Source organism: Cobetia sp. BL01, from assembly GCF_056493605.1.
The window spans coordinates 1-57457 of sequence record NZ_JBVBEE010000008.1 but is presented as its reverse complement, the minus strand read 5'-3'; the positions used below and the strand labels follow the sequence as shown (position 1 = coordinate 57457).

The 57457-nt window shown below is 58.8% G+C and carries 50 protein-coding genes and 1 pseudogene (1 of these 51 cut by a window edge); 39 read left to right on the top strand and 12 right to left on the bottom strand.

Annotated features, from left to right (window positions below; translation table 11 throughout):
* The 7 genes from fhuF to ACZYGA_RS13700 all read left to right on the top strand — a co-directional run.
* On the top strand, positions 1-693 hold the 3' portion of the coding sequence (gene fhuF, locus ACZYGA_RS13730; protein ID WP_479399412.1) for a siderophore-iron reductase FhuF. Its footprint begins 174 nt before the window's first position; the window shows 693 of its 867 coding nt (coding positions 175-867); the start codon falls outside the window, past its left edge; it ends in the stop codon at positions 691-693.
* 286 nt (positions 694-979) lie between these two features.
* Positions 980-2170, top strand: a complete 1191-nt coding sequence (gene rlmF, locus ACZYGA_RS13725) for a 23S rRNA (adenine(1618)-N(6))-methyltransferase RlmF (RefSeq protein WP_479399411.1) — start codon at positions 980-982, stop codon at positions 2168-2170.
* A 253-nt stretch (positions 2171-2423) separates the two neighbouring features.
* Positions 2424-3395 carry a glycosyltransferase family 2 protein gene (locus ACZYGA_RS13720; protein ID WP_479399409.1) on the top strand — a complete coding sequence of 324 codons (972 nt, stop codon included), beginning with the start codon at positions 2424-2426 and terminating at the stop codon, positions 3393-3395.
* Positions 3395-3868 carry a lipid-A-disaccharide synthase N-terminal domain-containing protein gene (locus tag ACZYGA_RS13715; RefSeq protein WP_136938114.1) on the top strand — a complete coding sequence of 158 codons (474 nt, stop codon included), beginning with the start codon at positions 3395-3397 and terminating at the stop codon, positions 3866-3868. Before ACZYGA_RS13720 ends, ACZYGA_RS13715 begins: the two co-directional genes overlap by 1 nt.
* Positions 3865-5658: an ArnT family glycosyltransferase gene (locus ACZYGA_RS13710; protein ID WP_479399407.1), complete on the top strand. Its 1794-nt coding sequence runs from the start codon at positions 3865-3867 to the stop codon at positions 5656-5658. Before ACZYGA_RS13715 ends, ACZYGA_RS13710 begins: the two co-directional genes overlap by 4 nt.
* The gene (locus ACZYGA_RS13705; protein ID WP_479399405.1) at positions 5655-7610 is read left to right on the top strand and encodes an ArnT family glycosyltransferase; all 1956 of its coding nucleotides are present in this window, start codon (positions 5655-5657) and stop codon (positions 7608-7610) included. Before ACZYGA_RS13710 ends, ACZYGA_RS13705 begins: the two co-directional genes overlap by 4 nt.
* On the top strand, positions 7607-8782 hold the full coding sequence (locus ACZYGA_RS13700) for an NAD-dependent epimerase/dehydratase family protein (protein ID WP_479399404.1): 1176 nt from the start codon (positions 7607-7609) through the stop codon (positions 8780-8782). The genes ACZYGA_RS13705 and ACZYGA_RS13700 overlap by 4 nt, the downstream gene beginning before the upstream one ends.
* A gap of 71 nt (positions 8783-8853) precedes the next feature.
* Here the strand turns inward: ACZYGA_RS13700 and ACZYGA_RS13695 are convergent, their stop codons facing one another.
* Complete coding sequence (locus ACZYGA_RS13695; RefSeq protein WP_284728130.1) at positions 8854-10017, bottom strand: oxidoreductase; 1164 nt, start codon at positions 10015-10017, stop codon at positions 8854-8856.
* Between the two features lie 431 nt (positions 10018-10448).
* Positions 10449-10889, bottom strand: coding sequence for a hypothetical protein (locus ACZYGA_RS13690; RefSeq protein ID WP_084208978.1), 441 nt, complete (start codon positions 10887-10889; stop codon positions 10449-10451).
* A 318-nt stretch (positions 10890-11207) separates the two neighbouring features.
* Here ACZYGA_RS13690 and ACZYGA_RS13685 point away from each other — a divergent pair, with 318 nt between their 5' ends.
* Positions 11208-11639 (top strand): OsmC family protein, encoded by a 432-nt coding sequence (locus tag ACZYGA_RS13685; RefSeq protein ID WP_077372838.1) that lies wholly within the window; start codon positions 11208-11210, stop codon positions 11637-11639.
* Between the two features lie 173 nt (positions 11640-11812).
* On the opposite strand, the gene ACZYGA_RS13680 is transcribed toward ACZYGA_RS13685, so the two are convergent.
* Genes ACZYGA_RS13680 through ACZYGA_RS13670 form a run of 3 tightly spaced genes read right to left on the bottom strand, consistent with a single transcriptional unit; the run spans position 11813 to position 14203 of the window.
* The gene (locus ACZYGA_RS13680) at positions 11813-12835 is read right to left on the bottom strand and encodes a YihY/virulence factor BrkB family protein (protein ID WP_077372841.1); all 1023 of its coding nucleotides are present in this window, start codon (positions 12833-12835) and stop codon (positions 11813-11815) included.
* Positions 12836-12872: 37 nt separating this feature from the next.
* A complete protein-coding gene (gene rarD / locus ACZYGA_RS13675; protein WP_479399402.1) occupies positions 12873-13853 on the bottom strand; it encodes an EamA family transporter RarD in 981 nt (326 codons plus the stop codon).
* Positions 13850-14203 carry a DUF1904 family protein gene (locus ACZYGA_RS13670; RefSeq protein ID WP_169477152.1) on the bottom strand — a complete coding sequence of 118 codons (354 nt, stop codon included), beginning with the start codon at positions 14201-14203 and terminating at the stop codon, positions 13850-13852. Before ACZYGA_RS13670 ends, rarD begins: the two co-directional genes overlap by 4 nt.
* A gap of 404 nt (positions 14204-14607) precedes the next feature.
* On the opposite strand from ACZYGA_RS13670, the gene ACZYGA_RS13665 reads away from it, so the two are divergent.
* The 6 genes from ACZYGA_RS13665 (at position 14608) to ACZYGA_RS13640 (ending at position 21946) form a co-directional block, all read left to right on the top strand.
* Positions 14608-15501, top strand: a complete 894-nt coding sequence (locus ACZYGA_RS13665; RefSeq protein WP_479399400.1) for a nitrilase family protein — start codon at positions 14608-14610, stop codon at positions 15499-15501.
* Complete coding sequence (locus tag ACZYGA_RS13660) at positions 15501-16202, top strand: pseudouridine synthase (RefSeq protein ID WP_176502660.1); 702 nt, start codon at positions 15501-15503, stop codon at positions 16200-16202. The genes ACZYGA_RS13665 and ACZYGA_RS13660 overlap by 1 nt, the downstream gene beginning before the upstream one ends.
* 293 nt (positions 16203-16495) lie before the next feature.
* Positions 16496-17485: an ABC transporter substrate-binding protein gene (locus ACZYGA_RS13655; RefSeq protein WP_240499552.1), complete on the top strand. Its 990-nt coding sequence runs from the start codon at positions 16496-16498 to the stop codon at positions 17483-17485.
* A 332-nt stretch (positions 17486-17817) separates the two neighbouring features.
* Positions 17818-19140, top strand: coding sequence for a dicarboxylate/amino acid:cation symporter (locus ACZYGA_RS13650; protein WP_479399398.1), 1323 nt, complete (start codon positions 17818-17820; stop codon positions 19138-19140).
* Positions 19141-19276: 136 nt separating this feature from the next.
* A complete protein-coding gene (gene cuyB / locus ACZYGA_RS13645) occupies positions 19277-20827 on the top strand; it encodes a cysteate racemase (protein ID WP_479399397.1) in 1551 nt (516 codons plus the stop codon).
* 195 nt (positions 20828-21022) lie between these two features.
* On the top strand, positions 21023-21946 hold the full coding sequence (locus ACZYGA_RS13640; protein WP_479399445.1) for a LysR substrate-binding domain-containing protein: 924 nt from the start codon (positions 21023-21025) through the stop codon (positions 21944-21946).
* Between the two features lie 104 nt (positions 21947-22050).
* Here ACZYGA_RS13640 and ACZYGA_RS13635 read toward each other — a convergent pair whose 3' ends face one another.
* Positions 22051-22404, bottom strand: a complete 354-nt coding sequence (locus ACZYGA_RS13635) for a hypothetical protein (protein ID WP_240499551.1) — start codon at positions 22402-22404, stop codon at positions 22051-22053.
* Between the two features lie 754 nt (positions 22405-23158).
* On the opposite strand from ACZYGA_RS13635, the gene ACZYGA_RS13630 reads away from it, so the two are divergent.
* The 22 genes from ACZYGA_RS13630 (at position 23159) to ACZYGA_RS13525 (ending at position 45327) form a co-directional block, all read left to right on the top strand.
* On the top strand, positions 23159-24220 hold the full coding sequence (locus ACZYGA_RS13630; RefSeq protein WP_479399396.1) for a tyrosine-type recombinase/integrase: 1062 nt from the start codon (positions 23159-23161) through the stop codon (positions 24218-24220).
* 223 nt (positions 24221-24443) lie between these two features.
* The gene (locus ACZYGA_RS13625; RefSeq protein ID WP_479399394.1) at positions 24444-25250 is read left to right on the top strand and encodes a GIY-YIG nuclease family protein; all 807 of its coding nucleotides are present in this window, start codon (positions 24444-24446) and stop codon (positions 25248-25250) included.
* A 52-nt stretch (positions 25251-25302) separates the two neighbouring features.
* The gene (locus ACZYGA_RS13620) at positions 25303-25674 is read left to right on the top strand and encodes a site-specific integrase (RefSeq protein WP_479399392.1); all 372 of its coding nucleotides are present in this window, start codon (positions 25303-25305) and stop codon (positions 25672-25674) included.
* Between the two features lie 27 nt (positions 25675-25701).
* Positions 25702-26679 carry a DUF4917 family protein gene (locus tag ACZYGA_RS13615; protein WP_479399391.1) on the top strand — a complete coding sequence of 326 codons (978 nt, stop codon included), beginning with the start codon at positions 25702-25704 and terminating at the stop codon, positions 26677-26679.
* A gap of 23 nt (positions 26680-26702) precedes the next feature.
* Positions 26703-27275: a hypothetical protein gene (locus ACZYGA_RS13610; RefSeq protein WP_479399390.1), complete on the top strand. Its 573-nt coding sequence runs from the start codon at positions 26703-26705 to the stop codon at positions 27273-27275.
* A gap of 864 nt (positions 27276-28139) precedes the next feature.
* Entirely contained in the window at positions 28140-28517 is a 378-nt protein-coding gene (locus tag ACZYGA_RS13605; protein WP_479399389.1) for a hypothetical protein, read from the top strand.
* Between the two features lie 606 nt (positions 28518-29123).
* Positions 29124-29495, top strand: a complete 372-nt coding sequence (traJ, locus tag ACZYGA_RS13600; protein ID WP_479399388.1) for a conjugal transfer transcriptional regulator TraJ — start codon at positions 29124-29126, stop codon at positions 29493-29495.
* 34 nt (positions 29496-29529) lie between these two features.
* Complete coding sequence (traI, locus tag ACZYGA_RS13595) at positions 29530-31311, top strand: TraI/MobA(P) family conjugative relaxase (protein ID WP_479399387.1); 1782 nt, start codon at positions 29530-29532, stop codon at positions 31309-31311.
* A gap of 286 nt (positions 31312-31597) precedes the next feature.
* Positions 31598-32365: a P-type conjugative transfer protein TrbJ gene (trbJ, locus tag ACZYGA_RS13590; protein ID WP_479399385.1), complete on the top strand. Its 768-nt coding sequence runs from the start codon at positions 31598-31600 to the stop codon at positions 32363-32365.
* Between the two features lie 10 nt (positions 32366-32375).
* The gene (trbK, locus tag ACZYGA_RS13585; protein ID WP_479399384.1) at positions 32376-32606 is read left to right on the top strand and encodes an entry exclusion lipoprotein TrbK; all 231 of its coding nucleotides are present in this window, start codon (positions 32376-32378) and stop codon (positions 32604-32606) included.
* 13 nt (positions 32607-32619) lie between these two features.
* A complete protein-coding gene (gene trbL / locus ACZYGA_RS13580; protein WP_479399382.1) occupies positions 32620-34116 on the top strand; it encodes a P-type conjugative transfer protein TrbL in 1497 nt (498 codons plus the stop codon).
* A 12-nt stretch (positions 34117-34128) separates the two neighbouring features.
* Entirely contained in the window at positions 34129-34395 is a 267-nt protein-coding gene (locus tag ACZYGA_RS13575; protein WP_479399381.1) for a hypothetical protein, read from the top strand.
* Between the two features lie 68 nt (positions 34396-34463).
* The gene (locus ACZYGA_RS13570) at positions 34464-34664 is read left to right on the top strand and encodes a hypothetical protein (RefSeq protein WP_479399380.1); all 201 of its coding nucleotides are present in this window, start codon (positions 34464-34466) and stop codon (positions 34662-34664) included.
* A gap of 151 nt (positions 34665-34815) precedes the next feature.
* Positions 34816-37206, top strand: coding sequence for a DNA/RNA helicase domain-containing protein (locus tag ACZYGA_RS13565; protein ID WP_479399378.1), 2391 nt, complete (start codon positions 34816-34818; stop codon positions 37204-37206).
* A gap of 107 nt (positions 37207-37313) precedes the next feature.
* Entirely contained in the window at positions 37314-37670 is a 357-nt protein-coding gene (locus ACZYGA_RS13560; RefSeq protein ID WP_479399377.1) for a nucleotide pyrophosphohydrolase, read from the top strand.
* Between the two features lie 219 nt (positions 37671-37889).
* Positions 37890-38666, top strand: coding sequence for a type IV toxin-antitoxin system AbiEi family antitoxin domain-containing protein (locus ACZYGA_RS13555; protein WP_479399376.1), 777 nt, complete (start codon positions 37890-37892; stop codon positions 38664-38666).
* Positions 38656-39576, top strand: a complete 921-nt coding sequence (locus tag ACZYGA_RS13550; protein ID WP_479399375.1) for a nucleotidyl transferase AbiEii/AbiGii toxin family protein — start codon at positions 38656-38658, stop codon at positions 39574-39576. Before ACZYGA_RS13555 ends, ACZYGA_RS13550 begins: the two co-directional genes overlap by 11 nt.
* A gap of 100 nt (positions 39577-39676) precedes the next feature.
* A complete protein-coding gene (locus tag ACZYGA_RS13545; RefSeq protein ID WP_479399374.1) occupies positions 39677-40105 on the top strand; it encodes a hypothetical protein in 429 nt (142 codons plus the stop codon).
* Positions 40106-40254: 149 nt separating this feature from the next.
* A complete protein-coding gene (locus ACZYGA_RS13540) occupies positions 40255-41844 on the top strand; it encodes an SAVED domain-containing protein (RefSeq protein ID WP_479399372.1) in 1590 nt (529 codons plus the stop codon).
* A 23-nt stretch (positions 41845-41867) separates the two neighbouring features.
* Positions 41868-43157 carry a nucleotidyltransferase domain-containing protein gene (locus ACZYGA_RS13535; RefSeq protein WP_479399371.1) on the top strand — a complete coding sequence of 430 codons (1290 nt, stop codon included), beginning with the start codon at positions 41868-41870 and terminating at the stop codon, positions 43155-43157.
* Entirely contained in the window at positions 43157-44839 is a 1683-nt protein-coding gene (locus ACZYGA_RS13530; RefSeq protein WP_479399369.1) for a HesA/MoeB/ThiF family protein, read from the top strand. Before ACZYGA_RS13535 ends, ACZYGA_RS13530 begins: the two co-directional genes overlap by 1 nt.
* Entirely contained in the window at positions 44836-45327 is a 492-nt protein-coding gene (locus ACZYGA_RS13525; RefSeq protein WP_479399367.1) for a Mov34/MPN/PAD-1 family protein, read from the top strand. The genes ACZYGA_RS13530 and ACZYGA_RS13525 overlap by 4 nt, the downstream gene beginning before the upstream one ends.
* A 79-nt stretch (positions 45328-45406) precedes the next feature.
* Here ACZYGA_RS13525 and ACZYGA_RS13520 read toward each other — a convergent pair whose 3' ends face one another.
* From ACZYGA_RS13520 to ACZYGA_RS13500, 5 genes are all read right to left on the bottom strand, one after another.
* Positions 45407-45958, bottom strand: coding sequence for a 3'-5' exonuclease (locus ACZYGA_RS13520; RefSeq protein ID WP_479399365.1), 552 nt, complete (start codon positions 45956-45958; stop codon positions 45407-45409).
* Positions 45959-46388: 430 nt separating this feature from the next.
* Positions 46389-46910, bottom strand: coding sequence for a flavin reductase family protein (locus ACZYGA_RS13515; protein WP_479399363.1), 522 nt, complete (start codon positions 46908-46910; stop codon positions 46389-46391).
* A gap of 288 nt (positions 46911-47198) precedes the next feature.
* Positions 47199-48233, bottom strand: a complete 1035-nt coding sequence (locus ACZYGA_RS13510; protein WP_077372870.1) for a methionine synthase — start codon at positions 48231-48233, stop codon at positions 47199-47201.
* A 95-nt stretch (positions 48234-48328) separates the two neighbouring features.
* Complete coding sequence (locus ACZYGA_RS13505; protein WP_153635466.1) at positions 48329-49318, bottom strand: DUF1852 domain-containing protein; 990 nt, start codon at positions 49316-49318, stop codon at positions 48329-48331.
* Positions 49319-49874: 556 nt separating this feature from the next.
* The gene (locus ACZYGA_RS13500) at positions 49875-51926 is read right to left on the bottom strand and encodes a sigma-54-dependent Fis family transcriptional regulator (protein ID WP_479399362.1); all 2052 of its coding nucleotides are present in this window, start codon (positions 51924-51926) and stop codon (positions 49875-49877) included.
* A gap of 427 nt (positions 51927-52353) precedes the next feature.
* Here ACZYGA_RS13500 and ACZYGA_RS13495 point away from each other — a divergent pair, with 427 nt between their 5' ends.
* Both ACZYGA_RS13495 and ACZYGA_RS13490 read left to right on the top strand, forming a co-directional pair.
* Positions 52354-54150 (top strand): NAD(P)/FAD-dependent oxidoreductase, encoded by a 1797-nt coding sequence (locus tag ACZYGA_RS13495; protein ID WP_175090777.1) that lies wholly within the window; start codon positions 52354-52356, stop codon positions 54148-54150.
* An 84-nt stretch (positions 54151-54234) separates the two neighbouring features.
* Complete coding sequence (locus tag ACZYGA_RS13490; protein ID WP_043336843.1) at positions 54235-55011, top strand: SDR family NAD(P)-dependent oxidoreductase; 777 nt, start codon at positions 54235-54237, stop codon at positions 55009-55011.
* A 263-nt stretch (positions 55012-55274) separates the two neighbouring features.
* On the opposite strand, the gene ACZYGA_RS13485 is transcribed toward ACZYGA_RS13490, so the two are convergent.
* On the bottom strand, positions 55275-56315 hold the full coding sequence (locus ACZYGA_RS13485; protein WP_024952471.1) for an SDR family oxidoreductase: 1041 nt from the start codon (positions 56313-56315) through the stop codon (positions 55275-55277).
* Between the two features lie 129 nt (positions 56316-56444).
* On the opposite strand from ACZYGA_RS13485, the pseudogene ACZYGA_RS13480 reads away from it, so the two are divergent.
* Positions 56445-57377: pseudogene (locus ACZYGA_RS13480) on the top strand (LysR family transcriptional regulator).
* Positions 57378-57457: the final 80 nt, after the last annotated feature.

The window sequence follows — 57457 nt, the reverse complement described above, 5'->3', positions numbered from 1 at the left end:
CAGTACGAGGGGCAGCAGGGCGCGGAGGCACCGGATGAGCGGGCACTGCTTTCCCAGTGGTCCAAGTACCTGTTGTCCTCGATGGTATCGCTGCCACTGGCGGCCAATCTGCTGCTCGACCATCAACTGCCGCTGGAGCTGCGCCATCTCTCGCTGCGCCTTGGCGAGCATGGTGTGGTCACCCAGCTGATACTCGATGACGCGGCAGGTCAGGGCGTCAGCCTCACGGCAGATATCGCGGCGGCAGAGGAGGAGGCGCGGCTGCAGGTGCGCTTCCAGGGCTATCTGGCGCATCTCGAGGCCGTCATTGAGCGCCTCGTGCCGCATACCCCGCTGGGTCCCAAGGTCTTCTGGAGCAACGCGGCACATTACTTCGTGTACATCGTCGGCATGCTGGAGGAGCAGGGGTGGGTCGCGCAGGCCGCGCCGGCACGCCAGCTGATGGCGACCAGGGTGCTGGCGGACGGGCGGCGCAATCCGCTGTATCAGCCGGTCAGCGAGGTGATGGACCGCCATGGCGAACGGCATGTGCCCCGCAAGGTATGCTGCGTGCGTTACCGTATCGAATGCCTTGGCTATTGCAGCAATTGCCCGCTGGCCATCGACCGTCCCGCGGCACGCCGTGCCCAGGCGCGCCGAGTCGACCAGCGTGCCAACGCGCGTGGGGCACTGATCGGCAGTGACCTTGGTTGAGCGGTGACCCTGGTTGAGCCGTGACCTTGATTGAGCAGTGACCCTGGTTGAGCAAAGCCCCTGGTTGAGCCGCGCCTCGTCTGGCGGGCCCTCGCTTATCGCACTTGTGGCTCTCGCAGCTCTCGCGGCTCCCGCCGGATGGTGGTGAATTCTCGCCGTGAACGTCCTCCCATGGGCGTTTTCCAAGCACAGGACGTCTGCGGTGGGCAAAGTTGCCCGAGGGTAGCCGCCTGTCACTGCGCCCTCTGGTAAGATGGCGGGCCCCGTCATTGCCTGGTATGTCGTCATGTCCTCCTCTTCGCGCCGCCCACGCGGTGCTTCCCCGTCCAAGTCCGATGCCTCTTCCCGACACGATTCGCCCGCCAGGCGGCAGCCGGCCTCCCGAGGGAAGCCCGCCACCTCCAGCGCGGCGCCCGTCAAGGTGATGCCGGCCCGCAAGGGAGAGCTGCACCCGCGCAATCCCCATCGGGGGCGTTATGACATGTCGGCGCTGACTCGGGTCAGCCCGGAACTGGCGGCCTTTCTCATCACGACACCGGGCGGCAACGCCTCGATCGATTTCTCGGACCCGATGGCCGTCAAGGCCCTCAATCGCGCCTTGCTCCGTCATCACTACGGGGTGAGCGACTGGGACATTCCCGCGGGCTATCTATGTCCGCCGATTCCCGGCCGGGCCGACTATCTGCACTATCTGGCGGACCTGCTGGTCGAGGCCAACGGGCGGGGGCAGTTGCCCCTGGGGGAGCGAGTCAGAGCGCTGGATGTCGGTGTCGGCGCGAATGTCATCTATCCGTTGCTGGCCAATCGCAGCTTCGGCTGGCAGATGGTCGGCAGTGACATCAGTGCCACGGTGCTGGAATCGGCCCACCGCAACGTGATGGCCAATGCGGTGCTGCGTGGTCAGATCGAGCTGCGTCTGCAACGGGATCGGCGTGCGCTCTTCGCCGGGCTCTGGGGGCAGGCGGAACGCTTCGATCTGGTGCTGTGCAATCCACCATTCCATGCCAGCGAAGCTGACATGGCGCGTGAAGCGCAGCGCAAATGGCGGGGGCTGGACAAGTCGCGCCAGCAGCGCGGCAATGCCTCACGCAAGGGCAGGACTCGCCAGGAGCGGGCTGGTGACGACAGATCCAGGGTCGACAGGTCTCGCCGACACAGCGCCCAGTCGGCACCCGCGCTGAATTTCGCAGGTCAGGCGGCCGAACTCTGGTGCCCGGGAGGAGAGGAAGCCTTCGTGACGCGCATGGTCAGCGAGAGTCGTGACGTGGCGTCGCGCTGCCTGTGGTTCAGCTCGCTGGTGGCGCATGCCAGCAGTCTGCCGGGGATCAAGCAGGCATTGGCGGCAAGCGGTGCCAGCGAGGTGCGGGTGATCGAGATGTCCCAGGGACAGAAGATCAGTCGCTGTGTGGTCTGGACCTTCTTGACGCCCGCCGAGCGCCGGCAGTGGGGGCGAGACCACTGGCAGAATCACGACTGACCTTGACGCCGGCTCTCGCCGAGGCCTTTGCAGCACAGTCTCCGGCAGCATCATGGACCCTTGAGGAAGCCCTCGTCGCCCCGCGCGACGGGGGCTTTCTGCATTGGCGGGTGTCATCTGAGCCTCACTTAATGCTGTCTTAATGGTTCGCGCGCAGTCTCTGCTGCAACGCGCGGCCTGCCTGCCCAGATCAACAGGGGCATCGGCAACTGGCCGTCATGTTCTCCGCCCCATCCTCGCCAGGAGCCGTGCCATGCCATCCTCAACCGCAATGCCCACCCCCAGCTCACCGCAGGTGTCAGCGCAGGAGGATTCCTCGAGCGAGGGGATTTCGGTGCTGATACCCGGGCGTGATGAGCGAGACAACCTGCCGAAGCTGATCGCCGAGGTGCATGCGGCACTCGCCGGTCGGCGTTACGAGATCATCGTGGTCGATGACGGCTCCAGCGATGACAGCTGGCGCTGGCTCACGCAGGCAGCCCTGGAAGATTCGCGGCTGCGTCCCTATCACCATGACACCAGTTTCGGGCAGAGCACCTCTTTGTGGCAGGCCGCACGCCTGGCGCGTGGCGAATGGCTGGCGACTCTGGATGGTGATGGCCAGAACGACCCGGCAGACCTGCCGGACATGCTGTCACTGGCCAGTCTCGAGGGACTGGACATGGTGGCGGGGCATCGCACCGAACGCCGCGATGACGCCGTCAAGCGCGTGTCCTCCCGACTGGCCAATGCCATCCGCCAGGCGCTGCTGCATGACGATACGCCGGATACCGGCTGCGGCATCAAGGTCATACGTCGTGACGTCTTCCTGCGTCTGCCGTATTTCGATCACATGCACCGTTTCCTGCCTGCGCTGGTGCGGGCCCAGGGCGGCAAGGTGCAGTCCTTGTCGGTACGCCATCGTGAGCGTGTCGCCGGGGTTTCCAAGTACGGCTTCTTCGATCGATTGTGGGTCGGCATCAGCGACATCATCGGCGTGATGTGGCTGGTACGTCGCTCGCGCCTGCCCTCGCCGCTGCAGAATCTCTCCGGCAATGCCGTCAGTGAGACGCTGTCGCCGCTGGAGGTCGCGCTCCATCCCGCCTGCAGAAGTCGCGATGTACCGGAAGTCGGCGAACATGCCGCCAGAGACATGCCGGGGATCGATACCGGCAGGGCGACTGGGGCGGTCGATCTCTCTGGCATCGCCACACCTCACGCCGGCGTGGCGCGGGGAGCACACTGATGGATGTCAATCCGTGGTGGGTGGCCATCGGCTTCGGTGGTCAGGCACTGTTCTCGGCGCGCTTCATCATCCAGTGGCTGGCCAGCGAGAAGGCGCGTCGTTCCATCGTGCCGCGTGCCTTCTGGTGGTTCTCGCTGGCAGGCGGCATGACCTTGCTGGCGTATGCCATCCACCGCCAGGACCCGGTGTTCATCGCCGGCCAGGGGGCCGGACTCCTCATCTATCTGCGCAATCTGAGCCTGATCAAGCGGGACCGCGCGTCACGCCAGCAGGCGGCCAGTGACGATGCACCGAGCGTCGAGAAGCCCACCGCTTCCTCAAAGGCCCGCGAGCCGGAGGGCTCACCCCTCGCGGCCGGCGACAATCGGCTGCGGGCCGAGCACGCTCGACTCGCGGAGGAGAATGCCCGACTCACCCATGAGGTGGCGCGACTCGAGGCACGAAGCGCTCGGCACAAGGCATCGTGCGCATGACGACGATGCTTCAAGCCCGTCTCTATCAACGCCTCGCCCGCCACCCCTGGTGGAGCCTTGCGCTGCTGTATCTGCTGGTGTCGGCCATCGGGCTCGGCATGCGCATGCCCTGGCCGGCGGATGAGCCACGCTTCGCGCTCAACGGTCTCGAGATGTGGGTCACCGGCCACTGGTGGCTGCCGCATCGCGGGGGAGAGCTGTATCCCGACAAGCCGCCGATCTTCATGTGGCTCAGTGGCCTGGCCACCGGCGTGAGTGGCGACATTCGCATCGGCTTCGCCTTGCCGTCGCTGGGCGCCGGGGTGGTGACGCTGGCGCTGAGCGTGGATCTGATCCGTCGCCTGCACGGGAAGCGCGTCGCCTTCATCGCCGGCCTGTGGCTGATCGCCACGCTGCAGTTCGTGCTGCAGGCACGTACCGCGCAGATCGACATGCTGGTCACCGCCTTCATCATGCTCGGCTGCTGGGGGATGCTGCGCCATGCACTGCTCGATGATGGTGTGCGCTACTTCCATCTTGGCTGTTTCGCGATGGGGCTGGGCATCATCACCAAGGGAGTCGGCTTCCTGCCGCTCCTGATGTTGCCGTTCTGGCTGCTGGCCATGCGCCGAGCGTCGCGCTGGCGCAGTGGTGGCCAGCGTGCCGGTCAGCTGTCCTGGCGTGAGCTGTTGATCGGGCTCTGCTGGTTGCTGGCAGCACCACTGGTCTGGGTCGGGCCGATGCTGGTGATGTCCCTGCTCTCTGCCGACCCGGAGCTGGCAGCCTATCGCGACAACATTCTGCTCAAGCAGACCGCCGAGCGCTACGCCGACAGCTGGCACCACCTCAAGCCCTGGCACTACTTCCTGACCCAGGTGATTCCCTGGGCGTGGATGCCGCTGCTGTTGACGCTGCCCTGGTGGCCGAAGGCTCTCGCCACCCGCTTGTGGCGTCGTGATCTACGCGTCTGGCTGCCGTTGAGCGGTGCGGTCTTGATCGTGGTGTTCTTCTCGCTGTCCCCCGGCAAGCGGGGCGTCTACCTCCTGCCGGCGCTGCCGCTGCTGGTGGTCGGCCTGGCGCCCTTGTTGCCCGGCCTGTCCAGAAAGCGGCATGTCGCCTGGCTGGCCTTCGCGCTGTGCGCGGGACTTGCCGGCATCTTTCTGGGCGCGGCACTGCTGGGGGCCGCTGGACTTCCGGCATTGACGAGGCTTGCCGAGCAGGAAGGCCTGGTGCCCTGGGGATGGTGGGGGCTTCTGGGTGGGGCTGGCGTGGCGCTGTGCGCGTGGTGGAAACCGCGCGGTGGCCTGCTCGCGCTGGGCAGCTGGCTGGTGGTCTTCTGGGTCCTGTGGGGGACCTGGGGCGCGCGACTGATGGACCCGGTGCGCAATCCGGCGGCACTGATGGCTCAGGTCGCCGAGCAAAGTGATCACCAGGCGCTGGCGATCCCTGACTTCCGGGAGCAGTACCTCCTGCAGGCGCGCCAGCCGCTATGGCACTTCGGCTACAAGACGTCGGAGGCGGACCAGTTCTCGCGGCTGTATGCCTGGCTGCAGGCGGCGCCGCAGCATCGCTGGGCCCTGATGACTCCCAGGATGCTCAAGCGGCATGCCTGCCTGGAGGCAACGCAGGCCATCACGCTGAGTGAACCGGATGAACATTGGGCCCTGCTGCCCGGAGGAGCGGCGCTGGCGTGTCGTGGCGATGCCGATGCCGCGCCGATGTATCTGGCGCCGACCTCGGTCTCCGAGGAGGCGGCGCGGTTGATCGGTCTCCCCGGGCGCCATGACGTGATGACGGAGGACCGCCCATGAAACGTCAGACACCCCGCTCACGTGTGATCAAGCGCAGCGAGACGGAGCCCGCCACCCGGGCTGGCCGCTGGCGCAAGGCGATGGCGCTGGCCGAAAGCGCCGTCAGCTCAGGGGCCAATCTGTGTGCCAGCGAGCGGCTTTGCTGGGCATTGTGGCTGACCCTGCTGATGGCAGGAGCGCTGGCGCGACCCTATCTGCCCATCGATGAAACCCGCTATGTCTCGGTGGCGTGGGAGATGTGGCATTCCGGTCACTGGTTCGTCTCGAGCATGAATGGCGCTCCCTACGCGGACAAGCCGGTGCTGTTGTTCTGGTTGATCCACGCTGGCTGGGCGGTCTTCGGGGTCAATGAAGTCTGGCCGAAAGTGCTGATGCCGCTGGTCAGTCTGCTGGGGATCTGGCAGCTGGGACGCGTCGCTCGCACCCTGTGGCCGGTGGCCGCGGGGGAGGGCGATGAATGGCAGATGCGTGAGCAGTGGGTCTCTCTGACCCGCTGGACGCTCGCCGGTTGCCTGATGTGGATGCTCTACAGCCAGGCCTTGATGTTCGATGTACTGCTGACCACCTGTCTGCTGGGGGCGCTGCGGCCCTGGTGTTCGCCACAGGGGGCTCAGCCCTTGCCTTGGAAGGCAGTGGCGGAGAGTGGGCTGTGGCTGGGGCTTGCCCTGCTGGCCAAGGGGCCGGTGGCGCTGTTGTGGTTTGCTGTGGTGGTCGGCTCGCGCCCCTGGTGGACTCAGGCGAAGGCCCGCCAGGTCTGGGCCGGCGAGTGGCGCGGCTGGGGAATGAGTCTGCTGCTGGGTCTCGTGGTGCTGTGCGTGTGGTTGCTGCCCGCCGTCATCACCGGGCCGGCCAGCTACGTGGAGGACCTGCTGTGGGGGCAGACGGCGCATCGGGTCGTCGCCGCGCAGGATCATGCACGGCCGCTGTGGTGGTATCTGCCATGGCTTGTGGTGTTGACCTTCCCGTTCAGCCTGCGCCCGCGTCTGCTGCTGGAGGGGTTTCTGGCCTCGATTGCCCAGCGGCCGACGGCCGAGCAGCCATTGTTGAGGCTGGGACGCGTCTGGGCGCTGAGTGGCCTGCTGATCTTCTCGCTCATCTCCGGCAAGCAGGTGCATTACCTGATGCCGCTGCTGGTGCCGCTGAGCCTGTTGCTGGCCTGGGCGGCGCTTCGTCAGCCACCGGCTCATGGGGCGCTGCGGCTGCTGGCGATGACAAGCGGTGGACTGGGCGTTGCCAGTCTGGCACTGGCGGTCATCGTGATGCCGTCACTGGCGCCGACAGGCCTTGCACGATGGTCGGCGGACTCTGCACTGGTGGCCTCAAGCAGTGCCAGCCTGTCGAGTTTCCTGGCTGGCGCGGGCTTGCTGGCATTGATGTCAGGCCTGTGGCCGTCCAGCGCGACGTCTGGGGCAATCAGTGCGCGTCAGGTGTCGGGTGTGCAGGCCCGCCACGACGGTGTCCTGAATGCGCAGCGCCGCCTGGTGCTGGGCAGCGTGTTGCTGGTGACCTGTCTGTTGAGCCTGACATTGCGCCCGCTGTGGCCGCATCTGGATCAGACCGCCATCGCGCAATGGATCAATGGCCGACAGCAGGCTGGCCAGCAGGTGGCTGTCGTCGGCTGGGACTATCAAGCGACCTGGCAATTCACCGGCCGTCTGACCCGGCCACTGGAGACGCTCACGCGGGATGCGGGGTCGCTTAGCGCCTGGCAGGCGGCGCATCCGGATGGCTGGCTGGTGATCGAGGCGGAGAAGTGTCTGCGTCTACCAGGCACGCAAGGCCCGCTGGCCGGCATGCGCGACTGGTGTCAGGCGGCAGCGGATGGCAAGGCGGATACCTCACGGATCTTCCATCAGGGACGCCATCGAGTGATGACGATTCCCGCAGCGGCGTTGGGCGGCTTGCTGTCCGCGTCATCACAGCGGGACATGTCCGCGCAGGAGAGACAATGAGCATGAAGATTCTGGTCACGGGAGCCGCAGGCTTCATCGGCGCCGCGCTGTGCGAGCGCCTTTTGCAGGAAGGCATGCAGGTCGTCGGACTCGACAACCTCAATCCCTATTATCCGCTGGCGCTGAAGAGGCATCGTCTGGCGCGCCTCGAGACGCTGGCCAGCCAGTGTGCGGGAGAGTGCGGCGATGGCCGCCGGCCGGGCAGTTTCCGCTTCGTGCCGCTGGATCTGGTCGAGCGCGAGGCGTTGCTCGCCTTGATGAAGGACGAGGGCTTCGAGGTGGTCGTCAACCTGGCCGCCCAGGCCGGGGTGCGGCATTCCATCAGCCAGCCCTTCGATTACGTCGACAGCAATCTGGTCGGCTTCGTCAACCTTCTCGAGGCGTGCCGTGCCGCGCGTCCGAGTCATCTGCTCTACGCCTCCAGCAGCTCCGTCTATGGGGATGACGCCGCTCAGCCTCTGCAGGAAGCCCAGGTGGGGGAGCGGCCGCTATCGCTGTATGCCGCCACCAAGCGAGCCAATGAGCTGATGGCCTACAGTTACTCGCACCTCTATGGCATGCCGGTGACGGGGCTGCGTTTCTTCACTGTCTATGGCGCGCGCGGCCGACCGGACATGGCGCCGCTGCGATTCGCGCGCAAGCTGCTGGCCGGTGAGGTGATCGATGTCTACAACCGGGGGCAGATGGCACGTGACTTCACCCATGTCAGTGACATCGTGGAGGGCATCTTCCGTCTCATGCCGCTGCCACCCGCTCAGGTGTCCAGCGCGGCACCGTCACGGGTGCTCAATCTCGGACGTGGCGAGCCCATCGCGCTGGGAGACTTCATCAACGGACTGGAAGCGGCGCTTTGCATCACGGCCCGCAGACGTCTGCTGCCGATGCAGCCGGGCGATGTCGAGCGCACCTGGGCTGACACCTCGGCACTCCAGGCGCTGACCGGCTTTCGGCCAGTGGTCAGTCTTGCCACGGGGCTTGAGGAGCTGGCCGAGTGGGCGCGGCACTATCCGTCGCTGCTGAGCGAGACGCAGGATGAGCGAGAGCACGAGGCGTCGGAAGCCGCGAGGGGACTGACGGCGCAGCACTTGAGCACCTTGCGCGGCATGACGAGTATCAGACCGCCGGCATCGGCGGGGCTGCCCTTCAGTGCAGAAGCGCCCTTGAAGGCTTGACGGGTTTCCAACGCAGCGGGCCCCGCCACTGAGTGGCGGGGCCCGCTGCGTCCTGCTTCAGTCTGCCGACATCAGCAGCGACCTTCGCAGTTGGCCGGCTTGTCGTTGGCGATGCGCCAGTCTTCCTCGTTGGCCAGGGTGGCCAATGGAGACAGCATCGCGAAGTCGAAGGGCGTCAGGCAGGTGTCGCGTTTCACGCGCTTGGGCCAGTCGTGATTGGCCAGTGCCGAACGCCCGATCGCGACCAGGTCGGCGTGCTCAAGCGCCGCCACTGCCTTCTCGGAGCTGTCCACGCCGCCATTGGTGATCAGCGTGATGTCTGACTCCAGTGCCTTGCGCGATTGGTCGGCAAGCGCCGTCAGGCTCAGCGAGCGCTCGTCAGCATTCGCTGCCTCGGGGAAGGCGGGCGCGGCGACATCGCCACCCGTCAGGTGCAGGAAGTCCAGGCCAGCCTCGATCAGGTGCGAAAAGCGCGCACGAGCCGCGTCAGGTCCACCGGCCCAGCTGAGGTCCGGCTCGGTCACGGTGCCCTGCGACAGCCGCATGCCGAGTGGGAAGTCGTCGCCGACGGCCTCACGCACACTGCGGATCACCGCGAGTGGGAAGGCCAGCCGGGCAGTGGCATCGCCGCCCCAGGCATCGTCGCGCTGATTGAAGCGCTCACTGATGAACTGGTGGATCAGGTAGCCGTTGGCACCGTGCAGCTCGACCCCGTCAAAGCCAGCTTCCCTGGCCAGGCGAGCACTGGTGGCAAAGCCGGCGATGGCCTCGTGAATCTCCGATTCGCTGATCTCGCGAGCCAGCGGGAAGGGGCCGGAGCCGCCGTAGAAGCTGAGCATCTCGCCACTGGCCCGGCTCTCTGAGGGCGCGACCACCTCATCCTTGAAGCGGTTGTGCTGAGTCTGGGCGCCGGCATGCATCAACTGGGCGATGAGTCGGCCGCCTTGTTGATGCACGGCCTCGACCACCGGGCGCCAGCTGTCCTGCTGAGCCTGAGTGGCCAGTCCCGGCTGATTGGCGTAGCCCTGGCTGAAGGCCTCATCGGTGTACAGGCCCTCGGTGACCAACAACGAGAAATCGCCGCGCGCGAAATCGCGGTAGTAATCGACCATGTCGAAGTGGACCAGGCCATCCTCCTGGGCGCTGGTACGGGTCATCGGCGCGAGCACCAGGCGATTGCGAAGCTCAAGCTCGCCAAGCGTGTGAGCGGTGAACAGTGTCTTGGTGTCTGTCATGCGTAACTCTCCTGCGGAGATGACTCCGCTGTCGTATCCGGTCGTGGGACCTGCACTGACTGCGTACTGAACAAGACGGAAATCGATGCAGTGCTGGCGTCATGCCGACGCCGTGCAGTGGCCTTGAGGGATGATCGACGGATCATCTGTATGCGATATATCGTGCCTGCCGAGGTGGGGTGTCACAAGCGGGATCACTGGAAGGAGAGTGTTGTCGTTTCGACAACTTGATTGCGTAATTTCCTGAATATCAAGGGATTTTCGTAATCACTTCACGGTTGCTGCATATTGTGGCAACGGTGTACTGCTTTCCATGCACATGCCCTGCACCCACGCATGTGCATGCAACGAAACAGGCCCCGCAACCAAGGGTTGCGGGGCCTGTTTCATCCGCGGGAATCGTGTCTAGCGCGAGGGCGCAGCCCGGGCGTTCACTTGCCGTCACATTGGGCAGTCTGCTTGCCGCCGGAAGGTGGGCAGCCGAACCAGTTCTCGGTCGGCTTGGCCTGGCCAGTATTGGCATGTCGCCCCCCCTGGCTTCCGATATCTCCGCCGTCGAGGCTCTTCTGTACCTGACGCTTGGCCTCATCCTTGGATTGCTGGCTGGCCTCGGGCTGCTGGTGCTGCTGGTAGTTCGCCCCATTGTCGCGGGAGTCCTCAGCGGTACGCGTGGAGTGGCTGGTGGTCGGCTCGCCGTTCGAGGAGTGCTGGGAGGCAGCGGCACCACTGACTCCCGTCTCGGTATTCATCTCGTCGAAGGCATAGGCCGGTGACAGGCTCAGGCAGCCCAGCATCACGGCGGCGATGCCGACACCGTAGCGCGTCTTGCGTGAAGCGCCTGCTCGGAAGGGGGAGGGGGTCGTGAATGACATGTCGAGTGCTCCTTTAGGGAAACGGCGTGGAGCATGGGCCAGGCCATTCCGTGAGCAAGTCAATGAGTGCTTGCTCGTTGTGCAAGAGACATCCAGCCGTTGCGCTGTACTGGACGCTGATGGAAGAGAGATCGGGGCAGATGACGAGAAATCAACTCTCGCTGACGTTCCTGCATCGCTGGCAGGTGAGGTGGCTGGCGTATCCGGTGGTCAGGGCGGTTATCTGGTGTCGGACCCTTGAAGTCGTCGCCTGGCATGACAATGTGATGGGGAGAGGGCAACGGCCCCCTGAGAGTTCACCCAGTCAAGGAGACACACATGACGATCAAGAAAACCGGTTCCGCGCATTGGGAAGGTAGCGTCAAGCAGGGTAAAGGTACCGTCAGCAGTGAAAGCGGTGCCCTCAAGGATCAGCCCTATGGTTTCAATACGCGTTTCGAAGACGGCGCGGGTACCAATCCTGAAGAGTTGATCGGCGCAGCACATGCCAGCTGCTTCTCCATGGCGCTGTCGATGATGCTGGGAGAGGCAGGCCATGAGCCGAGCGCCATCGATACCCGCGCGACCGTGCATCTGGACAAGGATGACAGCGGTTTCAGCGTCACCAGGATCGCACTGGTAACCAAGGCCAAGGTGCCGGGCATCAGTGACGCGGACTTCCAGGCGACCGCCGAGAAGGCCAAGGCCGGCTGCCCGATCTCCAAGCTGTTCACTGCCGAGATCACCCTTGAGGCGTCTCTCGACAGCTGAGACGCTCGCCAGCTGCCCTCGGCTCTTTTGGGTGAGGCAGCTGTCGCGTGAAGGCGCATCCCCTCAGCTGGGGGGGCGCCAATGAAAAAACCGCCCTGAGGGGCGGTTTTTTGCGTGGTATCTCTCTTTTTTTCTCTCTTTTTCCTAACTCTCTATCTCTCTTTCCATTCCGGTCAGCGTTCGTCGGGCCTTTTCGCGTCATCTGGCTCATCGGGTGGCAGTTCCTCTTCGCTGATCGCCCCGGCATGTTGCATGGCGTTGCGACGGGATTGCAGACGCGTCAGAGGGGTGCGGCTGGGCGTGCGGTACCAGCGGATGTTCTCGCGTGAGCATTGCTCGAGTTCCGCGATCACCTGAGCGCCAAGCAGCAGGATGATGGCGCCAACCTCCAGGCCCAGCAGCAACACGATCAAGGTGGCCAGCGAGCCATAGATGGCGCCCACGAAGGACAGGTGAGTGAAGTACCAGCTCAGCGCCAGACGTGTCAGCTCCCACAGGGTCGCCGCGACCAGCCCGCCGACCAGTGCACGGCGAGTGGAGACGCGTGTCTGGGGCAGGATCTTGTAGATGGCGCTGAACAGCCCGAACATGCCGACGATGCTGATCAGGTAGATCACTTCACTGCCCGCCTCGCCGAGGGTGACCTCGATACCGGTCAGCAGGGTCAGGGCATCATTCATCGCCGAGGCCAGTGCCACCAGCAGGGTCAGTGCCAGCAGGCCGGCCCCCAGCACCATCACGAAGGCATAGGGCAGCAGGGCCGAGATCCAGGCACTGCGTTTGCGAATCACCGGGTGCTGATGAAAGATCAGCGCGATGGCATCCTCCAGCATGCGAAAGGCCAGCCCGGCGAAGAACAGCAAGCCCCCCATCCCGATCCAGCTGATCACGTCACGGTTGTCCAGCAACTTGCGCACGGCATCCAGCAGCACGTCTTCCTGCCCGGGTCCCAGATGCTGGACCTGGATGGCGATGATGCTCATCAGACGTGACTCATCGACCAGATGCGTCAGCAATACGCAGCTCAGGGCGAACAACGGCACGCTGGAGAGCAGGATGTTGTAGCCCACCCCCCCCGCCAGCAGCACGCCACGATTGGCGATGAACTGGCCCAGCACCCGCCAGGCGAAAGCGATCAGGCGGGGGAGAAAGCGCAGCAGTCGCGCGCGCCAGGTATCGTCAGCCGTGTCCGGCATCAATGGCCTCCTGGAGAGTCGGTGGACTGGCAAGGCGTCACGAGGTGCCGCCCTTGAGTGCCCGTCGGCTGCGGCTTTCGGCGCGATGTGCCAGCAGGGTCGAGGTCGAATAGAGCGCCAGCCCTGACCAGATCAACACGAAGGTGAGCAGCATCGAGGGCTGCAAGGTCTCGTGGAATACCAGCAACGCGATGGCGAACTGCATGCTCGGATTGATGTACATCAGAAAGCCGACGGTGGCGAGGCGCAGGCGGCGTGCCGCGCCGGCAAAAGCCAGCAGCGGAAGCGCCGTCAGGATACCGCTGGACATCAGCAGCACGCTGGCGGGCAGCTCCAGCGGGCCGATGCCCGTGGCCAGAAAGCGTGACTCGCCTGTCTGCCACAGACCCGCGATCAACAGCAGGGCGAGGGGCGCCAGCATCAGCGTCTCAACGAACAGCCCCGACAGGCCATCCAGCGCGACACGCTTGCGCAGCAGCCCGTAGGTGCCGAAGGACAGCGCCAGCGAAAGGGTGATCCAGGGCAGCTCGGAGAGATTGAGAAACTGCAGGCTCAGGCCCAGCGCCGCCAGCCCCAGCGCCACGCCTTGCAGGCGAGTCAGGCGCTCCTTGAGCACCAGCATGCCCAGTGCCACGTTGACCAATGGCGTCAGGAAGTAGCCGAGGCTTGCCTGCAGCACTTCATGCTGTTCCACCGCGAAGATGTAGATCCCCCAGTTGGCCGCGATCAACAAGGCGCACGTCAGCCCCGGCCATAGTTGCCGTGGCCTGGACAATGCGCTGCGAATCGGTGACCAGCGCTTCAGCAGGCTGATCAGGAGGATGAGAAACACGCAGCTCCACAGGATGCGGTGCAGCAACACCTCCCAGGCGGGGATGCCGGAAAACAGCGCGAAGTACAGCGGAAAGCAGCCCCACATGGCATAGGCCGTCAGGCCGTAGCCGACCCCCTTGAGGCCTTCGCGACGGGCCAGGGCTGCCGCTTCATCGCTCTCGGGCGTGCTCTGCGCCTGGCTCATCGCGAGTCACTCTCGCCATCCTGAGCCAGTGGCTTGCCCGCGATGTAGTAGCCCGAGGGGCTCAGCGCGAGGAAGAAGGTCTCGGCCTCGGGGTAGCCGGCTTCGCGCATTGCCTGGTGGATGGCCTCGCCACAGACGTCACGGACCTGCTGGCCGCGTTCGAACCACAGCACCTCGACGAAGGGAAAGGCATCCACCGTCTGGCCGTCGAAGACATATTGCGTGCTGATGCACTCCAGCGTGAACTCATCGCGCGGCGTCGCCGTGGCCTCACTGAGCTGGTCGACAAGCGTGCGCGAGACGGGGGCGAGACGGGCGGGGGTAACGCCATGGAAGCGAAGCTGAGGCATGCAGGGCTCCTGGAGCACGAATGAGTGGGGGTGACAGCGCGCGTGGGCGACAGGCGGACCGAGGTCCATGCGCCGGGCTTCATCAGCCGGCGCTGACGGAGCCGGCATCAAGCCCCGCGCAACATCAGCATAAGGGGAAGCGATGGCCTGCGTCGCGCCTTCAGGCCGCGGCAGCATGTCGATGGTCAATATATCATCGGCGACTCATGCACACATCCGCTGGCTGAGCCGCGCGGAGTTGTCGGCCAGTTCCCGCATTGCCTCTCACATCTGAGCGCCACAGACGGTAGAATGGGCGCATTCATGCTCGCGATGGCATGCAGGCCTCACGCCCTCCATCACCCGCAAGGCGTGTCCCGGGAGGGCGGCATGAGGGCAAGATGACCGAGGATCAGGGAGACGGCATGACAGTGACGAATCCATCAGCAACGTGGGAAGACGCAGGCAAGTTGCGTGTCAGCCTGGTGCAGGCCGATCTGCGCTGGGAAGACCCGGCAGAGAACTGTCGCCTGCTGGGCGAGCAGCTGGACGCCGCTGGCCTGACGGCCGGCCCTGACGGCCACAATGCCCTGACCGACCTCATCGTGCTGCCCGAGATGTTCGCCACCGGCTTCACCATGAATTCCCGTGAGATGGCCGAGCCGATGGAGACCAGCGAGAGTGTCGCCTGGCTCAAGGCGCAGGCTGTCGCGCGCGGTTGCGTGATGACGGGCAGCATTGCGGTACTCGAGGGAGACGAGTGCTACAACCGCATGCTGTGGGCCACGCCGAGTGGTGAGCTGAGATATTACGACAAGCGCCATCTGTTTCGCATGGCAGGCGAGCATGAGCGTTATGGCATGGGCAATGAGCGGGTGATCGTCGAGCTCAATGGCTTCCGGATCCAGCTGTCCGTCTGCTATGACCTGCGCTTCCCGACCTGGCTGCGTCAACGCCCCGTGATTGGCGGCATGAGCGCGGCGGAGTGTGCCACCGGCAGCGCCTTCGAATATGACCTGCTGCTGTGCGTGGCCAATTGGCCGGGCGTACGGCGGCATCCGTGGCGCACCCTGCTTCAGGCACGCGCCATCGAGAATCTGGCCTATGTGGTGGGCGTCAACCGAGTGGGTGACGATGCCAACGGGCTGCACTATACCGGCGATTCCATGGTCTGCGATTTCAAGGGCGAGCCCATCCTCGACCCCGCGCCAGACCAATCCTTCATCGAGACGGTGACGCTTGAACGCGGCGCCCTCGACGAGTTTCGAACCAAGTTTCCGGCGTGGATGGACGCCGATCATTTCACTCTGGAGGCCTGATGCGCCTGGACAAATTCCTTACCGAAACCACGGATCTCAGCCGCAGCGATGCCAAGAAGGTCGTGCATCGCGGCGATGTCACCGTGGATGGTGAGGTAGTCAAGAACACCGCGCGTGCCGTCAAGGATGGCATGCGCGTCGAATGGAACGGCGAGCACCTGGAACTGATGGGCCTGCGCTATCTGATGCTCCACAAGCCGGCCAATGTCGAATGCACCACCAAGCCGGGCCTGTATGAGCGCGCGCACGACCTGATCGAGCTGCCCAATGTCGAGCGCCTGAGCATCGTCGGGCGTCTCGATGTCGACACCACCGGTCTGGTGTTGATGACGGATGACGGCCAGTGGAACCACCGCGTCACCTCACCCAAGAAAGCCTGTGCCAAGCGTTATCGCGTGACCCTGGCGCGCCCGCTGGAAGGGGATGAGCTGGCGCGTGCGGTGGAAGATTTCGAACACGGCCTGATGCTGGATGGCGAAGAGAAGCCGACGCGTCCGGCACGCCTCGAGATGGAAACGGCCACCGTGGGTCTGCTGTGGATCACCGAAGGCCGCTATCACCAGGTCAAGCGCATGTTCGCGGCCATCGGCAATCATGTCGAAGCCCTGCACCGTGAAGCCATCGGCGACGTGGAGCTGGACCCGGAGCTGGAACCCGGCGAATGTCGCTTCCTGCGTCCGGAAGAGGTCGCCAGCTTCTGATTGTCAGCGTCTGATTGTCAGCGTCTGACCATCAGCGCCATATCGTCATGAAAAGCCCCCGTCATTTTTCCTCAATGGCGGGGGCTTTTTCATGCGCGTCGTTGGCCGCTGAGCCTTGTATCGATCCAACGATCGCGCTTAAGGTAAGCGTTGTCTGCTCGTATTGTGATTTATTTGCGGGAAGTGCGTTTTGCAGAAGTGAAATTTATACTGAGATCGTCTTCAATCAAACGCTTGTTTCCAGTATTTTCATGACAATGGCGTCTCCATAACAACAACGAGGAAAATCCACTATGTCGTCCCCCTTCACCAAGTCCCACCTGATGAAACCCCTGCCGCTGCGCATGGCGCTGGCGGGCAGTGGCCTGCTGCTGGCGACCCTCTCGGCACCGGCAAGCGCCGCGGAAGATGCCAGTGTGGTATTCGCGGCACCGCCGTGGCCGGGCGTGACCATGAAGACCGAAATCGCCTCCGAGATCTTCGAGGCGCTGGGCTATTCCCCCACCACGCGTCAGCTGGGCGCGCAGATCACCTATGAGGGCATCTCGCTCGGGGAAGTGGATGTCTACCTGGCCGCCTGGCTGCCGGGGCAGAGCACCATGTACAACGCGGCGATGGAAAAAGGCGCCATGGTCGATCTGGGCAACAACGTGAACGGCGCGCGAGCCAATTTCGCCGTACCGCGTTATGTGGCCGAAGCCGGCGTCACCTCACTGAACGATGTCGACAAGCCGGAATTCGCCGACAAGTTCGACAAGACCATCTACTCCATCGAGATCGGCTCGGGCTCCAGCGAGATCGCCAACCGTGCCGTCGACGAAGACATCTATGGCCTGGGTGACTGGGACCTCAAGGAATCCTCCACCGCCGGCATGCTGGGGACGGTGGCCAATGCCATCAAGCGCGATGAGTGGGTCATGTTCGTCGGTTGGACCCCGCACTGGATGGGGGTCGAATACGACATGGTCTTCCTGGAGGACCCCAAAGACCTGTGGGGCCCGGGTGGCGGCGCCAGTGACGTGAAGACCCTGGCCAACAAGGCATGGTCGCAAGCGCATCCCAACGCCACCGTCTTCCTGGACCAGATCGCCTTCACCTCCGAGGAGCAGAGCGAGCTGATCTATGGCTTTGGCAAGGAAGAGCGCCCGCAGGAAGAGGTGGCTGGCACCTGGATGAAGGCCAATCCTGCCAAGGTCAAGGGCTGGCTGGAAGGGGTGACCACTCGAGATGGCGAACCCGCCTGGCCTGCCGTGCAGAAAGCGCTTGGCCTGCCGGACGCCTGACGTGTCGATTCCGAACCTGTCACTTCCGCCTGCACGGCTGAACACTCGGTCTTCAAACTCGGTCTTGAAACTCGGCGACACTGGATGACACAGTCTGCGTGCCTGTTGCCGCCGGCAATGTCTGATCAGAACCCCGCTCCTGGAGCGGGGTTCTTGCGTTTCTGGCACCTTCTCACTGCCCGTCGAGCCCCATCGCAGCATCGTCATGCAAATCTTGCATGGAAAATCAAAATAAAGAATTGGTCGGACCTGTTCGCGCTGTATCACCATGACCCCGCATTCTGCGTCGCCTCAACGCGCAGCAAACAACAATGACAAGCAGGGTTTACCTCATGGCTGATACTGATTCGTTCGCCGAGCGCGATTCGCGCACCCCCGGTCCCGTCGCGCGCTTGCTGTCCCCGTGGACAGGCTTGCCGCTCTGGAAACAGATCTTCATTGCACTGGTCGTAGGCCTTGGGTTGGGCATCCTGCTCAACCAGACCGGCCGCGCCGATATCGCCGCCGACATCAAGCCGCTGGGGGATCTGTTCATCCGCGCGATCAAGATGCTGATCGTGCCGCTGGTCTTCGTCTCGCTGGTCACCGGCGTGGCATCGCTCGACAACCTTTCCCGCCTGGGGCGACTGAGTCTCAAGACACTGGGGCTGTATCTGGGCATGACGGCGGTGGCGATCACCATCGGCCTGGGGCTGGCGGCTCTCTTCCAGCCGGGCGTGGGTATCGACCTGGGCAGCGCCGCCGGTGTCGAGGTGCGGGAAGCGCCGACCGCCGTCGAGACATTGCTTGGCCTGGTGCCGACCAATGCCGTCGAGGCCTTCGCCGAGGGCAATGTGCTGCAGATCATCGTCTTTGCGATCCTGTTCGGCCTCTCCATCACGCTGGTCGGGGAGAAGGCGCGTCCGGTGCGCGTGTTCTTCGAGTCCGCGGCGGAAATCATCTATCGAATGACCAGCATCGTCATCGCCTTCACGCCCTACGGTGTCTTCGCGCTGATGGCCTGGGTCGCCGGGACCTACGGGCTGGCGATGCTCGCGCCGCTGGCCAAGGTGATCGCCATCGTCTATCTGGGCTGCATCGTGCATGCCGTGGTGGTGTATGGCGGCCTGCTGCGCTTCGTCGCGCGCCTCAATCCCGTGCGTTATTTCCAGGGCAGTGTCGAGCCGATCATGCTCGCCTTCACCAGTACTTCAAGCTCCGGCACCTTGCCTGTGACCATGATGGCCGCCGAGCAGAATCTGGGCGTCAAGCGCAGCGTCTCGAGCTTCGTGCTGCCGCTGGGCGCGACCATCAACATGGATGGCACCGCGCTGTATCAGGGTGTCTGCGCGCTGTTCATCGCCCAGGCCTACGGTGTCGATCTGGGCATGACCGAGTACGTCACCATCATCATGACCGCCACCCTGGGCTCCATCGGCACGGCGGGCGTGCCGGGGGCGGGGCTGATCATGCTGTCGCTGGTGCTGACCTCCGTCGGCCTGCCGCTGGAAGGGGTTGCCATCATCGCCGGGATCGACCGTGTGCTCGACATGGCACGTACCGGGCTGAACGTGGCCGGCGACTGCGCCGTCAGCTGTCTGGTCGCCAAGAGCGAGAAGGCACTCGATGAAGAGGTCTTCAACACCCCGCACGTGATGCGTTCGACCTTGAGCTGAGCGTCGCGCTGATGGAGGGAAGTGGCCTTCACTTCCCACTGACCGGCAGCCAGGAGGCGCTGCCGGTCGTCCTTACCCAGGAATCTGTCGCCCTCAGGCCGACAGGCATGTCAAAGATGGTCAGGAGAATCGCGCCATGGAAGCGTCTGCCACACGGCTTTCTGTCAATCGGCTTTCTGCGGCTGGACTCGCTGCTGGCGGGCCCCGCAACGTGCCGGACACTGTCACCCGCTACGGTGTGGTCGGCGGGCTCGGAGCGCTGGGCAGCGCGGATGTATTGCTCAAGACCGTGCGTGCGGCCCAGTACTGCAAGCCCCCGCGCCGGGTGGACATCGCCTTCGAACAACGTCACTTCGAGGATGGCCCCGGCATCGCGGAAGAGGGCTATGACCCGCTGCGCCGCAAGTTCTACGTCTACAACGTGCTCAAGGACATGCAGGGCAAGGTCGAGAATGCGCTGGTGCCATGCTTTCTCTCGCATACCTTCCTGGCCGAGATCACCCCGGAAATCAGCGTGAACGTGGTGGATATCTTCGAGGCACTGCAGGACCGCATTCGCCGCGAGTACCCCGACGTTCGCAAGATCGGTGTGCTGACCTCAAGTTACGTGCGCGCCTCGGGCATCTTCACGCGCCGTCTGTCCGGGCCCGTATCCGAGCCCGTGTCCCGACCGGAAGGTGGCGAGCCCGGCGCGGAGCTCGAGGTGCTCTACCCGGAGGCGCGCGTGCAGCGTGAGGCGTTGATGGAGGCCATCTATGGCCCGACCGGCATCAAGAGCGGCCATCATGGCGGTGAATGTCTGCAGCAGCTGATGGAAGCCTGCGATGATCTCATTCGTCAGGGTGCGGAGATCATCGTGCCGGGCCTGAGCGAGATCCCGGTGATGATGGCCTCGCTGCAGCCCCTGATTCCGGTGCCGTTGCTGGATTCCAATCGAATCTACGCCGAGTACGCGCTGGGACATGATCGCGAGCAGGAAGGGCGACAGTTCAAGCTGGGCGTGCTGGGCGGCGTCGGACCCGCCGCGACGGTGGACTTCATGCGCAAGGTGGTGGGGCTGACACGCGCCGAGCGCGATCAGGATCACCTCAAGATGGTGGTGGAGCAGAATCCGCAGATACCCGATCGTACCGCCAATCTGATCGGCAACGGGGAAGACCCGAGCATCCCGATGCTCGCCACCTGTCAGCGACTGGAAGCGGACGGTGCCAATGCCATCGCGATTCCCTGCAATACCGCGCATGCCTTCGTGGCGCGTATCCAGCCCTATATCGGCATCCCGATCATCAACATGCTGACGGCGGTGGTTGATCATATCGCAGCGATGGAGACGCCGGTGGCGCGGGTCGGGCTGCTCGCGACCAGTGGCACCGTGGCTAGTCGGGTCTACCACGACATCCTCGAGGCCTCGGGGCGTGAGACGCTGGTGCCGGACGCCTCCCATCAGGCTTGCGTGATGGACGCCATCTACGGACAGCAGGGCGTCAAGGCGGGTCACACCTCAGGCGAATGCAGTCTGATGCTGGAAGCCGCCATCGAGCACCTGCTGGCCCAGGGGGCAGAGGTGGTCATTCTGGGCTGTACCGAACTGCCGCTGATCGAGTTGCCGATCGCGTTGCGTGAGCGCGTGGCCTTGCTGGACCCCTCGGAGATACTGGCTCGCCGCTGCATCGCCATGGCGCAATAGCCCGAAGACCTCGTGCCGAAGACCTCGTGCTAAAGACGTCGAGGTGGAGAATGTGGCGCTGTAAAAACAGCGAGGGAAACAGACAGCACTGACTACGCGGAAGGAAGGAAGGAATGAGGGCATGCAAGAGGACAGGAAGACCAGCCACGCTATACTGCGGCGCTACATGCCTCACTCCAGGAAATCGCCGTGGAAATGAACTGGCTGGAAGACTTCCTCACGCTGGCCGTCACGCGCAATTTCTCGCGCGCGGCTGAGTTGCGCAACGTGACTCAGCCGGCCTTCAGCCGCCGGATACGCAATCTGGAATACTGGGTGGGCGCGACCCTTATCGATCGCAGCCTGTTTCCGGTAGGGCTGACACCGGCCGGCGAGTCCTTCCAGCGGACGGCGCAGGATGCGCTCTCGGTCTTGCGGGTCGGGCGGGAAGAAGCACTGGGCTTCGTGCCCAAGATCGAAGAGGTGGTGTCGATCTCGGCCTCCCACACGCTGGCGGTCAGCTTCTTCGTCGACTGGCATGAACAACTCCAGACTCGACTGGGCAAGCTCAAGGCGCGTATCGTGCCGGACCACGTCGCCGGCTGTGTCGATGCGCTGATCAGCGGCAACTGTGATCTGATGCTCGCCTACAACAGCCCACTGCTGCCGACGCTCACCGACATGGTGCGCTATCCCTCCATCGTGCTGGAATCCGAGCGTCTGGTGCCGGTGAGTGCAGTGGATGAGGCAGGGCAGGCGTTGTTCTCGCTGGAAAGCGACACTCCGCAACCGTACCTCTGCTACTCCAGTGACAGCTATCTCGGGCGACTCACCGCGCTGATCCTCAATCGGGAATCCCTCTCGACACGCCTCAACTTCTGCTACGAATGCTCGATGTCAGACGTGCTCAAGCGCGGGGCCCTGGCCGGCAGCGGCATCGCCTGGGTACCGGAGCGCGCCGTACGGGATGAACTCAACGCCGGTCGCCTGCGCATCGTCGGGGATGAACGCCACACCGCTCCTCTGGATATCTGCCTGTTTCGGCATGCCGAGCACGAACAACAGGTCGCGGAGCGCATCTGGCAAGCCTGCCTGGACACGCAAGCCAGCCGCACAGCCACCTCCGCCACTCAAGGGTGACCTCTCGCCCATAACGCCAGTGGCGGTGAGCGTCATCCGCCCACCGCCACTGATCTTCGCTCTCATCCATCATCTCGCCAGGCTCGCGCAAGGGTATCGCAGACTCACGACAGACGCCGTGAATTGGCCGTCGTGCGCTTGTGCAGCGGCTTGATGAACTGCGTGCCCGTCGTCCACCACGGCACGACCTTGCCACCCGACATCGCGTTCATCCACGCCTTCTGCATCACGAACCACATCTCCCAGCTGGCGGCGATCTTCTCCGACACCATCTTCTGGTTCTCCGCGATCATCTTCGGATCCAGCGGCGACTGCGTCCCCCACAACTGCGTGCGCGACATGATGGTCGACATCGCCGTCGACCACATCTCCACCGATGTCGTCCCCAGCTTCCAGACATCGAACATCGCAGCAGGTGTCGTCGGGACCAACTCAGACCAGGCAGGTTGTTGAGTCATTGTGCTCTCCACGTAAAGGAACCTCATGACAGTCTTACGCCTGTTGATGCTGCAGTGCAACATTAGTTTTTTATATACCTGAATGTGAGCGTGAAGCAGAGCCTCCCTTATCACCACTTTCTCTATAAATCAGTAAGTTAGCGGTAGGTGATGGGGAGGAAAGCCGGAATTTTCCGTGCCTGGACGGAAATTTCCCATGGGGCTGGGGAAAGTGGATTTTGGGGTTTGTTGGCAATGTCTTACGTAGGCGTATGAATTACCTGAAGATCGATATCAGTTCAGTCAGATAGGGCGTGTAAGCGTTGGCGAATGAGGCGGAAATTTCCGGTATGAATTTGAGAGCTATAGAGGGGAGGGCGCGGCGAGACGCATTGGTATCGAGCTGAGTGTCTCGTTAATGCGACGCAGGGTGGTGTAGGGCTGAAAATCGATTCTCAGGGCCTGCCTAGATCCGTTATTATTAGCTTTCTTGATATTTCCTATATGCACATTTGTTTTTAGATCAGCCCGAGCAGGATACTCGGGCTGGGAAAGTCACCAGACGGAGCTCGCCCCAGAGGTAAGCGCCGTGCGGTAGCCGTGCTAAAAGTAGAAGGTTAGTTGATCTTGGGACTCATAATCCCTTGGTCGCAGGTTCAAGTCCTGCTGGGCCCACCATGAAAATCAGCTACTTAAGAATTCTCTTTGGTGAGTCCCATAGTCCAAGGGTACAGTTTCGGTACAGTGCCGATCCTTCAGCCCCCTGGAGACTTTCATGGCCACCATCGTCAAGACCCCCGCCGGAAGCTGGAAAGCCGTCATCCGCAAGACTGGCTGGCCCACCACCGCCAAGACCTTTCGCACCAAGCGTGATGCCCAGGACTGGGCACGTCGCACCGAAGACGAGATGGTGCGCGGCGTCTACATCCAGCGCAGTGCATCGGAGCGCATGACGCTCGAAGCCGCGCTCAAGCGCTACCTCGCCGACGTTACCCCTACCAAGAAGCCCAGCACCCAGAAGAGCGAGCGCCACAAGGCAAACACGCTGACCGAACACCTGGGCAAGTACTCCCTCGCGGCCCTGACGCCGGAGCTGATCGCCAACTTCCGTGACACCCGCCTGAACAGTATTGGCCATCGTGGCCAGCCTATCAGCCCCAACACGGTGCGCCTGGAGCTTGCCTTGCTGGGCCATCTCTACACCGTGGCCATCCAGGAATGGGGCCTCGGCTTGACCTACAACCCCGTTCAGAACATTCGCAAACCCAGCCCTGGAGAAGGCCGCGACCGGCGCTTGAGCGCCGACGAGGAGAAGCGCCTGTTTGCCGTGCTGCGACAGCACAGCAACCCCATGCTGGTCTGGATCGCCAGAATCGCCCTGGAGACGGGTATGCGCTCCTCAGAGATCCTGACCCTCACTCGCTCTCAGGTCGACGTGAAACGTCGCGTGGTGCGCCTCACGGACACCAAAAACTACGAAGCTCGCCTGGTGCCGCTGACCCAGGCCGCTACCGAGGTGTTCAAGCAGGCGCTGAACAATCCGGTGCGCCCGCTCGACTGCGACCTGGTGTTCTTTGGCGAGCCTGGAAAGGATGGCAAGCGCGGCCCCTACGCCTACACCAAGCTCTGGAACCAGGCGAAGAAACAAGCCAGGCTCGATGACTTCCGCTTTCATGACCTACGCCATGAAGCCGTCAGCCGCCTGGTAGAGGCGGGGCTATCCGACCAGGAGGTCGCCGCGATCAGTGGACATAAATCCATGCAGATGCTGAGGCGGTATACACATTTGAGAGCGGAGGATTTAGTCGCCAAGCTGGATAGGATTAGTGAAATATAGTTCAAGACCGAAAAAAATATAGCCCTTTTGTTTGAAAGATGATGACAATGTCGCGAAATTTTAGCGGTTTGGGGGTGAGTGCATTATTAGTTAGTGGGTGGTTATATTGCTTTTTTTGTTTAATGTCAGTGCTTTATGTTGAGTCAAAATGGAGTTGCCAGTATGCTGCGTATTGTTAGTATGATATGAATTTGTTTCATGTTTCTTTGGTTGAGGTGTTGTGGTGGAATATGTTTATATCCTGAAGAATCAGTCTTATCTTCCATATGTGCTTAAAATCGGGAGGACTAAAAATTCTCCGGTAATACGGGCCAAGCAGATTTATTGGAACGCTACGGGTGTGCCGGAGCACTTTGAACTGGTTTATGTTTGTCAGGTTCCGGACTGTGTTGTCGCAGAGGATGCAATCCATAAGGTTCTTTCTTCATATAGGAAAAACGGAAGCAGAGAGTTTTTTCACATTCCAGTTAAGGTTGCTAAGAATGCATTATGGTCGGTATGTGAAAACTTGTTTGGTTCCGCAGCAGTGGAAGTGGTGATTGATGAAGAAGTAAGCGGCGCTGATGTTAAAAAAGAAAGCAGTGTAAAAAGGCATCTTAAAAAAGAGGGTGGTGGTAGGCTTGTTTCTTGTTCTATAGATGAGATAAGTGAGTCGCCTATAGGGACCAGCGTGATTGATGATGGTCAAAAAGCAAGAATTGCAGTGATTAATGAGGTTTTCAAAGAGGTTTTTCCTATATCTTTGGATGAGATGGGCGAGTCTTTCTCCCGTGACAAAGAGCCTGAAAGAGAGATTAAGGTATGGGAGCACATGGCTAAAGCATATATGAAAGTAGCAACTGATGAGTTGCTTAGCTATGAATTTAAGAAAGAAGCCTACCACCTATTGCTATTCAGGTCGATGGAGTATAAGTCGGAGGTGTTAAAAAGAATAAAAGGGGAGGTTATAAGCAGGCGAGTAGCTAAAAAGATATTAGATGCTTACGAGCTTAAGCCAAAGCCTTTGTCCGTGAGGAGGGGGGAGAAGTAATTATAACTGAATTCACGGGCAGCTAATGGCATAGCCTCCTTGTCTAAAACTTGTGAACAACGAAGCCCGCCTGGTACCGCTGACCCAGGCGGCTACCGAAGTATTCAAGCAGGCGCTGAACAATCCGGTGCGCCCGCTCGACTGCGACCTGGTGTTCTTCGGTGAGCCTGGAAAGGATGGAAAGCGCGCCCCCTACGCCTACACCAAGCTCTGGAACCAGGCGAAGAAGCAGGCCAGGCTCGATGACTTTCGCTTTCATGATCTACGCCATGAGGCCGTCAGCCGCTTGGTAGAGGCGGGGCTATCCGACCAGGAGGTCGCCGCGATCAGTGGCCACAAGTCAATGCAGATGCTGAGGCGGTATACGCATCTTCGGGCGGAGGATTTGGTTGCGAAACTGGATAGTATGGGTAGCACTTCATAACCGCTGTTATATCTAGGGAGGTCAATCGTGCAGACTTTTCAAGAAGCTATAGACTCCATTGATGAAGGCTCTAAGCCATCAGTTCTTCTCGCGAATGGTTTTTCGCAAGCTTGGAATGCCCAGATTTTCAACTACGAAAGCTTGCTACAAGCGGCTGACTTTCGTGATCGCGATGCAGTAATTCGATCTCTGTTTGAAAGCTTGGAGACTTTTGATTTTGAGGCGGTATCGAAATACCTAACAGCAGCCGAAACAGTGTTGAACGTATATGGTTCAGATAGCCCTCTAATCGAAAGAATTATTTCTGATAGAGAGGTGCTTAAAAACTCTTTGATAAATGCAATATCATATACTCATCCTGATTTGCCGAGAGACATAACTGATGAGCAGTATGTGGCTGTGAGAACGTTTTTGTCTCAATTTAACCAGATATTCTCAATTAACTACGATCTTTTGTTTTATTGGGCAAGGAACAAGAGGGGCTTGGCGCCTGAGAATTATAGTACAGATGATGGGTTTCGTGCTCAGCGTCGTTGGGAAGGTAATGGGACGGACCAAGAAGTGCACTTTTTGCACGGCGGGCTTCATATTTACGATACGGGTCGTTACATTAAAAAGCATGCTTGCACCGATGAGGGTGTCACAATCATCGAGCAAGTGAGAGAAAATTTAGAGCATGGAAATTTCCCGTTATTCGTTTCTGAGCCTACACATGAAAAAAAGAAGCAGCGCATAGATCATAATCCATACCTCAGTTATTGCTTGCAAGCTTTAGGTGATTTAAGGGGGAGTTTGTTTATTTATGGCCACTCAATGGATGAAAATGACAAGCATATATTTAATAAAGTGAAGGAAAGTCGAGTCTCAAAAGTATTTGTAAGCATCTACGGCGACGAAGACACAGCGGCCAATATGCGAACAAAAGCTAATGCTGTAGCATTCCTTCAAGGGGGTGGTAAATCTGTTGAATTCTATCAAGCAGAGTCAGCCCCAGTATGGGAATAACAAATTCTGAAAGAGGCTTAACGATGGATATTGAAAAGCGACCTTGGTATATCGTAGTTACGCTCACCTTCGTTATGAGTATCGCAACCGCGATCGGAACTTCGGCTTCTTCTTATCTGTTTCTAGGTGTGAAGATGAGAGAGGAAGCCGAGAAGGCGGCAGTGGAGCGACGAGCTCAAGGTGCGCAACTCGCCTGCGAAAAGCTCTTGGCCAGCGCATCTTTGGCAGCAGAGATCGATTTTAGTGCCGACAGAGGCTATCCAAATGCCATCCGTGCCAGTGATATTGCTTCAGGAAAAGCAATACCTGGACAGCTCGCTGTCCCGGAGGCCCAAATCATTGCCGAACAGCTGGCGTTCGAGAAGCGAGCCTCTGAGTTAATCCCATTCTTGGATGAACCGGAGGCGGAATTTTTGAACCGCACGACGCTTCATCACTATGTTGTTACAAGGCTACGAACAAGCGATGTGCCACCTGAACAGCGTCTTCCGCCGGGTGAACGCTCGTTTGATGCAAACACAGAACTCGCTGGAATCCGAGCAGGTGCTGCTGAGCTTGCCGCTGCTTACAGGGCAAAATGCACCGAACATCGTTGATTTTTAGGCTGGTGCCGTTTTAAAACATGTTTTTGAGCTATTTGATGTAATTAAGAATAAAAAATTTTTTTAGACATTATCTTAAGTAAGCGTCTAGGTAGAGATTAAAGGGTGAATGATGGGATATGTAGTATGTTGTAGTAGCATACAATATACTACATCGGCTTTAGGGTGATCATCTCGCAGCGACGTATAGAAAAAATTTAGCGGCTAAAGTTTCTTCTTCCTTTCTGGTTTGACCTCAGTGCTGCGCTATTCAATGCCATCTTTTCATGCCTAGCATTCCTCATGCTGGACACATTTCTCCATGGGATCAGGTGGCTAAAGGGTTGTGGTTATAAAAATTGCCCCTCAAGTGTCAATGAAATGAAGTGTATTGACCAATCCCCGTGCGCGAGGCGATTCGTCTAGCGTAATCATTGACATTTGAGGGGCGGGATGCCCTGGCTAATGCTTAAGTTTTTATATACGGCCTTGGCGGTTTTGTTTTAATTATGGTTAGTGCTTCTGGAAAGTATAGGTGAACTTTTAAAGAAAAGTGTAGCTATACTTTTTCTCATAAAAACAAATGGTTGAAAGTATTCCTAAGATGGCGTAGATATTAAAAATGAAATCTTGCTTTGCGTTATCTGGAGATGTTTATGACAACCGAAGAGCAGTTGCTTGAGCGTTATGGTCCTCTACTTTCACTAACCGATTTGTCGGAATTGTTGAAGCGTAGCCCCGATGGTCTCCGAATATCTTTGCAGAGCCAGTCAGAGTTTGCTGTGAAATGGAATGCCGCCAAGAGGAAGGTTGGAAGGCGTGTCTATTTCCGTGCAACTGACGTTGCTGGGCTGATTGACGAGTCCTGAGGGGGAAACTGTGGACGATACCGCCATCATCCGTCGTCGGGTGCGCTCAAATTTCACGACGCTCAACAATGAGTTGATTCGAGATCGACGAATTTCCTGGAAAGCCTTGGGCATTCTGGTGTTCGTGCTTTCTCTGCCCGATAACTGGCAGCTCAGGCTATCCCACCTTTCAAAAGAGAAGGAGGTTGGCTCTGGTCGAGATGCTACGAGAGCGGGGCTTAAAGAACTTCAGCAGGCGGGATATCTGTGCATTCAGCGAGAGCGTGGTGAATGTGGAAAGTTCGTGCGCACTACATGGTTAGTCACTGACCGACCAGGCGACTTTGAGCTTGATCCACCACGTTCGGATTTTCCGAATACGGGTAATCCAACTCCGGATAGTCCGTAGTCCGAAAATCCAACACTACTAAGTAAAGAGGCTACAAAGTACTAAGCCTAGCAAGTACTTAGGTAGTAAGTAGATGAACGGCATTCGCCGTGTTCTTCACGCCAAGGAAGAAAGGCCAACCACGTCAATTGACATGCAGTAAGCCAGTGAGGTGGAAGAAATGGTCTGCGTGGCAGCGATGTTGACACTTGAGGGGCATCGCCTCTGATTCATTGACATTTGAGGGGCGGTGCGGAAACCGCGAGGAAAGCTGTGTATTTGAATGTGGAAAGCGCAAGGGTTCCGCTATGGTGAAATCGCTGTTAGATCGCTGGTTTACCGCTTCTGGGGCGCTGCTTTATCGCTGTAAGTGTCGGCTTCATAAGGTTTTGCGCCGATATGTCACGGATGCACAGAAAAAAACAGATCCGTGCAACGAAATGCAGAGAAATAGCGATGCTTTGCACATGGCGTACCTACAAAAATCAACGCTGAAGTGCGGGCAGGATGTGTGAAGTAGTCCCACCCCGCAAGCGTGGTGTTCCTCTTCACTGGTCCTTATTCGCACCTGCGGTGCTCAACGGAAATCCTGCTCTGCAAGGCATGGAATCTGAGATAGGAGCTGGCATGAGTGAGAAGCAAAGGGTGACACGGAAGAACAGCACGCCGCTCAAGGTGTACTGCCTTCCGGAAGAGAGAGAAATGATTGAATCCAATGCCAAGCAGGCAGGGCTAAGCGTTGCCTGTTATCTGCGGGAAGTGGGGCAGGGCTATCAGGTCAATGGTGTTATGGACTACGAGTATGTCCGCGAGCTGGTTCGTGTCAATGGTGACTTGGGCCGTTTGGGTGGATTACTGAAGCTTTGGCTGACAGATGACGTGAGAACGGCTCACTTCGGGACGGATACCATCCTTAGCCTGCTCGGAAGGATCGAATCCACTCAGGAGGAAATGAGTCAGGTGTTGAAATCCGTGGTGCAGCCAAGGGCCAGATCGTGATTTTTTTAGCCGCTAAAATGTGTGGCTGGCACTGATGATCGCCAAACACGTCCCCATGCGCTCCCTGGGCAAGTCAGACTTTGCTGGTCTGGTGAACTACATCGCCGACGAGCAAAGCAAGGAGCACCGTCTTGGCGCGGTACGGCTGACCAACTGCGAGGCGTATTCGGTACAGGATGCCGTCAGCGAGGTACTAGCGACCCAGTTCGCCAATACCCGAGCGAAGAGCGACAAGACCTATCACTTGATTGTCAGCTTCCGGGCCGGGGAACCGGTTGAGGCTGATACCCTGGTGGCCATCGAGGAACGTATTTGCCAGGGGCTGGGCTTTGGAGAGCATCAGCGCATCAGTGCCGTGCATAACGATACCGATAACCTGCATATCCATATCGCCGTCAACAAGATCCACCCGACGCGCAACATCATCCACGAACCCTACTACCCACACCAGACGCTGGCCGAGCTGTGCGAGGTCATGGAACGGGACTATGGGTTGCTGCAGGACAACCACATGCCGCGCCGACGCGGGGCCGAGTCGCGAGCCGCCGACATGGAGCGTCATGCCGGTATTGAAAGCCTGATCGGTTGGATCAAGCGCGAGTGCCTGGACGAGATCAAAACCGCGCAGTCCTGGGCCGAGCTACACCAGGTCATGCGTGACAACGGCTTGGAACTCCGGGCGCGGGGGAATGGGCTGGTTGTCGTGGCCGGTGATGATGCCGTGGTCAAAGCGAGCACCCTGGGGCGGGATTTCTCCAAGCCGAAACTGGAGGCCCGTTTCGGCCCGTTCGAGCCTGACCAGGCGCAGCAGGCCAAACCCCGCCGCCAGTACCGCAAAGACCCGGTACGGCTGCGCGTAAACACTACTGAGCTTTACGCCCGCTTCAAATCAGAACAGCAGAGCGCCGCAGCCAATAAGACGGCGGCCCTGGACAAAGCCCGGCGGCAGAAAGACCGCCGGATTGAGAATGCCAAGAAGAAGGGCAAGGCCCGGCGGGCGGCCATCAAGCTCACCAGCGGCAGGCTGACCAAGAAGGTGCTGTATGCGCAGGCCAGCAGCGCCCTGAAAGCCGACATTGACGCGATCCAGAAGCAGTACCGCGAGGAACGCCAGACGATCCATGAAGCCCACGGGCGCCGCACATGGGCCGACTGGCTCAAACGGGAAGCCCTGCAGGGCGATATCGAGGCCCTAGCCGCGTTGCGAGCCAGGGAGGCCGCCCAGGGCCTCAAGGGCAACACCTTGAAGGGTGAGGGACAGGCGAAGCCCGGCCATGCGCCGGTGATCGACAACATCACCAAGAAGGGCACCATCATTTACCGGGCCGGAGCCAGCGCCGTGCGCGACGATGGCGACCGGCTCCAGGTCTCCAGGGAGTCCGACCAGGCAGGCATCCAGAACGCGCTAAGAATGGCGATGGAACGCTACGGTGAGCGCATCACCGTGAACGGTTCGCCCGAGTTCAAAGCGCGGGTGATCCTGGCGGCAGTGGATGGACAGTTGCCTATCCGGTTTGCGGACGCCGGGCTGGAACGTCGCCGCCAAGCCCTGGCGAACGGCGAGAACACCGCCCCGGCCAAGACCCGAAGCAAACGCGCGGGAGTGCCGCCCATCGGTCAGCCGCCACCCCTGGTGCGCCGGAACCGGCTGCAATCGCTGTCCCAGGCCGATGTGCTTCACCTTGAGGGACAAACGGGCAAGACTCCGACACCGCCCCCACGGGGGCCGAGCGAGCAAGAGCGCCGCAAAGCCAAGTTACGGGCAGAGATGGACGCCAAGAGGGCAAAAAGACAGCAAAAGGGACGCTCACAATAGCGCTTTCCCTTTGGAAGGCGGCAACAAACAGTAGATGCGATTAACCCTTGGGAAGCCTAACCGTTCCCCAGGACAATGACACCGATGTTCAACAACCATTGGCCGCGCGTTCTGACGGTGTCGCGCAGGTCGGACGCCGGGATAGTAAGTGACGAGCTATCTCTGTAGAGGTCCACACTTCACCGCTGGGTTCTCCGGCAGGGGTAGTGGCTCGCAATCTTCATGAGCGAGCCGCTACAGGTTGGTGAGTGCAACTTAGTCACGATGAAGCTAAGAGCACTCAATCATGAGAAGAGAAAGAATTTTAGCGGCTAAAATTCCTGTCGCGGTCATGTCCTTGGCGTTAACCGCTTCCATGCCTGCCCAAGCGGGCATCCCTGTCGTCGACGGTACCAACCTGCAGCAAAACGTTATGACGGCGATGGAGTCCGTCTCTCAGACTCTTAAGCAGATCGAGCAGTATCAAACGCAGTTGCAGCAGTATGAAAACCAGTTGCAAAACACCATGGCTCCAGCGGCCTATATCTGGGACAGGGCACAATCCACGATTAATGATCTGATCCAAGCCACCAATACGCTTCAGCATTACCAGAACCAGCTCGGCAGCCTCGATGCCTACCTGGGCAAGTTCCAGGACGTAGCGTATTACCGGAGTTCCCCCTGCTTCAATGGCGGCGGTTGCACGGATGCCGAACGTGCAGCGATGGATGAAAACCGTCGCCTGGCGTCTGCATCGCAAAAAGCGGCCAACGATGCGCTCTTCCGCGGGCTGGATCAGCAACAGGATAACCTGGTGTCTGATGCTCGACGGCTTGAGCGTTTGCAATCCGCCGCCCAGGGCGCGGATGGCCAGCTTGCCGCCATTGGTTACGCCAACCAGCTCGCCAGTAACCAAGCCAACCAACTCCTGCAAATTCGCAGCTTGCTGATTGCTCAGCAGAACGCTGAAGCCGCCCGTCTCGCTGCCGAACTGGATGCAAACGCCAGAGGGGAAGCGCGGGAACGGCAGATGCGTACCTGGAATTACCAACCTAGCGCAGCAGATCGCTATTAAGGAGGCCGCGATGAAGAAGATCATCCCACTTGTGGCAGCTGTTGCCTTGGTAGGTTGTGAGCAGGAAACGGTACCAGAGGCGAGTGCGATCACGTGCGCGCCAGTTGTCTTTCAGCAGACTATCAGCGAGCTAAGCCGAGAATCGAACCGAAAAGCCTTTACTGAAGCCTGCCGGTCGTTCGAGAAGGCCCAACGCATGCGGGAATGGGAGTTTGAACCCAGCTCCCCCGACAGATATTGAGGGAGGGCGTCGCATGAAACGATTCGTTCTTGGTGGTTTGGGCGTGATGGCCGTCATCATGCTGTCCGATACCGCAATGGCTCAGGAGCTATCCAGCAGCAACATCATGGATGATGTGTTGGACCGCTTTCATTCCGCGGCATCAACGTGGGGGCCTGCCATAGAAGCGGCCGCCAGTCGGTTGTTCTGGACCCTGGTAGTGATCTCGATGGTCTGGACGTTCGGCATGATGGCGCTGCGCAAGGCCGACATTGGTGAGTTCTTTGCCGAGCTTGTGCGTTTCACCATCTTTACAGGATTTTTCTGGTGGTTGCTGACGAACTCAACTCAGGGCATGAACATCGCGGGAACCATCGTACAGTCATTGCAAACCCTTGGGGCACAAGCCGGTGGCCTTTCCAACAGTAACCTGGGGCCTTCCAGCATCCTCGATATCGGCTTTGAACTGTACGACCAGACGGTGAAAGCTACGTCAGAGTTGAGCTGGAAACAGTTTGCCACTGCGTTGGTGATGGAAGGTATGGCCTTGGCCGTATTGCTGGTGTTGGCGATCATTTCCGTCAACCTGCTCCTGCTGCTAGCCGCTAGTTGGATACTGCTTTATGCGGGAGTGTTTTTCCTGGGGTTTGGCGGTTCCCGTTGGACATCAGACATGGCGATCAACTATTACAAGGCCATTCTCGGCATAGCGGCTCAGTTGATGGCAATGGTACTCCTGGTCGCCATCGGTAGGGAGTTCATTACTCACTACTACTCGCAGATGAGCGAGAACATGGCGTCCCAGGAGTTGGTCGTGATGTTGGTCGTCTCGGTGATCCTGCTATTTCTGGTTAACAAGATTCCACCGATGTTTTCCGGCCTGGTGTCGGGTGGCAGCGTGGGAGCAATGGGCATCGGGTCATTTGGTGCCGGTGCTGCGGTAGGAGCAGCCATGACAGCGGCAGGTATGGCCCTCACGGCGGGCAAGATGGCTGGGAGCGCGATGTTGGGCGGTGCGGCGAATGCAGTAGGTGGCGGGTCAGCCATCAAGGCTGCCTTCGAGAAGGTCCAGTCCAATATGTCGGGGTCAGGAGCCGACATGCCGAGCTTTGGCACTGGAGGTGACAGCAGGGGTGGTGGGATTGGCAGTAGCTCCACCGGAGATGAAGCTGGTACCGGTGACACCCCATTTGCGCAGGCGGCTGGTTTCGCTGGTTCTGGCTCCCGATCTGGTGGCGATAGCGGATTCAAGCGAGCAGTATCCTTGGGAGCGGGAACGGCTGGCGAGCTAGCTAAAGGGGTTGGGTCGAAGATGGCTGGGAAGTTCCAGGGCAAGGTTGATCAAACCGCTGGGGGCCGCATGGCGTCCTCGATCCGCGCGAGCATGGAGCCGGAAGAGGATAGTGAGGTCGCGGAAGCGGATGATTCTGCTCCCTCATTCGACAGTGACAGCCTGGGCGGTAGTGAGCACCAGCAGGACCGTAGCGACGAGATCGCTCGCTTTGTGAACCGTGGCCAGCAGGACACCTAAGGAGACCTCACGATGAAACAACGCCATTTTATGGTAGCCCTGGATATGCTCCACGACGGGCGGGAGGCCTACACAGAAGCCGCTTTCGTACCTGCTGTCGAGCTATCGCTCGAGGGAGAGAGGAACCTTGGGGCAGAGATTGCCGCTTTCGTGAACCGTCCGGCCCACTCGGGCCGCGAGGAGGCACCACGCAGCACGCACACTAGCAACGATGTGGAAGCTGGAACCGGAAGAACCCCGTTTTCAGAGGCGGCGGGATTTTCCGATACTGGCTTCTGACATTATGGGAGTCATTGACCAGCGATAGCTCAGGCGGCCAATGGCCGCCTTTCCGCAAGGAGGGGGACATGGGCGAACAATCACGCCGACAAGAGCGTAAAGAGCTGGAAGGCAAGACCGTCGAGCAGGCCGGCGAGGCGCACGCAGAAAGCGGGGAGCCGGCGGTTCGGTGGCTGACTTCCGAAGAGCTGGACGAACTGCGGCGAGATATGAAAGAAGCATCTGCTTGGGCGCGGGCTGAACTGAAACGTCGAAAAACAGATAGTTAGGCTGGGCACCGAAGCCCGTATGCACAGAGCCAAACTCTCTCAGCCTTTTAGTTCTGATCTGTGCTGTGGCAGCCGCTAGCGTGCATAATTGTCAAATGCATTCATGCTAAAAACCTATAACTAACTGACCGAAAAGGGAACTTTTGAGGGTATGCTGGTCTACAACGCCACCAAGCAGCAGTTCATCGACGATGTACGAGCCAACGTCATCACCGACGCCATCGAGAACGAGGTGGCACGCAGGCTGAACCGCAACTCGCCGCGCAGTGAGGTGACGTCGTGGGAGAACTCCCTGCGCTTCATGATGAGCGCGCTGCTGGACGAGGCGATTCCTGCGTCGGCGGGGGTGGCCATCGAATACAACATCCCGCTGACCAATCGCCGCGTGGACTTCATCCTGACCGGCAAGAACCACCAGCGGGACGATGCGGCGGTTATCGTGGAACTGAAACAGTGGCAGTCCGTCGAGGTGACGAAGAAGGACGCCATCGTGCGCACCCAGCTGGGCGGCGGCGTGCGCGAGACCAACCATCCGTCGTATCAGGCGTGGTCCTATGGCGCGCTGATCGAGGACTACAACGAGACGGTACGCTCTGAGTCGATCCGCCTGGTGCCCTGCGCCTACCTGCACAACATGAAGCAGGGGGACGCCATCAATGATCCCTTCTACGAGCACCACACGCGCCGTGCGCCGGTCTTCATCTCGCAGGATGCCTTGAAGCTCTCGGAATTCCTCAGCCAGCACATCAAGTACGGCGACAGCAACGACATCATGTATCGCATCGAGCACGGTGTGATCAAACCGAGCAAGAACCTGGCGGATGCCCTGGCCTCGATGATGCAGGGCAACGCCGAGTTCCTGATGATCGACGACCAGAAGCTGGTCTATGAAACTGCCATCGATCTTGCGCATCGTGCGGCCAGCGGGAGCAAACAGTGCCTGATCGTCAAAGGCGGACCGGGCACCGGCAAGTCGGTGGTGGCCATCAACCTGCTGGTGGAGCTGACGAAGCGTGAGATGATGACGCAGTACGTCTCGCGTAACTCGGCCCCGCGTGAGGTCTTCAAGAAGAAGCTGACCGGCACGCGCAAGAAGACGCATATCGACAACTTGTTCAAGGGCTCGGGCAGCTACGTCAATGCCGAGCCGGATACCTTCCATACCCTGATCGTCGACGAGGCGCACCGCCTGAACGAGAAGTCGGGCATGTATCAGAACCTGGGCGAGAGCCAGATCAAAGAGGTGATCGGCGCGTCACGCTTCTCGATCTTCTTCATCGATGAAGCGCAGCGCGTGACGCTGAAGGACGTCGGTACGGTCGAGGAGATCCGGCGGCGGGCAGCCGAGGGCGGCGCCGATGTCCACGAACTTGAGCTGGCGTCACAGTTTCGCTGCAACGGCTCGGATGGCTATCTGGCATGGCTCGATCATGCCCTTCAGATTCGCACCACGGCCAACACTGACCTGGAAGATATCGACTACGACTTTCAGGTGTTCGATGACCCGAGTGCCCTGCGTCGGGCGATTCTTGAGAAGAACCGCAAGGCCAACAAGGCACGCATGGTGGCCGGCTACTGCTGGCCCTGGGCCAGCAAGAGGGATAAGCACGCCATGGACATCGTGTTTCCCGAACATGGCTTCGCCGCCCAGTGGAACCTCGATGACGACGGCATGCTGTGGGCGATCGCAGATGGATCAGCAGAGCAGGTCGGCTGCATCCACACCTGCCAGGGGCTCGAGTTCGACTACGTTGGCGTCATCATCGGCGACGACTTCGTGATTCGTGACGGCCGCGTGGTGACGGACGCGGCCAAGCGGGCAGGGCAGGACCGCTCGGTGCATGGCTACAAGAAACTGCTCAAGGAGCAGCCCGAGCATGCCCGTGCCCTGGCGGACCAGATCATCAAGAACACCTATCGCACGCTGATGACACGGGGCCAGAAGGGTTGTTATATCTATGCCACGGACCCCGAGACCAGAGAATACTTCGCGGCCTTCGCTCGTTCGCAGGCAGCCACCGAGCATACCGATCTGGCTGAAGAGGCCGAGACGCTGGATGGCTTGCATCTTCCCATCGTGACGCGTGATGAGGTCGTGCCGTTCGAGCGCCATGTGCCCGTGTACGACCTGAGCATCGCTGCCGGCGAGTTCAGCGAGATGCAGATCGCCGACGCTGAACACTGGGTCGAGCTGCCGGACTTCATGCGTGCGAGCCCCGACCTGTTCGTCAGCCGGGTAGTGGGGGAGTCGATGAACCGGCGCATCCCCAATGGCGCCTGGTGCCTGTTCCGTGCCAACCCCGGTGGCACGCGGCAAGGCAAGGTCGTCGTGGTGCAGCATCGCGCCATCGAGGACCCGGACCACGGCGGAAGCTTCACGGTGAAGCTGTATCAGAGCGAGAAGGTCGAGGAGTACGGCGAGTTCGTGAACCAGCGCATCGTGCTGAAGCCCCAGACCAACGCCTTCGGTTACAAGGACATCGTGCTCGAGGACGAGCTTGAGGATCTGAAGGTCATCGGCGAATTCCTCTCCGTGCTGTGAGCGAGTGGGCGGCCGGATCGCCGCCTATGCCGATGCTGGCTGGATAGCGAGCGGCAGAGCAGGCATGCTCACCGCTATCCGATACCGCAGAACCAGGTGAGCCCTAGATGTCAGACCCGTTCAAGCAGCTCCGCGACGCCATGGACCAGTTCGCCACCGAGCGCGACTGGGACCAGTTCCATTCGCCCAAGAACCTGGCCATGGCGCTGACGGTGGAGGCAGCTGAGCTGCAGGAGTGCTTTCAGTGGCTGACCGAGGCGCAGTCCAGGGAGCTGGACGAGCAGCAACTGGCCGCCGTGCGCGACGAAATTGCCGATGTTCAGCTCTATCTGATCCGGCTGGCGGGCAAGCTGGACGTGGATATCGAAGCGGCATGCCGGGCGAAGATGGAGAAGAATGCTAAGAAATATCCCGCCGACCAAGTGAAGGGAAGTGCGAAAAAATACACGCACTATCAGGATTGACGTGATGTGTGGCCGCTTTGCCCCCTACAGCGGCCTTCTCTGCTAGCTTCGTCCCTCAAGCTACCTCCCGCTGAATTCGGCCTCAAGCAAGGCCGGAGACTCAGCTTTTGGTTTAAAATTTACTCTAAAAACGGCCATTAATGGCGAATTTGTGCTTGAAGATAAACCAATGTGGTTTATTCTTCACTCTGAAGACGGAATTCAAGGCCGATTTTGTACGTGAAAATAAACCAGCTGCTGCACAAGATCCCGTATGGCGCCGTGGTGACGACCGCCTGGCTGGCGTCACACGGCGTCACCTCAGATCAGGCGCGTAAGCTGGCCAGCAGTGGCTGGCTGCAGCGTGTGGGGCACGGCGCCTACTGCCAATCGGGGGAGCCTCTTACCTGGGAGAGCGCTGTTTTCGCCTTACAGACGAGCGACGACACGGGCTTACCACCGCTTTGGCCGGGTGGCCAGACGGCCCTGGCACTGCATGGCTTTGCCCACTATCTGCCCATGGGGGAAAGCACGACGCACCTGTATGGCAAGGAAGCCGTTCGGCTGCCCCGGTGGTTGAGTGACGCCGAGTGGGCAGGGCGGATGGTGCTCCACTCTGAAAAGGGCCTGCCGGTGCAGCTTCCCGGTAGTTTCACGGACTACGCGCCGGATGGCAGGGCCTTCAGCTTGCAGATATCGACCCCAGAGCGAGCGGTCCTGGAGTGGATCGCCGTGACGCCGAATGAGCTGCTGTTCAGCAGTGAGCTGGTCGACACCTTCGGCGGCCTCAATACGCTGCGTCCGCGTCGGCTGCAGGCATTGCTGGAGGGATGCCGTTCGGTAAGAACCAAGCGGGCCTTCCTGGTGCTGGCTCGCCACGCCGGGCATGCCTGGTACGGTCGTCTGGCACCAGACCGACTGGACCTCGGCAGAGGCAAGCGACAGCTCTGCCAGGGCGGCAAGCTGGACAGGGAATATCACGTGACGGTGCCGGAGGCGTTCCTGAATGCCGATTGAAGCTCGCTACCACGAACAGGTCAGGCTGCTGGTCTCGCTGCTGCCATTCCTCAATGACGAGCCGTGCTTCGCCCTTAAGGGTGGCACGGCCATCAACCTCTTCGTGCAGCCATTACCTCGCCTATCGGTCGATATCGACCTGGCCTACTTGCCGCTGGAGCCCCGTGACGAGGCCCTTCGAAGCTGTCGCGAGGCGCTGCAGCGACTGGCAGAGACTTTTAGCGCCCGACTGCCAGGCGTGCGAGCCGAGCTTCAGGATAATCGCCGAGACGAGCTGAGGATCCTGGTACGCCGAGGGCGTAGCCAGGTGAAGGTCGAAGTATCGCCGGTACTGCGTGGCACTCTGCATCCGCCTCAAGAGCGCGATGTCGCTGAAGTCGTGGAAGACAGTTACGGCTTTGCGGCGGTGCACGTGGTGTCACTGCCGGACCTGTATGGCGGCAAGATCTGCGCCGCGCTGGATCGCCAGCACCCCCGGGACCTTTTCGATGTAAAGCTGCTGCTGAACCAGGGCGGCCTGGATCGCAGCGTATTCGAAGGCTTTCTGGTCTATCTGCTGGGGCACCCCAGGCCCTTGAACGAAGTGATCAACCCACGGTTGAAACCGTTGGACGACGTCTACCGACAGGAGTTTGTAGGGATGGCCAGGGTTGACCTTCCATTGCATGAACTGGAGGACGTCCGGCACGAACTTCTGACGCGGCTGGGCCAGCTGATGACGGATGAAGACGTTCGCTTCCTTCTGTCCTTCAAGCAGGGGGCGCCTGACTGGACGCTGTTTCCGCTGACGGGCGTCGATCAACTGCCCGCCGTGCGCTGGAAGCTCGCTAACATCCAGAAGATGGGGGCTGACAAGCATCGTCAGTCTCTGGCGCTCTTGGAGCAGGCTCTGGGTAGTCTTCGGAGATAATGCCCAATATCCCTGCGACGTACCGTCTTAAGTAGACTTCTCCTTATATCCTTTAAACGCTACGCTGTTACGCATAATTACGCTACGCGCAGGGGATGACATGGCGAACAGCAGGGAAGCTCTGTTCCAGTGGAACATCACCAAGGCCATGTCTGTCGGCGGCTGGGAGTACGTCAGCTGGCTGGAATTGCCCCACTATCGCCTCATCAAGCGTGAGGAGGAACGCCTGCTCCTGGAAGTGTCCGGGGCGGGCTACGGCCTTACCTCGGTCAACGATGCCCGCTCTGGAAAGCCCCACGACCCTGAGAGGCAGCGCCTGGACGAGATCATCGACCGGCTCAACGACCTCTACGGCGCCGAGGTCAGCGACGACGACAAGCTGCACTTCGCCATTAGCATCGTCGACCGCATCGAGCGTGACGCAGCGGTGATGACCCAGGTGCGCAACCACAGCGAAGACCAAGTTATGCACGGCCTCTTCCAGAAGAGTGTCACCGACGCCATGCTTGACGCCCTCAGCGGCCGCTAGAAGCTAACCATGCCATTGTTGGAGGACGAAGAGCCTTATGGACTCTTATGGTAGAAGACAAGAAATGTGGCTCTTCCTCTGTTTTTATATAGTCAATATTAGTTAGGTAGTGGTTTAGCTAAAAGCTCAATTAAGGAGAAGAATGAAAAATGGTTTTAGTTAGTGATTTAGGTTGTAGTGATGCGGTCACCGACGAGCTTTTTAATAAACAAAATTTGGTGGAGTGGCTGGGTGGCTGCTTTGCGCATAAGAATCGGGTGGCATATGTCCATGCTGGATATTTATGCAAGCTAGTCAATCTTGATGACTCCAATCTAGTTCTTCACCCTTCGGATCCAGGATCAGAAGAAAAGGCTCTGCTAAAAAAGCTAGTCAGCAAGAAGTTGCTCTTTAGCGTCGAAGTCACTAGTGAGTCGCTTAAAGAAGCTCGGGTTGCCGATAGAAAGTGGTCTTATGAACTAGTAGGAACCAAGCAATACGTGGATTCGCTGATTGCTACACGTGAGGGACTATTAGGTAGGACTGCAGGAAGAGGGCCAGAAATTTCCAAGGCAACAGCTCAGAAGGTGTGGGCTGACGCAGGTGGGCGGTGCATGTTCCAAGGTTGTAGTAAAGATTTGTCAGAGATATCTCTTTGGACAAAAAGTGCTCGGGTTGGATATCTAGCGCACATCGTTGCTTCTGATCCCGAAGGGCCTAGGGGTACCCAAGAGGACTCCCACCGGCTCGCAAACTATCCAGATAACATCATGTTGATGTGTGATGAGCATCATCGGTTGATCGACTCGTTTGCACCCGAGTATTATACTGCAGAACTCCTTAATGAGATGCGCCAAGTCCACCGGGATATGGTAAAGAAATACTTGGACTCTTTAGCATTTCCCCCTACTAGGGCTGTGACTTTGCATGCTAATCTGGCAAACGTGCCGACCTACTTTCATGACTCTGAGTTAATTGAAGCCATAGTTGCAATGAGGCGAGCGATGTTGCCTGGAGTCATTCACTATGTTCGCCGGAAATCGCAGCGAGACGAGCGTCATTTTCCAGACTTTTGGGTTCAGTATTTGAGAGAGCATGAGAGCCAGATAAGGCAGCTTGTTTCGGGGTTTGATTCTAGTAATGGATCAGTAACTGAGAATCTGGCTGTATTCCCGCTGCACCACATCCCGACGCTTGTTCTAGCAGGGCGAGTGATGGGTGAAGCACAGGCCATTCAGGTTTTTCAGTACGATAAACAGCGGATGACATGGGCTTGGAACCCGCAGGCTAAGGCTCATCCACAGGGCACCTTTAAGACTGAATCACTGCCGACAGAATCAGCAGAAGAAGTACTTATTACGCTTGAGCTAACGGCACAGGTTGATGAGGAAGCGTTACCATCTAACCTCAAAGCTGATATCAGCTCTGGGCTCCTGACTTGGATTCGCGTGACAACTTCGGAGACAGGTTTTAACTGCATTGGGCATCCAGAGGACCTTGATTGTTTCGCAGAAGCTGCCCGTAAAGCAATTATCCATGCTCAGGATGTGATGAGGGTGAAAAAGGTACATTTAATTGCTGTAAGCCCCGCGAGTACCGTATTCCGTTTCGGACAGATGTTACAGGCTGGCAATCATCCTGAGTATCTCGTCTATGATCGAGCTGGCCGTGACTACGATTTTTCTCCAGCTTTGTCAATTACTAGCCATAACGTCTCGGCTACTGATGGGAAGCAGGTCTTTACCATCCCACTTCGATAAACAGATTAAAAGAGTTATATAATATGAATGCTACCAAAAGCGCAGGACTCGTGATTAATGCTGAGCTTTCAGAACCCACTCGACTAACAAAGTCACTTGAATCGTTTGAAGCCCTTCGGGAGGGCTACATTACCAACGATCACGATAGGCTGATTGAATATGGTTACTGGGCTAAAGCCCTCAATGAAGCGAATTTGCATATTGCTGTGCGTGAAGACGAAATTTCAGCTGCCACTGATGCATACGATCAGGTGGCAAGTCATTTAGCCAGGAACCTCTCTTGGCCTCCCGAAGCGATTTCAATTTTGACGCAAGGTTCTGTGAGCACTAAAACACTTATTCGCTCACCTAATGGCAGTGAAAAATTTGATATTGATGCTGTATGTCAAGTAGATATATCGCGCGTTGAGACCAGTGATCCAATGAGTTTTTTTGAGTCTATCGGACAGGCTTTAGAAGAGCTAGAGGCTCAAGCCAAAAGACGCTGTTGGAAGATCCCTTTTATACGTCAGCCTTTTTATCTCGAGTTCACACCATCTGTACCTTTGAGTAGCATACCCCCGCAGACCTTTCAGTCCATGGCGCCGCGCTATCGCGCTTCACGATACGAAGAGACTGCGCTTGCCGTCGTTGATACTCCGACAAAAAGTTGGAAAACCTCTAACCCGGCTGGCATGTGTCAATGGGTAGAGGACACGGCAAAGCGCTCTCTTATTCGGTTGATTGCGGTGGAGAAGTATGCAAATGACCGAGCAGATGCCAGCGTTGCTCCGGTTCCAGATCAGAACGTGGAAATCACAGATACGCTTCGAGTTGCCATACGTTTGTTCAAACGTCACCGAGATATGTGTGTGAGGCGTAGCATTATTGAAGCGGATACGAAGCCTATCTCCATCATTATCGTGACTCTACTTACTAGTTGTTATGAGGGGTTGGCAGACTTAAATCGATCATTTGAACATCCAGTGGAGCTGCTAGATGAGCTTGCTGCTCTTATGCCTCACCTCGTTATGAAACGTGATGGTAAGTACCGAGTAGATAATCCGACGGTCGAAGGAGAGAATTTTGCCGAGAAATGGAATGACGATGATGGTAGACGACACAGATCTTTCATTACTTGGTGTGATGCGCTATCGGCTGATCTCAAAACAATTCTTTCTCTGAAAGACCCCCAAGCGATTTCTAAACGAGTGCGAGAAGTTTTCGGGATTCCTGCTCCAACTGGTAGCGGAAATGGTCTCACTCCTATCCAGCCGCCAGCACCTAAAGCAACTCCAGCGAGTAGTGGTCTGGCTTGTGTAAAGGGTGAGTAATGGCGCTAAATATTAATTTCTTATGTAATGAATTTCCGGACTTACAACCTTCATCTGTAAGCCGGGAGGGAGGATGCACTGCTTATCAGTTGAAGCTTCCTTTTTTTCAGCAAGGTAGAGAGTTTAAGTGGGCTGAGATGCGATTGCCCAAGGGGTTTCCTGAACATGGAAAAGCATTTATTCAGCTATCTCCTGATGCTGTCTTGCGTGTGCCACATCTCGACAGAGGTGGACTGCTTTGCATAGAGGGTGATCCTGGCCCTGGCCTTGGTTACTCTGCAGAAGATCGGATCTTATTTCTACTGCATGCCTATCAGGAGCGATTCCTGAAACCTTGGATTAATGGTGACCTGGATGGAAATTTCGAGGATGAAGCACTCAATTATTGGGCGATAAAGGTGGCTAAAGAATGTTCAAGTACCGATCCGGTGAGAGGTGTATGGACAGTTGATCCAGCTCCAACCAAAGCGCGATTAAGGGGTGGGTTACTCTTGATACCGAACCGGATTATTATTGCTGCAGACGAACAACTTCGCATCACTAATCGTTTAGTGCAAGCCATGGGACCTCTAGCAAAGCAACGTGTTCGGGTGTTAGTGGCGGACATTCCCATTTCACATGTTTTCACGCCCTCGACTTGGCCGCGTTCAATGTCTGAATTAGAACGCATTCTTAAGGGTAGGCTACCTCCTGAAGAGTATTCGAGGCTACAGTGTAGCCGAAGCCGTAGAGGGCGAGGCGTCTATCGAGTGGTTCTTTTAAGAAATGCTGATATTGCCTTCGCCTATTTGCTTCCAGGTGGTCCACCAACGACTCTCGACGTATATCGAGGGAAGAAAGATTTCCCTTCTCCTTATAAAGCTCTACCACTCTTGACTTCTCGCTTGGATCCAGAGTGGACCGTTGGGAGAGATCAGCACCCCGAGGTTAATGATCGTCAAGCTAAACACGTTCTTGTTTTAGGCGCAGGTGCTCTAGGAAGCCCGTCTATTAACCATCTCGCCAAGGCAGGAGTTGGGCGGATATCCATTGTAGATGATGACACCATGTTTTCTGCGAACATTGGGAGGCACCTCCTTGGTGCTGAATCAATCGGGCAGTACAAGGTGGATGCCATTGCTCGGCGGATCAACTCTTCTTACCCAGCTACAGAAGTTATTCCCTATGCGAGGAGCACAGAACAGTGGTTAAAGAAAAACACTCTGGCAGATGTAGACGTAGTGCTTGATCTCACTGGCGAGCCTGATGTAAGGGTGCAGATTGAACAAGCCCGATTACGTGATCCATGCCCCTTGCTGATTGGCTGGATGGAACCTTATGTAGCAGCCGCGCATGCATGCATGTTGCCTGCTGGTCAGAGATGGTTACAAGGAGCTCAAGATCCTTTGTCTTGTCTTGAAGCAGTGGTATGGCCAAGTGAAGTAATGCGACAAGAGCCAGGGTGCAGTAGCCGTTTCCAAAGCTATACCGCCGCCGCAGCAGAGCATGCGATTGCTCTGGTGGCTGAGTGCGCGCTGGAAATGATCGACAACTCAACTGGAGATATCTTCGACCCAACGGTGCGGAGTTGGGTACGTGGGCAAAGTTTTTTAGACAGACATTGGGCTGGCCTCACACATAAGGAGTGGGCAAAAGCTGCTTGTGATTACGATGGCCTGATCATGAATAGGATGTTCCCTTGAACAGAATCTTTTTCTATCCTGATAATACCAGGTACGTCCTGTTTACTGAGAAAACTCTGTCCCACATGTATGCACATATCCAAAGAAAGCCATGGCAAAAAGAAGCTGGTGGAGAAGTTTATAGTTCAGACCCTGAATCTAATAGTCTCATTATCCACTCCGCGACTGGGCCCAGTGTCGCTGATATTAGACGGAGGTGTTCCTGGAATCCTGATGTAAAAGCATCCGATAGGAATCGGCAGATTGAATTTTCTCGTAACAGGCATGTGGTTGGTTTATGGCACACGCACCCAGAGATCAATCCATCCCCTTCAGCCGTGGACCAAAAGACGACATGGGACTATCTAGAATCATTTGAGGGCGACAGGTCTCGTTATTTTATGGTGATAATTGGAAATCATGGTCGTGTACCTAGAATGGCTGTATGGGTGGCCTCGTATAAGCCATATCGTGAATGGGTGAGGCTTTGTGAAGCTAGCAGTCATTAGTCAGGTTTATAGTCTTAAAAGACAATCATGGTTTATGGGTTATCAGTCTGGCAGTGTAAGCTTCCATAAGCCATTGGTTTTATGGTTGTTGTGTGATTTTCCTTATTAGACGGAAAATCTCGGCCTGATACTGAGCATCATGAAGAGCATTGTGATCCGGCTTTAACGTGGGGTTTAGTCTATCAGATATTTGGCTGGAGCGGGTGTTTTTCCAGTTCGAACCAGTTGCTCCCATGTAGAGCGCCTTAATATCTAACGCAGTAAAGCCGAAGGGGTTGGAGTGGAGGTAGCGGTGGAAGTAATAGTTGACGAAAGACCAGTCGAATGGTGCATTGAAGCCGACAAATACAGGTAGGTTTTCCGTGCCGGCGACTTTCTCGATCCAGTGTTGGAACTTTGTCATCGCAACTTTGGGCTGTAGCCCCTCAACTCTTAGGTTCTCTAGAGAAAGTCCTGTCACCGCTAGTGCATCAGGATCTGCATTTTTCGATATTGGCTTCAACTTACAAGAAAATACCTGGTCAGATGCATCGACATTACATGCTCCTATTGTAAGCATGCTGTACTCGCCAGGAATTGGGCCTGAAGTCTCGATGTCGATTGAAATATAAACTTCGTTCTTTTCTGTCATGCTGGGAAGATGCTCAGTAGGTGAGTGGGGTAACTATATTTTATAGTTTCTTGGTGTCCTGTTCTTCATCTAGGTAAATAATTTTCCTTTAATTGTTTAAGGGGTGTAAGCTTTATATGTCATAGAAATTTTAATATTGACTTCATCATCTATACTTTACGATAGTAAAAAGCTCTTGACTAGATATGAGCATTTACCCTGCCACACACTCAGCCCGCGATTGGTGGCTCCCAAACGGTACACCAGCGGTACACACACCAGCTTCCTGTGCTATCCTTAATCTTCGCTAACCTACTGATTCATAAGAACTGTACCTTACGCTCGATTACGGTTGCTTTTCCTTGTGTGTCAGTAACTTATTGTTTTATAAGCGAACTCATAATCCCCTAGTCTGATCCCAAAGGTTTCAGCCGACCAGTATCCTCCAGTCTTATCCCCCTCCAGCCAAGCCCCCATACTTCCCCTTGAAATACAATAACGGCCGCGCGGTCGCACCAACATCCAGATTCAGTCCTTTCACTTCCCCGATCACGATCAGGTGATCACCTGCGGGGTGTTCAGCGTGAATCTTGCAGTCGAGCCAGTGCAGGCTGTCATTGATCACCGGATTGCCGAGAGGGGAAAGCTGCCAGTCGATGCCTTGCCATTTATCCGCGCCACGCATGGCGAACTGGTTAGAGACATGGCTTTGCTCGCTGGAGAGAATGTTGACGGCGAAGCGCTCAGCCTGGCGAATCTTCGGGTAGCTGAAGGAACTGGCCTTGACGCTGAAGGAGACCAGAGGCGGGTTCATCGAGACGCTGTAGAACGACTGGCAGGTAAAGCCGATCGGCTCATCGTCGACCTGGGTGGTAATGATAGTGATGCCGGAGGCGAAGTGGCCGAGGGCTTCACGGAAACTGGCGGGGTCGATGGTGGTGTCAGCTTTGGTTTCAATATCGGAGAGTGACATGGCAGGTCCTTCAATGGTGGGGAGGTGGTAACAATCAGCCGTGGGGGAGGGGCTGCAGCGATGGCGCGGGACTGGGTGCTGAGTGACAAGAGTGAGAGTGATGAAAAAATGGCCGTCGTGAATCCTTCACGATGGCCATTTTTGTTTGCGGCGGTATCAGCCGCAGCTGCTTCCACTCTCGAGCACTATCGTCGGGCCAACTCGGGTCGCAACTCGCTTGGCGCTATCTGTCAGTGCTGTGTCTTGCCCCGCGCTGTACTTTGGCCAGTTCAGAGTTTCGCCAAGCGATCAGCGCTGCGCTTCGAGTTCCTTGCGTACGATGGCGGCGCCGGCGCTCAGTGCCTGCAGCTTGCCGCGGGCGACTTCACGAGAGAGCGGGGCCATGCCGCAGTTGGTGCAGGGGTAGAGCTTGTCGGCATCCACGAACTTAAGCGCCTTGCGCAGGGTCTCGGCGACTTCTTCCGGTGTCTCGATGGTGTTGTTGGCGACATCGATGGCGCCGACCATGACCTTCTTGCCACGGATCAGCTCGATCAGCTCCATCGGCACGTGGGAGTTGTGGCATTCCAGCGAGACGATATCGATGTTGGATTGCTGAAGCTTGGGGAAGGCTTCTTCGTACTGGCGCCATTCGGAGCCCAGGGTGTTCTTCCAGTCGGTGTTGGCCTTGATGCCGTAGCCGTAACAGATATGGATGGCGGTCTCGCACTTGAGGCCTTCGATCGCACGCTCCAGCGTGGCGATACCCCATTCATTCACCTCATCGAAGAACACGTTGAAGGCCGGTTCATCGAACTGGATGATGTCGACGCCTGCCGCTTCGAGTTCCTTGGCTTCCTCGTTGAGGATCTTGGCGAACTCCCACGCCAGCTTCTCGCGGCTCTTGTAATGGCCATCGAAGAGGGTGTCGACCATGGTCATCGGGCCAGGCAGTGCCCACTTGATCGGTTGATCGGTCTGCGAGCGCAGGAACTTGGCATCCTCGACGAACACCGGCTTCTGGCGGGAGACCGGGCCGACCACGGACGGCACGCTGGCCTCGTAGCGATCACGGATCTTGACGGTTTCGCGCTTCTCGAAATCCACACCATTCAGGTGTTCGATAAAGGTGGTGACGAAGTGCTGACGCGATTGCTCGCCATCGCTGACGATGTCGATCCCGGCGTGCTGCTGCTCCTGCAGGGAGACGCGCAGGGCATCCTGCTTGCCCGCGACCAGTGCCTCACCTTCGAGTTTCCAGGGGGACCAGAGGACCTCCGGTTCGGCGAGCCAGGACGGTTTCGGCAGGCTGCCAGCGGTGGAGGTCGGGAGTAATCTCGTCATGATGAATAACCTTGTCCTTGGAATGGTTCAGATAGCGAAAGTCGTTCGTCGATCAGCGCGCTGTTTGCGGATCAGTGAGCTGACCGATGATGGAGTTATCGGTTGGCGGACCAGTTGGCTGACCACTGCTCGAGCAGGCTCTGGTAGGGCTTGATGAAGCTCTCTTCCACGAACTTGCCCTGCTCGATGGCGAGCTGGCTGCGCTCTTCGCGGTCGTACACGATGCGCGTCAGTGAATGGTCTTGCTGCTTCAGGCTCGCCTGATAGGATTTACCGGCCACGGAATTGGCGTTGTAGACCTCGGGACGATAGATCTTCTGGAAGGTGTCCATGGTGCTGATGGTGCTGATCAGTTCCAGATTGCTGTAATCGTTGAGCAGGTCGCCGGTGTGGTAGAAGGCCAGCGGCGCAACGCTGCCCGGCGGCATGAAGTAACGCACCTTCAGGCCCATCTTGCTGAAGTAGGCATCGGTCAGGGAGTCATCGTCCTGGCGATATTCCACCCCGAGGATCGGGTGCACATTCTCGGTCTGCTGGTAGGTCTTGGTGGTCGAGACGCTGATGCAGATGATCGGCGGCTTCTTGAAACATTCCTTGTAGGCAGCAGAGCCCACGAAGGCCTGGAACAGGTTGCCGTGCAGCTCGCCGAATTGCTCCGGCACGCTGAAGGAGTCCTTGCCCTTGTTGTGCTCCAGCAGACGCACGCTGAAGTCATAATCGCGCACGTAGGACGAGAAGTTGTTACCGGTCACGCCGTCAATGCGCTGATTCGTCTGGTGATCGACGATGGTGGTCTGCAGGATCTCGATGATCGGCAGGGCGTTGTCGGAACGCGCGGCATCGAGATTCAGCTCGACAGAGATGATGTCCAGCTCGACGGAGTAACGGTCGCCCTTGGGGTTGTCCCAGTTGGCCAGCGCATTGAATCGGTTGTTGATCATGTTCAGCGTGCTGCGCAGGTTCTGCTGACGGCTCTCACCACGCGCCAGGTTGGCGAAGTTGGTGGTCAGGCGGGTGTTTTCCGCCGGAACGTAGTTCTCGTCGAAGCGCAGACTGTTGATGCTGAAACCGAATTCGTTGCTCATGGCGTTCACCCTGATCCTGAGAGAGAAAATTCACTGTGTCGTCGACATCTTCCCGTGATCTTTCAGGCGTCTCGTGAGCGGGTTGCTCTCTGTGAGAACGCATCCATGCCGGGAGAGGCACGCTGCTCGCCATCACGTTCCGTGTGAAGGCTCTGGCGGCGGTGAAGTGCAGCGCCATGGGAAGTCTTCATCAACGATCTGATGCAGGTGAGTATCTAGTGCCTGTCTCCATGACACAAACTGGATTTTTTAATGTTCAAGTTGAGTTAAATTCATGATGAGGGCGGGCGTCATTTCGCGCGTTGTGAAAGCCGGCGAATCGAGCGGGGATAGGCGGGCTCAGCAAGCACGCAACGTGAGCCGCAGAGACGTTGACGTGAGGAGTGGGGAAGAAGGGTAAGAAGGGAAAGAGGGGTAAGGGGGAAAGAATGGAGAAACACACACAGGCCCGAACTTCCGCTCGGGCCTGTGTGTGGCAAGCACCTGACGCTTCAGAGCACGACACCCTCATGCACTCTTCACGTTCTCCATACTCGGCCATGAAGATGCGGCTGGCTCATGAGGCGAGTGGCTGATGATTGGGCGCTACCAGGCCATGGCGGCGCATGCGGCGGTAGATGGTGGGGCGCGAGACGCCGAGTTGGCGGGCGACCTGGCTGACGTTCCAGTCCGTGTGGCGCAACAGCTCGAGCAGTTCGTTGGCGTCCGCATCAGTCCCCGCATCAGCCCCTGCAGACGCGGGCGCTGGAGAGGCCGGGTTCGAGGAAGCGCCGGATGCGAAGGGGGAGGCAGCGGCAAGCGGACTGGCAGCCCCGCGGGTGCTGCCGGTGTGGGTCTGGCAGACCTCCGGCAGATCATGCAGGGTGATTTCATCGCCTTCCGCGGTGGCCATCGCGAAGGCAATCGCATTGCGCAGTTGGCGGATATTGCCCGGCCAGTGATGACTCAGCAGCGCACTGATGGCATCGGCGCGCAGGTGGAGTGACTGTTCGCGTTCGGCTTGCAGTTCCGCATGCAGCTTGCGAATGAGGTAGTGACGGTCGGCGCGCTCACGCAGTGCAGGTAGCAGGAGTTCGGCGCCGTTGAGTCGGTAGTAGAGGTCTTCGCGGAATTGCCCGCTGGCGATCAGCTCCGTGACATCACGATGCGTGGCAGTGATAACGCGAATATCCACCTTGATGGGCGTCTCGGCCCCCAGTGGCGACACCTCCCGTTCGGCGAGCACGCGCAGTAGACGCGACTGGAGCGGCAGCGGCATGTCACCGATCTCATCCAGAAACAGCGTGCCGCCGTCTGCCTGTTGGATCAGGCCGCGCATGCCCTTGGGCCTTCCTCCCGTGAACGCGCCCGGCAGATAGCCGAAGAGTTCACTTTCAATCAGCGATTCCGGGATGGCGGCGCAGTTCACCGCCACGAAGGGCGACTTGGCGCGTGGCCCGCTGTCATGCAGTGCTCGCGCCAACACTTCCTTGCCGGTACCCGTCTCGCCACGAATCAGGATGCTCACGTTTTCATGGCGCATGCGGCGCGCCAGCTTGAGCAGCCGGTGCATGGAAGGGTCATCTCCCGCGAGCTGGTCCAGCTCGGGCACCGGGTCATCCTGCTGACTGACAGTGGGGAGGGCCCGCACCGGATAACCGCGTGGCTCGATCAGCGTCACGAAGACGATGGCGTCATCCGCCCGCAGACGGAAGGCGCGAATCTGATCCCGGCTGGCGTGCGGAATGCTCAACAGCTCATTGAGCTCCCCATCGAACAGCTGCGTGACGGCGGGCAGGGTGGAGACCGTCCACGGCGGCCAGCGCGCCAGATGCGCATCGATCAGGCGCCGGCCTTCGTGGTTGGCGGCGATCACCTTGCCATCTTCCTGAATGGCAAACAGGCCACGACCATTCAGGTGTACGAATTCCCGCGCGGTATCGAAGCGCAGGATCAGGCAATCCCGATAGCGATGCAGGAAGTAGGCATCCTCGATCATGCGGGCATGCAGGGTGACGAGGGAGAGCGCAAAGGTCTGGCTCTCCTGCGGGCGGGGCGACTTCAGCGCCGAGATGTCGAGGGCGGCGATCACACGGCCCTGGGGATCGGTGATGGGGGCTGCGGTGCAGGTCAGGTCGATGTGGGTGGCATCGAAGTGCTCACGCTGATGGCAGGTGACGGCTGCGCCATCGTGCAGACAGGTGCCCGCCGCCGAGGTGCCGGCATAGCGCTCGTTCCAGTCCGAGCCGAGATAGAGGCCCGCGCGCCGCAGCTCACTCAACTGATCACGCTGACCGCGAAAATCCACCGCGATGCCGCGTTGATCGGTGAGGATCAGCGCATAGCCATGTTGTGCGATCTGACTATAGAGCCGCTCCACCCCGGCACGCGCCACATGCAACAGCTCATCCGCCGATTCCTGATGATCGCGCAGCGCCTGCTGGGTGAGAACGCGGACCGGGCGAGGGCGGCTAGGGTCCAGCTGATATTCCTCCAGACAGCGCTGCCAGGAACGACGGATGACGTCGCGCTGCGTCTCAGGGAAGACGTCGCGGCCTTCGCCCAGCTGCATCAGGGTCTGGATATGCTGCCGCTTGTCGGGCTGCATCGTTTCGAGTTGGCGGATCATGGCTGCCTCGGCGCTGGCCGTCTCGGGACGGCTCTTTTGATAGTGGCTACGGCTCTTTTGATTGTGGCTATGGCTCTTGTGCCGGTGGCGATGGCAATCGCAATTGTCACAACAGCGTCCATAGCAAAAGCGGCGTGTGCTCCTTCAAGCGTATGCGGTGTGACGGGAGCGTCAATCACCCTGTCCTGCATCCTTGGTCGGGGCGTTACAGGTGTAACGCCCCGTGTCAGGCGTACAGCGTACAGTTGTCACGAGGAAGGTGGAGAGCCCGGCGAGGCGAGGAGGGTGGTGATTCGGTAGTGGCGAATTTTTGTCATTCACGACAAGTGCTTACGAGCTTTGTCAGTCGTGCATGACGAAGCTGGCATGCTTGATGCCTTGTATGGAAGGCGTGACTACAACATCCAATAACACGCGGAGAGACGCCATGACCGCACGCACGCCAACTCAGATTGCTCAGCAATGGCTCGATGATTTCGAGTCCTCCCTGACTCAGCGCGATATCGCCCGGGTTCTCTCGTTGTTTGGCGAGGAATGCTACTGGCGCGATTTGATCGCCTTCACCTGGAATCTCAAGACGTCGGAGGGCAAGGACGAGATCCAGTCGATGCTCGCGGCGACCCTCGAGCATGTCGCTCCCTCTCGCTGGCAGCTGGATGGCGAGGCCAGTGAGGCCGGCGGCATCGTCGAGGCCTGGTTCACCTTCGAGACCGCCGATGCACGCGGCAAGGGCTTGTTGCGCCTGAAGGAAGGGCGCTGCTGGACGCTGTTGACCGCCATGCGCGAACTCAAGGAATTTCCCGAGCCGCTGGGCATGCAGCGCCCCAAGGGCGCCGAGCATGGTGCCAACAAGCAGCGTGAGACCTGGCTTGAGTCGCGTCAGCGCGAAGAGGCCGAGCTGGGCTACGAGCGCCAGCCGTATTGCGTGATCATCGGTGGCGGTCAGGGCGGCATCGGGTTGGCCGCGCGGCTCAGACAGATGGATGTGCCAACCATCGTGATCGACAAGAATCCGCGTGCGGGCGATGCCTGGCGCAATCGCTACAAGTCCCTGTGTCTGCACGATCCGGTGTGGTACGACCACATGCCCTACATCCCCTTCCCGGCAAACTGGCCGGTGTTCGCGCCCAAGGACAAGGTCGCGGACTGGCTGGAGATGTACACCAAGATCATGGAGCTCAATTACTGGAACTCCACGGCCTGCGAGAGTGCGCACTTCGATGAGGCGAGCGGCGAGTGGGTGGTCGAGGTGGTACGCGACGGCAAGCCCGTGACCCTGCGGCCCAAGCAGCTGGTGCTGGCCACGGGCATGTCGGGCATGCCCAACGTGCCACACTTCCCGGGGGCCGAGACCTTCGAAGGCGAGCAGCAGCACTCCAGCCAGCACCCGGGGCCGGATGCCTATCGTGGCAAGAAGGTGGTCGTGGTGGGCGCCAACAATTCCGCTCACGATATCTGCGCCGCGCTGTGGGAGCACGATGCAGATGTGACCATGCTGCAGCGCTCCTCCACGCATGTGGTGAAGTCCAACTCGCTGATGGAAGAGGCGCTGGGGCCGCTCTATTCCGAGCAGGCGGTGCAAAACGGCATCGATCACCACAAGGCGGACCTGATCTTTGCCTCGATTCCCTACCGGATACTGCCTGACTTCCAGCGCCCGATCTTCGAGGCGATCCGCAAGCGCGACGCCGACTACTACCGTCGGCTGGAGGCGGCAGGCTTCCTGCTCGATTTCGGCGATGACGACTCGGGCCTGTTCCTGAAATACCTGCGCCGCGGCTCCGGCTACTACATCGATGTGGGCGCCTGTGATCTGGTCGCCAATGGTGACATCAAGCTGCGCAGTGGCGTCGGCATCGAGCGCATCAATCCGCGCTCGGTCATCTTGACCGATGGCTCGGAATTGCCCGCTGATCTGATCGTCTATGCCACCGGCTACGGCTCGATGAATGGCTGGGCGGCACGCATCATCTCGCAGGACGTCGCCGACAAGGTCGGCAAATGCTGGGGCATGGGCTCCGATACGCTCAAGGACCCCGGGCCCTGGGAGGGCGAGCTGCGCAACATGTGGAAGCCGACCCAGCAGCAGGCGTTATGGTTCCACGGCGGCAACCTGCACCAGTCCCGCCACTATTCCCAGTATCTGGCGCTGCAGCTCAAGGCGCGGCTCGAGGGTATCCCGACGCCGGTCTACGGCCTTCAGGAAGTCCACCACCTGAGCTGAGGCCAGTGGCGCTGGACCGTGTGCCAGCGTCATGGCAGCAGCGCAGCATTTGCAGATTTCAGTGAGAGATTCAGGAGACGACTCATGCAACTGAACGACAAGATTGCACTGGTGACAGGTGGTGGGCGCGGTATTGGCCAGGGGATCGCGCTGGCATTGGCCAAGGCGGGCGCGGATGTCGTGGTGGCGGATCTGGATCTCGCCATCGCCCGCGAGACGGCGGCAAAAGTGGAGGCACTGGGTAGACGGTGTCTGGCGCTACAGGTCGATGTCGCGGATGCGGCGTCCGTGCGGCGCTTGATTGAAGAGGCAGAGGTCGGACTCGGCCCGCTCGATATCGCCGTCAACAATGCCGGCATCATCGGCATCCATTCCATCGATGCGCTGACGGTGGAGGAGTGGGACCGCGTCATGAACGTCAATGCGCGAGGTACCTTCTTGTGTACTCAGGCCGAGGTCGCCGTGATGCGCTCACGCCGCGTCGGGCGGATCATCAACGTGGCCTCGATGGCCGGCAAGGTCGGCTTTCCTGATCTGTCGCACTACTGTGCCTCGAAGTTCGCGGTCATCGGCTTTACCAATGCCGTCGCCAAGGAAGTGGCAGCGGAAGGCATCACCGTCAACGCGATCTGCCCGGGCGTGGTGGGCACCGGCATGTGGCGGGGCGAGAGTGGGCTCTCGGCACGCTGGAGTCAGGAAGGCGAAAGCGAGCCCGCTGCATGGGAGCGCCTGCAGAAGAGCCTGCTGCCCCAGGGAGTCGCCCAGACACCTGAGGACATGGGGCAGCTGGTGGTCTACCTCGCCCAGGCCGAACACGTGACAGGGCAGGCCATCGCCGTCGATGGTGGCTTCACGCTGTAAGCTAGCGCTGATCATGGTTCGATACATGATGACAGCACGAGACAGGCCACCTTCGCTAATGGAAGGCGGCCTGATTGTCGTGACGGCTCCTGACTTCTGTCACTTGAAGGCTTTATGACCCTCGCTCATGGGGCGGTCTACTCTGCAACCGCGTAGGCTCATGCGGTTATCTGTCAGCGTGTTAGTGCCCCCGTAGTACGTCATCGCTCAAGCACTTAGGGCGAATCGAGCAGGTGCGTACCAGAGGGTCGAGTGATCAAACGTCAAGGGATCAGGCGGCGTTCCTTCATGGCCTCAAGGTGCTGAATGAGACTCTGGGGTGAGTGGCGACACATTTCTGCAAAGCCGGCTTGGCGAGCCTTCGTCAAATCAAAGACAGCGTCCTCTTCGACATGGAAGATGAAATCTCCGAAGCCACCTTGGGCAATCTTGTCGATATCTGTCTCGGCAAGTCCTTGGCGCTCTGCAAGCGTCTTCCAAGTGCCTGACACGGCAGCGAGACGTGTCTCCAACGAAATAGGTTGAGGCTCGCCGGTCTCAAGCCCAAACCAGTTGGCGATCTCTGGCCAGACGTGGCGCCACCGAATCTGATCACCATTGGTGACGTTATAGGGCCCTTGCTGGTTCTCTGCGATGGCCCACAGGGCGGCTTTGCCCACCAGATCGGCATCGCAGATGTTCAGCAAGATATCGTAGGCACGCGCCGTACCGGGAAATTGCATGGCAACACCGAGCTCCCGGCAAAGCGTGCCATAGAGACCGATAAGGTTACCGAGGTTCATGGCTGAACCCAGGGAATGGCCTATCACGATGTCGGGACGCAATGCGGTCCAACGAATTCCCTTGCCTTCGAGTTCGCGAGCCAGATCTTCATGCTCGAAATACAGGTTGGGGGGGAAATGCCGGCTGTCCTCTTCTCGAGCCGGTGTTTTGTAGACCCCGAGGTGAGCACCGTAGACCTTCCCGCCCTGTACGAAGACCTGGTGCTCGATTGACGCTTGGGATTCTTCAAGCACCTGGAAGAGGTGCCGCATCATGTCGCCATTCTGTTGTGCTTCAGTGGCAGGGTCCGGATCCGGTTTCAAGGCGGCGTAAAATACGTGCGTCACGCTGCTCAGTACATCACTTGCATCTCGCAAAGAGGCAATATCCAAGAGATCGGCGCTGATGTGGTGTCCGCTTCCCGGACCCTCTGAGGAGCGAGAGAGTGTCGTGACTCGCCATCCTGCCTCTTCAAAGGCCAATGTTGCTGCACGGCCGATGACGCCACTGGCACCAGCGACTAATAGGTGATGTTGGCTCATGAGACTCTCCTGTCCTGTGGCGCATGATCATGGGAGGGGTCGCCCATGACGTCGGCCCTGACAGTGGCATTGTTTGTTTTGCTAATAAATGCTCGACTGATGAATTCATCCTTCACTATATGGTGAATAATGGATCGCTTGGCGTTAATGAAACTTTTTGTGGATATCTGTGAGCGTGGGTCAATGGCGGCGGTGGCCCGTCAGCGAGGCCAGTCCCCGTCATTGGTCACCCAAGCCTTACAGAAGCTTGAGCAGCAGGTCGGGGCCAAGCTTATCGTCAGAACAACGCGTGCCATGCATTTGACGGCGGAAGGCGAACAATTTCGAGACGACAGCGAAAGGATCCTGGCCGAGTATGACAAGGCTCTTGAGCGGATCTCGGGCACAGGGTCGCTGAGTGGCACCATCAGGCTGACGGCGACCAATGATTTTGGCCGCACGCGCCTACCACGGCTGATCGATCAGTTCCTGATACAGCACCCGGAAGTAAAATTTGAACTCGTGCTATCCGATGGAGTGTTGGACCTGGTCGATGAACGATTTGATCTGGCCATTCGTCATGGGCCGATGGCGGACTCAAGCTTGACGTCACGACGTCTCGTCAGTACCCATCGTGTTGTGTGTGCGGCATCTGCTTATTGGCAGGACGCAGGGCGCCCCCAACACCCATAAGAGCTGTCATCCCACCAGTGCATGGTGCTCGCTCGCCCAGGAGCGCCCCAGAACCATTGGGAGTTCCAGGAGGCAGGGCAGGTATTTTCCGTGACGGTGGCGGGGAACCGAATGGCCAGCGATGGTGGCGCGTTGCGCGAGTGGGCGATCGCAGGGGCTGGAGTGATATTTAAATCGATGGTGGATGTGGCAGAGGATATTGAGGTCGGACGACTGGAAGTTGTGCTGAATGACTATCGGATTCCTGAAGTGAATCTGTACGCCGTGTTTCCGGAAGGCAGATATGCAAGTCGACGGATCAGTACCTTCATCGAATTTCTTCACGACAAGCTTGGCAGTGAGAGAGAGGCCTCACACTGCCAGAGTCGTGCATCCAGCTCTCGCGCTTGAGGGCTGCCGGGGAGTGGCAAGGGCAAAGAACGACCCACATCATGTCTATGGCAGGCTGGGCCTCGGATGGCCAATCCGGT

What these genes read in the sequence shown, in the direction of transcription:
- ACZYGA_RS13535 (WP_479399371.1), top strand. Translation starts at nt 41,868, where the DNA reads ATGAATGCTACCAAAAGCGCAGGACTCGTGATTAATGCTGAGCTTTCA.
- ACZYGA_RS13655 (WP_240499552.1), top strand. Translation starts at nt 16,496, where the DNA reads ATGTCGTCCCCCTTCACCAAGTCCCACCTGATGAAACCCCTGCCGCTG.
- trbK (WP_479399384.1), top strand. Translation starts at nt 32,376, where the DNA reads ATGAAGAAGATCATCCCACTTGTGGCAGCTGTTGCCTTGGTAGGTTGT.
- ACZYGA_RS13630 (WP_479399396.1), top strand. Translation starts at nt 23,159, where the DNA reads ATGGCCACCATCGTCAAGACCCCCGCCGGAAGCTGGAAAGCCGTCATC.
- ACZYGA_RS13705 (WP_479399405.1), top strand. Translation starts at nt 5,655, where the DNA reads ATGAAACGTCAGACACCCCGCTCACGTGTGATCAAGCGCAGCGAGACG.
- ACZYGA_RS13500 (WP_479399362.1), bottom strand. Translation starts at nt 51,926, where the DNA reads ATGATCCGCCAACTCGAAACGATGCAGCCCGACAAGCGGCAGCATATC.
- ACZYGA_RS13690 (WP_084208978.1), bottom strand. Translation starts at nt 10,889, where the DNA reads ATGTCATTCACGACCCCCTCCCCCTTCCGAGCAGGCGCTTCACGCAAG.
- ACZYGA_RS13485 (WP_024952471.1), bottom strand. Translation starts at nt 56,315, where the DNA reads ATGAGCCAACATCACCTATTAGTCGCTGGTGCCAGTGGCGTCATCGGC.
- ACZYGA_RS13515 (WP_479399363.1), bottom strand. Translation starts at nt 46,910, where the DNA reads ATGTCACTCTCCGATATTGAAACCAAAGCTGACACCACCATCGACCCC.
- ACZYGA_RS13490 (WP_043336843.1), top strand. Translation starts at nt 54,235, where the DNA reads ATGCAACTGAACGACAAGATTGCACTGGTGACAGGTGGTGGGCGCGGT.
- rlmF (WP_479399411.1), top strand. Translation starts at nt 980, where the DNA reads ATGTCCTCCTCTTCGCGCCGCCCACGCGGTGCTTCCCCGTCCAAGTCC.
- ACZYGA_RS13640 (WP_479399445.1), top strand. Translation starts at nt 21,023, where the DNA reads ATGAACTGGCTGGAAGACTTCCTCACGCTGGCCGTCACGCGCAATTTC.
- trbL (WP_479399382.1), top strand. Translation starts at nt 32,620, where the DNA reads ATGAAACGATTCGTTCTTGGTGGTTTGGGCGTGATGGCCGTCATCATG.
- ACZYGA_RS13575 (WP_479399381.1), top strand. Translation starts at nt 34,129, where the DNA reads ATGAAACAACGCCATTTTATGGTAGCCCTGGATATGCTCCACGACGGG.
- cuyB (WP_479399397.1), top strand. Translation starts at nt 19,277, where the DNA reads ATGGAAGCGTCTGCCACACGGCTTTCTGTCAATCGGCTTTCTGCGGCT.
- ACZYGA_RS13695 (WP_284728130.1), bottom strand. Translation starts at nt 10,017, where the DNA reads ATGACAGACACCAAGACACTGTTCACCGCTCACACGCTTGGCGAGCTT.
- ACZYGA_RS13700 (WP_479399404.1), top strand. Translation starts at nt 7,607, where the DNA reads ATGAGCATGAAGATTCTGGTCACGGGAGCCGCAGGCTTCATCGGCGCC.
- ACZYGA_RS13685 (WP_077372838.1), top strand. Translation starts at nt 11,208, where the DNA reads ATGACGATCAAGAAAACCGGTTCCGCGCATTGGGAAGGTAGCGTCAAG.
- ACZYGA_RS13520 (WP_479399365.1), bottom strand. Translation starts at nt 45,958, where the DNA reads ATGACAGAAAAGAACGAAGTTTATATTTCAATCGACATCGAGACTTCA.
- ACZYGA_RS13650 (WP_479399398.1), top strand. Translation starts at nt 17,818, where the DNA reads ATGGCTGATACTGATTCGTTCGCCGAGCGCGATTCGCGCACCCCCGGT.
- ACZYGA_RS13510 (WP_077372870.1), bottom strand. Translation starts at nt 48,233, where the DNA reads ATGACGAGATTACTCCCGACCTCCACCGCTGGCAGCCTGCCGAAACCG.
- ACZYGA_RS13680 (WP_077372841.1), bottom strand. Translation starts at nt 12,835, where the DNA reads ATGCCGGACACGGCTGACGATACCTGGCGCGCGCGACTGCTGCGCTTT.
- ACZYGA_RS13660 (WP_176502660.1), top strand. Translation starts at nt 15,501, where the DNA reads ATGCGCCTGGACAAATTCCTTACCGAAACCACGGATCTCAGCCGCAGC.
- ACZYGA_RS13570 (WP_479399380.1), top strand. Translation starts at nt 34,464, where the DNA reads ATGGGCGAACAATCACGCCGACAAGAGCGTAAAGAGCTGGAAGGCAAG.
- ACZYGA_RS13565 (WP_479399378.1), top strand. Translation starts at nt 34,816, where the DNA reads ATGCTGGTCTACAACGCCACCAAGCAGCAGTTCATCGACGATGTACGA.
- rarD (WP_479399402.1), bottom strand. Translation starts at nt 13,853, where the DNA reads ATGAGCCAGGCGCAGAGCACGCCCGAGAGCGATGAAGCGGCAGCCCTG.
- ACZYGA_RS13560 (WP_479399377.1), top strand. Translation starts at nt 37,314, where the DNA reads ATGTCAGACCCGTTCAAGCAGCTCCGCGACGCCATGGACCAGTTCGCC.
- ACZYGA_RS13710 (WP_479399407.1), top strand. Translation starts at nt 3,865, where the DNA reads ATGACGACGATGCTTCAAGCCCGTCTCTATCAACGCCTCGCCCGCCAC.
- ACZYGA_RS13670 (WP_169477152.1), bottom strand. Translation starts at nt 14,203, where the DNA reads ATGCCTCAGCTTCGCTTCCATGGCGTTACCCCCGCCCGTCTCGCCCCC.
- ACZYGA_RS13720 (WP_479399409.1), top strand. Translation starts at nt 2,424, where the DNA reads ATGCCATCCTCAACCGCAATGCCCACCCCCAGCTCACCGCAGGTGTCA.
- ACZYGA_RS13550 (WP_479399375.1), top strand. Translation starts at nt 38,656, where the DNA reads ATGCCGATTGAAGCTCGCTACCACGAACAGGTCAGGCTGCTGGTCTCG.
- trbJ (WP_479399385.1), top strand. Translation starts at nt 31,598, where the DNA reads ATGAGAAGAGAAAGAATTTTAGCGGCTAAAATTCCTGTCGCGGTCATG.
- ACZYGA_RS13715 (WP_136938114.1), top strand. Translation starts at nt 3,395, where the DNA reads ATGGATGTCAATCCGTGGTGGGTGGCCATCGGCTTCGGTGGTCAGGCA.
- ACZYGA_RS13495 (WP_175090777.1), top strand. Translation starts at nt 52,354, where the DNA reads ATGACCGCACGCACGCCAACTCAGATTGCTCAGCAATGGCTCGATGAT.
- ACZYGA_RS13540 (WP_479399372.1), top strand. Translation starts at nt 40,255, where the DNA reads ATGGTTTTAGTTAGTGATTTAGGTTGTAGTGATGCGGTCACCGACGAG.
- ACZYGA_RS13545 (WP_479399374.1), top strand. Translation starts at nt 39,677, where the DNA reads ATGGCGAACAGCAGGGAAGCTCTGTTCCAGTGGAACATCACCAAGGCC.
- ACZYGA_RS13665 (WP_479399400.1), top strand. Translation starts at nt 14,608, where the DNA reads ATGACAGTGACGAATCCATCAGCAACGTGGGAAGACGCAGGCAAGTTG.
- traI (WP_479399387.1), top strand. Translation starts at nt 29,530, where the DNA reads ATGATCGCCAAACACGTCCCCATGCGCTCCCTGGGCAAGTCAGACTTT.
- ACZYGA_RS13530 (WP_479399369.1), top strand. Translation starts at nt 43,157, where the DNA reads ATGGCGCTAAATATTAATTTCTTATGTAATGAATTTCCGGACTTACAA.
- ACZYGA_RS13610 (WP_479399390.1), top strand. Translation starts at nt 26,703, where the DNA reads ATGGATATTGAAAAGCGACCTTGGTATATCGTAGTTACGCTCACCTTC.
- traJ (WP_479399388.1), top strand. Translation starts at nt 29,124, where the DNA reads ATGAGTGAGAAGCAAAGGGTGACACGGAAGAACAGCACGCCGCTCAAG.
- ACZYGA_RS13635 (WP_240499551.1), bottom strand. Translation starts at nt 22,404, where the DNA reads ATGACTCAACAACCTGCCTGGTCTGAGTTGGTCCCGACGACACCTGCT.
- ACZYGA_RS13505 (WP_153635466.1), bottom strand. Translation starts at nt 49,318, where the DNA reads ATGAGCAACGAATTCGGTTTCAGCATCAACAGTCTGCGCTTCGACGAG.